Annotated in this window: 46 protein-coding genes and 1 tRNA gene (1 of these 47 running past the window's edge); 23 read left to right on the top strand and 24 right to left on the bottom strand. The window is 68.2% G+C overall.

Translation table 11 applies throughout. The features are described 5' to 3' along the window. On the bottom strand, positions 1-831 hold the 5' portion of the coding sequence (locus D4740_RS08320) for a cysteine desulfurase family protein (protein ID WP_119836480.1). It extends 426 nt beyond the left edge of the window; the window shows 831 of its 1,257 coding nt (coding positions 1-831); the start codon lies at positions 829-831; its stop codon lies beyond the left edge, outside the window. Positions 832-989: 158 nt separating this feature from the next. Here D4740_RS08320 and nudC point away from each other — a divergent pair, with 158 nt between their 5' ends. Then, positions 990-2,105 (top strand): NAD(+) diphosphatase, encoded by a 1,116-nt coding sequence (gene nudC / locus D4740_RS08315; protein ID WP_119836479.1) that lies wholly within the window; start codon positions 990-992, stop codon positions 2,103-2,105. A gap of 158 nt (positions 2,106-2,263) precedes the next feature. Further along, the gene (locus tag D4740_RS08310) at positions 2,264-4,402 is read left to right on the top strand and encodes an ATP-dependent helicase (protein ID WP_119836478.1); all 2,139 of its coding nucleotides are present in this window, start codon (positions 2,264-2,266) and stop codon (positions 4,400-4,402) included. A 63-nt stretch (positions 4,403-4,465) separates the two neighbouring features. Here D4740_RS08310 and D4740_RS08305 read toward each other — a convergent pair whose 3' ends face one another. Both D4740_RS08305 and D4740_RS08300 read right to left on the bottom strand, forming a co-directional pair. Continuing rightward, the gene (locus tag D4740_RS08305; RefSeq protein ID WP_119836477.1) at positions 4,466-5,452 is read right to left on the bottom strand and encodes a hypothetical protein; all 987 of its coding nucleotides are present in this window, start codon (positions 5,450-5,452) and stop codon (positions 4,466-4,468) included. 161 nt (positions 5,453-5,613) lie between these two features. After that, on the bottom strand, positions 5,614-6,840 hold the full coding sequence (locus D4740_RS08300) for a PDZ domain-containing protein (protein ID WP_243106690.1): 1,227 nt from the start codon (positions 6,838-6,840) through the stop codon (positions 5,614-5,616). 351 nt (positions 6,841-7,191) lie between these two features. Here D4740_RS08300 and D4740_RS08295 point away from each other — a divergent pair, with 351 nt between their 5' ends. Then, the gene (locus D4740_RS08295) at positions 7,192-8,760 is read left to right on the top strand and encodes a zinc-dependent metalloprotease (RefSeq protein WP_119836475.1); all 1,569 of its coding nucleotides are present in this window, start codon (positions 7,192-7,194) and stop codon (positions 8,758-8,760) included. A 90-nt stretch (positions 8,761-8,850) separates the two neighbouring features. On the opposite strand, the gene D4740_RS08290 is transcribed toward D4740_RS08295, so the two are convergent. Continuing rightward, the gene (locus D4740_RS08290) at positions 8,851-9,549 is read right to left on the bottom strand and encodes a PPA1309 family protein (protein WP_243106689.1); all 699 of its coding nucleotides are present in this window, start codon (positions 9,547-9,549) and stop codon (positions 8,851-8,853) included. A 350-nt stretch (positions 9,550-9,899) separates the two neighbouring features. Here D4740_RS08290 and D4740_RS08285 point away from each other — a divergent pair, with 350 nt between their 5' ends. Then, positions 9,900-13,040, top strand: coding sequence for a UPF0182 family protein (locus D4740_RS08285; protein ID WP_119836474.1), 3,141 nt, complete (start codon positions 9,900-9,902; stop codon positions 13,038-13,040). A gap of 262 nt (positions 13,041-13,302) precedes the next feature. Next, positions 13,303-13,376: transfer RNA gene (locus tag D4740_RS08280), tRNA-Met, on the top strand. 80 nt (positions 13,377-13,456) lie between these two features. Here the strand turns inward: D4740_RS08280 and D4740_RS13330 are convergent. Beyond that, positions 13,457-13,585 (bottom strand): hypothetical protein, encoded by a 129-nt coding sequence (locus D4740_RS13330; protein ID WP_259390755.1) that lies wholly within the window; start codon positions 13,583-13,585, stop codon positions 13,457-13,459. Between the two features lie 2 nt (positions 13,586-13,587). Further along, the gene (locus D4740_RS12895; RefSeq protein ID WP_182911374.1) at positions 13,588-13,728 is read right to left on the bottom strand and encodes a hypothetical protein; all 141 of its coding nucleotides are present in this window, start codon (positions 13,726-13,728) and stop codon (positions 13,588-13,590) included. A 273-nt stretch (positions 13,729-14,001) separates the two neighbouring features. Here D4740_RS12895 and D4740_RS08275 point away from each other — a divergent pair, with 273 nt between their 5' ends. After that, complete coding sequence (locus D4740_RS08275; protein ID WP_119836473.1) at positions 14,002-14,217, top strand: hypothetical protein; 216 nt, start codon at positions 14,002-14,004, stop codon at positions 14,215-14,217. A gap of 55 nt (positions 14,218-14,272) precedes the next feature. Here the strand turns inward: D4740_RS08275 and D4740_RS08270 are convergent, their stop codons facing one another. The 5 genes from D4740_RS08270 to D4740_RS08250 form a co-directional block, all read right to left on the bottom strand. Further along, positions 14,273-14,881 carry a hypothetical protein gene (locus D4740_RS08270; protein WP_119836472.1) on the bottom strand — a complete coding sequence of 203 codons (609 nt, stop codon included), beginning with the start codon at positions 14,879-14,881 and terminating at the stop codon, positions 14,273-14,275. Between the two features lie 52 nt (positions 14,882-14,933). Beyond that, positions 14,934-15,239, bottom strand: coding sequence for a helix-turn-helix transcriptional regulator (locus D4740_RS08265; protein WP_119836471.1), 306 nt, complete (start codon positions 15,237-15,239; stop codon positions 14,934-14,936). Further along, positions 15,236-15,598 carry a type II toxin-antitoxin system RelE/ParE family toxin gene (locus D4740_RS08260; RefSeq protein WP_119836470.1) on the bottom strand — a complete coding sequence of 121 codons (363 nt, stop codon included), beginning with the start codon at positions 15,596-15,598 and terminating at the stop codon, positions 15,236-15,238. The genes D4740_RS08265 and D4740_RS08260 overlap by 4 nt, the downstream gene beginning before the upstream one ends. 527 nt (positions 15,599-16,125) lie before the next feature. Further along, a complete protein-coding gene (locus tag D4740_RS08255; RefSeq protein ID WP_119836469.1) occupies positions 16,126-16,329 on the bottom strand; it encodes a tyrosine-type recombinase/integrase in 204 nt (67 codons plus the stop codon). A 149-nt stretch (positions 16,330-16,478) separates the two neighbouring features. Beyond that, the gene (locus D4740_RS08250; protein WP_119836468.1) at positions 16,479-16,685 is read right to left on the bottom strand and encodes a CsbD family protein; all 207 of its coding nucleotides are present in this window, start codon (positions 16,683-16,685) and stop codon (positions 16,479-16,481) included. A gap of 290 nt (positions 16,686-16,975) precedes the next feature. Between D4740_RS08250 and fumC the strand changes: the two genes are divergently transcribed. The 6 genes from fumC to D4740_RS08220 all read left to right on the top strand — a co-directional run bounded on the left by fumC (position 16,976) and on the right by D4740_RS08220 (position 25,970). Then, positions 16,976-18,457 carry a class II fumarate hydratase gene (gene fumC / locus D4740_RS08245; RefSeq protein WP_259390754.1) on the top strand — a complete coding sequence of 494 codons (1,482 nt, stop codon included), beginning with the start codon at positions 16,976-16,978 and terminating at the stop codon, positions 18,455-18,457. A 357-nt stretch (positions 18,458-18,814) separates the two neighbouring features. Continuing rightward, positions 18,815-19,654 (top strand): nitroreductase family protein, encoded by an 840-nt coding sequence (locus D4740_RS08240; RefSeq protein ID WP_119836466.1) that lies wholly within the window; start codon positions 18,815-18,817, stop codon positions 19,652-19,654. A gap of 119 nt (positions 19,655-19,773) precedes the next feature. Then, on the top strand, positions 19,774-21,621 hold the full coding sequence (nhaA, locus tag D4740_RS08235) for a Na+/H+ antiporter NhaA (RefSeq protein WP_259390753.1): 1,848 nt from the start codon (positions 19,774-19,776) through the stop codon (positions 21,619-21,621). Between the two features lie 363 nt (positions 21,622-21,984). Further along, positions 21,985-22,125 (top strand): hypothetical protein, encoded by a 141-nt coding sequence (locus D4740_RS08230; protein ID WP_182911373.1) that lies wholly within the window; start codon positions 21,985-21,987, stop codon positions 22,123-22,125. A gap of 138 nt (positions 22,126-22,263) precedes the next feature. Then, positions 22,264-24,900, top strand: coding sequence for a sodium-translocating pyrophosphatase (locus D4740_RS08225; RefSeq protein WP_259390752.1), 2,637 nt, complete (start codon positions 22,264-22,266; stop codon positions 24,898-24,900). After that, positions 24,897-25,970 carry a glycosyltransferase gene (locus tag D4740_RS08220; protein ID WP_119836465.1) on the top strand — a complete coding sequence of 358 codons (1,074 nt, stop codon included), beginning with the start codon at positions 24,897-24,899 and terminating at the stop codon, positions 25,968-25,970. The genes D4740_RS08225 and D4740_RS08220 overlap by 4 nt, the downstream gene beginning before the upstream one ends. An 81-nt stretch (positions 25,971-26,051) precedes the next feature. Here the strand turns inward: D4740_RS08220 and acs are convergent, their stop codons facing one another. The 3 genes from acs to D4740_RS08205 all read right to left on the bottom strand — a co-directional run bounded on the left by acs (position 26,052) and on the right by D4740_RS08205 (position 29,968). Continuing rightward, positions 26,052-28,025, bottom strand: coding sequence for an acetate--CoA ligase (gene acs / locus D4740_RS08215; RefSeq protein ID WP_259390751.1), 1,974 nt, complete (start codon positions 28,023-28,025; stop codon positions 26,052-26,054). Between the two features lie 217 nt (positions 28,026-28,242). After that, on the bottom strand, positions 28,243-29,292 hold the full coding sequence (locus D4740_RS08210) for a zinc-binding dehydrogenase (RefSeq protein WP_205570037.1): 1,050 nt from the start codon (positions 29,290-29,292) through the stop codon (positions 28,243-28,245). A 1-nt stretch (position 29,293) separates the two neighbouring features. Further along, entirely contained in the window at positions 29,294-29,968 is a 675-nt protein-coding gene (locus tag D4740_RS08205) for a PadR family transcriptional regulator (RefSeq protein ID WP_119836464.1), read from the bottom strand. 119 nt (positions 29,969-30,087) lie between these two features. On the opposite strand from D4740_RS08205, the gene D4740_RS08200 reads away from it, so the two are divergent. The 4 genes from D4740_RS08200 to D4740_RS08185 are packed head-to-tail and all read left to right on the top strand — an operon-like array spanning position 30,088 to position 33,390. Next, complete coding sequence (locus tag D4740_RS08200; RefSeq protein WP_119836463.1) at positions 30,088-30,975, top strand: ABC transporter ATP-binding protein; 888 nt, start codon at positions 30,088-30,090, stop codon at positions 30,973-30,975. Further along, positions 30,972-31,718 carry an ABC transporter permease gene (locus D4740_RS08195; protein WP_119836462.1) on the top strand — a complete coding sequence of 249 codons (747 nt, stop codon included), beginning with the start codon at positions 30,972-30,974 and terminating at the stop codon, positions 31,716-31,718. Before D4740_RS08200 ends, D4740_RS08195 begins: the two co-directional genes overlap by 4 nt. Further along, positions 31,715-32,395 (top strand): ABC transporter permease, encoded by a 681-nt coding sequence (locus D4740_RS08190; RefSeq protein WP_119836461.1) that lies wholly within the window; start codon positions 31,715-31,717, stop codon positions 32,393-32,395. Before D4740_RS08195 ends, D4740_RS08190 begins: the two co-directional genes overlap by 4 nt. Beyond that, the gene (locus tag D4740_RS08185; protein ID WP_119836460.1) at positions 32,392-33,390 is read left to right on the top strand and encodes an ABC transporter substrate-binding protein; all 999 of its coding nucleotides are present in this window, start codon (positions 32,392-32,394) and stop codon (positions 33,388-33,390) included. Before D4740_RS08190 ends, D4740_RS08185 begins: the two co-directional genes overlap by 4 nt. Before the next feature lie 228 nt (positions 33,391-33,618). Here the strand turns inward: D4740_RS08185 and D4740_RS08180 are convergent, their stop codons facing one another. The 3 genes from D4740_RS08180 to D4740_RS08170 are packed head-to-tail and all read right to left on the bottom strand — an operon-like array spanning position 33,619 to position 36,955. Then, a complete protein-coding gene (locus D4740_RS08180; protein WP_119836459.1) occupies positions 33,619-35,028 on the bottom strand; it encodes a sugar porter family MFS transporter in 1,410 nt (469 codons plus the stop codon). After that, the gene (locus D4740_RS08175; protein ID WP_119836458.1) at positions 35,025-35,864 is read right to left on the bottom strand and encodes a TIM barrel protein; all 840 of its coding nucleotides are present in this window, start codon (positions 35,862-35,864) and stop codon (positions 35,025-35,027) included. Before D4740_RS08175 ends, D4740_RS08180 begins: the two co-directional genes overlap by 4 nt. Continuing rightward, a complete protein-coding gene (locus D4740_RS08170) occupies positions 35,861-36,955 on the bottom strand; it encodes a Gfo/Idh/MocA family oxidoreductase (RefSeq protein ID WP_119836457.1) in 1,095 nt (364 codons plus the stop codon). The genes D4740_RS08175 and D4740_RS08170 overlap by 4 nt, the downstream gene beginning before the upstream one ends. Positions 36,956-37,194: 239 nt before the next feature. Here D4740_RS08170 and D4740_RS08165 point away from each other — a divergent pair, with 239 nt between their 5' ends. After that, a complete protein-coding gene (locus tag D4740_RS08165; protein WP_243106685.1) occupies positions 37,195-38,265 on the top strand; it encodes a LacI family DNA-binding transcriptional regulator in 1,071 nt (356 codons plus the stop codon). A gap of 39 nt (positions 38,266-38,304) precedes the next feature. Here the strand turns inward: D4740_RS08165 and D4740_RS08160 are convergent, their stop codons facing one another. The 4 genes from D4740_RS08160 to D4740_RS08140 all read right to left on the bottom strand — a co-directional run bounded on the left by D4740_RS08160 (position 38,305) and on the right by D4740_RS08140 (position 41,009). Further along, positions 38,305-38,871: a dihydrofolate reductase gene (locus tag D4740_RS08160; protein WP_119836456.1), complete on the bottom strand. Its 567-nt coding sequence runs from the start codon at positions 38,869-38,871 to the stop codon at positions 38,305-38,307. Between the two features lie 119 nt (positions 38,872-38,990). Further along, positions 38,991-39,851: a thymidylate synthase gene (locus tag D4740_RS08155; protein WP_119836455.1), complete on the bottom strand. Its 861-nt coding sequence runs from the start codon at positions 39,849-39,851 to the stop codon at positions 38,991-38,993. Next, on the bottom strand, positions 39,841-40,284 hold the full coding sequence (locus D4740_RS08150) for an OsmC family protein (RefSeq protein ID WP_119836454.1): 444 nt from the start codon (positions 40,282-40,284) through the stop codon (positions 39,841-39,843). The genes D4740_RS08155 and D4740_RS08150 overlap by 11 nt, the downstream gene beginning before the upstream one ends. A 218-nt stretch (positions 40,285-40,502) precedes the next feature. Further along, positions 40,503-41,009, bottom strand: a complete 507-nt coding sequence (locus D4740_RS08140) for a DUF2505 domain-containing protein (RefSeq protein WP_119836453.1) — start codon at positions 41,007-41,009, stop codon at positions 40,503-40,505. Between the two features lie 309 nt (positions 41,010-41,318). Between D4740_RS08140 and D4740_RS08135 the strand changes: the two genes are divergently transcribed. After that, positions 41,319-42,779 (top strand): sensor histidine kinase, encoded by a 1,461-nt coding sequence (locus tag D4740_RS08135; protein ID WP_119836666.1) that lies wholly within the window; start codon positions 41,319-41,321, stop codon positions 42,777-42,779. A 56-nt stretch (positions 42,780-42,835) separates the two neighbouring features. Here D4740_RS08135 and D4740_RS08130 read toward each other — a convergent pair whose 3' ends face one another. Together D4740_RS08130 and D4740_RS08125 are read right to left on the bottom strand one after the other, a co-directional pair. Beyond that, on the bottom strand, positions 42,836-43,084 hold the full coding sequence (locus tag D4740_RS08130; RefSeq protein ID WP_119836452.1) for a WhiB family transcriptional regulator: 249 nt from the start codon (positions 43,082-43,084) through the stop codon (positions 42,836-42,838). 378 nt (positions 43,085-43,462) lie between these two features. Beyond that, positions 43,463-46,963: an FtsK/SpoIIIE domain-containing protein gene (locus D4740_RS08125; protein ID WP_182911372.1), complete on the bottom strand. Its 3,501-nt coding sequence runs from the start codon at positions 46,961-46,963 to the stop codon at positions 43,463-43,465. Positions 46,964-47,177: 214 nt separating this feature from the next. Between D4740_RS08125 and ligA the strand changes: the two genes are divergently transcribed. Continuing rightward, entirely contained in the window at positions 47,178-49,607 is a 2,430-nt protein-coding gene (ligA, locus tag D4740_RS08120; RefSeq protein ID WP_119836665.1) for an NAD-dependent DNA ligase LigA, read from the top strand. Between the two features lie 22 nt (positions 49,608-49,629). On the opposite strand, the gene D4740_RS08115 is transcribed toward ligA, so the two are convergent. After that, a complete protein-coding gene (locus tag D4740_RS08115; protein WP_119836450.1) occupies positions 49,630-51,591 on the bottom strand; it encodes a L,D-transpeptidase family protein in 1,962 nt (653 codons plus the stop codon). 351 nt (positions 51,592-51,942) lie between these two features. Between D4740_RS08115 and gatC the strand changes: the two genes are divergently transcribed. The 4 genes from gatC (at position 51,943) to D4740_RS08095 (ending at position 57,031) form a co-directional block, all read left to right on the top strand. Then, on the top strand, positions 51,943-52,245 hold the full coding sequence (gatC, locus tag D4740_RS08110) for an Asp-tRNA(Asn)/Glu-tRNA(Gln) amidotransferase subunit GatC (RefSeq protein ID WP_119836664.1): 303 nt from the start codon (positions 51,943-51,945) through the stop codon (positions 52,243-52,245). Positions 52,246-52,254: 9 nt separating this feature from the next. Continuing rightward, positions 52,255-53,778: an Asp-tRNA(Asn)/Glu-tRNA(Gln) amidotransferase subunit GatA gene (gene gatA / locus D4740_RS08105; RefSeq protein WP_119836663.1), complete on the top strand. Its 1,524-nt coding sequence runs from the start codon at positions 52,255-52,257 to the stop codon at positions 53,776-53,778. 70 nt (positions 53,779-53,848) lie between these two features. Then, positions 53,849-55,345: an Asp-tRNA(Asn)/Glu-tRNA(Gln) amidotransferase subunit GatB gene (gene gatB / locus D4740_RS08100; RefSeq protein WP_119836449.1), complete on the top strand. Its 1,497-nt coding sequence runs from the start codon at positions 53,849-53,851 to the stop codon at positions 55,343-55,345. A gap of 297 nt (positions 55,346-55,642) precedes the next feature. Continuing rightward, on the top strand, positions 55,643-57,031 hold the full coding sequence (locus tag D4740_RS08095; protein ID WP_119836448.1) for an NADP-dependent malic enzyme: 1,389 nt from the start codon (positions 55,643-55,645) through the stop codon (positions 57,029-57,031). Positions 57,032-57,671: the final 640 nt, after the last annotated feature.

The raw sequence follows: 57,671 nt of genomic DNA, 5'->3' as shown, positions 1-57,671 counted from the left end.
CACCGCCAGTTCCACCGCCAGGGCCAGCGCTCGGGCGCCGATGACGTCCTGCGTACCGGATCGCACCGCTCTCTCCTGGCGGCCTCCGCCCGTGACCGGGGCCAGAACCACCTCCCGGCGGGCTACCAGCGCGCCCGTGCCCGCCGGGGCGCCCAGCTTGTGGCCGGCCAGGCTCATCGCGTCCAGGTCCCACGCACGCGGCTCCACGGCCACCTTGCCCAGGGCCGCTACAACGTCGGAGTGCACGGGGACGTAGCCTGCCTGCCCGGGACGACGTGCGCCGGAGGCCTCGCGGACACGCTCTACCAGGGCGGGCACGTCCTGGACCAACCCGGTCTCGTTGTTGACCGTCATGACGGAGACCAGGCTGGCAGGGGCACCCGCGCTGTCGTGGTGCACCGCCGCGTCCAGGGAGGTCGGCACCACCGACCCGGCCTGGTCGACCTCCAGGAGGATCAGCTCGGCCCCCAGGTGGTTGACGGCGGCACGGGCCGAGTCCAGCACGGCCGGGTGCTCGGTGGGGGAGATCACCAGGCGTCCGCCCGGGACGGCACGGGCACGCCCAGAGACCACCAGGGCGTCAGCCTCGGTGCCTCCAGAGGTGAACAGGACCTCGTGAGGGTCTACGTCCAGGGCGGCGGCAAGGCGGGCGCGGGCCTCGGCCAGTAGGGCAGCAGCGTGCCGACCGCTGGAGTGCTGTGAGGCCGGGTTGCCACGTCCCGCCACGGCAGTGGTGAGGTCCTCGGTGACCTGCTGAGCCACCTCGGGCCTTACCGGGCACGTCGCGGCCCAGTCAAGGTAGGTCCGGGGCGGGGAGGACGGGGAGGACACCGCTCCACTCTAGGGCCTGCTTCCCTGGACGGCCAGCCCGGCTGCAGGGACCATTCGAGGAGGTCGCCCCGGTCAGCGGATGAGGAGCGGCAGGTAGAAGCAGATAGATACGAGGGACCTAGGAGAGACGTAGGAGACAGGCAGGCTAGGGTGTGACTATGCGCAGTGACTGGCTCGTTGACCATCTGGCCCTGGCCCGCTCCGCCGCCGACCGTGACGCCCAGCGCCGTAGCGACCCCGGCCTGCTGGAAGCCCTTGCCACCGATCCTGCCACCCGGCTGCTGCTGGTGGACTCCCGTGGCAGGGTGGCACTCGACGCCTCGGCACACAGCCCCGACCCGCCTGAGGACGGACTGGCTCCTCCCGACGCCGTCGGCATGGGTGCCAGTGTGTGGGAGGGCTACCCAGGGGGGACGGGGTTCCGTCTGCCCGACCTCAGCGCGAAGGAGCTGGACCTGGAGGGGCTGTCCACCTTCTACCTGGGGCGTGACGACAGGGAGGACGGTGCGGGCTCGCGGGCGGGGAGACGCGGCTGGCTGGCCGTCGTCGTGCCGCAGGGGCTGGAGGTTCCCGAGGCCCCCGGGCAGCCTCGGGGTGGGACGGACGCCGAGGGTGCTGCTACCGACCACCCGGACCTGCGCCGGGTACTAGGCAGGCATCCCCTCACCGCGCTGCGGGCGACGGGCGCTCAGATGAGTGTCCGTGACTCCGGGCTGGCCGTGACCGCCTCGGCCCTGGCAGCCTGGCACGGCTCGTCGCGTTACTGTCCCGCCTGCGGCGCACGCACGATGGCGGTCCAGGCAGGCTGGGCGCGTCGGTGCAGCGGTTGCCAGGCCGTGCACTTCCCCCGGACCGACCCGGCTGTCATCATGGCTGTCACCGACGACGCCGACCGTCTCCTCCTTGTCCACGGTGCCTCCTGGGAGGACCGACGCTACTCCGTGGTGGCTGGGTTCGTGGAGGCAGGGGAGTCGCTGGAGGCCGCGGTGCGACGCGAGGTCTGGGAGGAGACGGGGCTGCGGGTGGAGGACGTGTCCTACCTTGCTTCCCAGCCCTGGCCCTTTCCCCGCTCCCTCATGCTCGGCTACCGGGCGCGGCTCGCCCCCGGTGAGAATCTGGCCCGTCCCGATGGGGAGGAGGTCACTGGTGCCGTCCTCGTCTCGCGGGAGGAGCTGGCGCAGGCGGTGGCGCAGCGGCGCATCGTCCTGCCCGGGCGGGCCTCCCTGGGGCGGCTTCTCATTGAGGACTGGTTCAGGGGTGCACCTCCTAGCTGAGGCCGCCGTCCACTACCTGCACCTGGAGCCCCCGCAGCGGCAGAAGTACCGAAACCACCCCACCGCCGTCCGCTACCTGCACCTGGAGCCCTCCGGCCGGACTGTGGTAAAGGCCGTGTGCGCCAGCCTGTCCCGTAGACGTGGCAGGCTGGTCCACGATGAACCAGACCCGACTGAGCCGGACCCGACGCGCTCCTGCCCGACACAGCCCCGATCCCGCCCCGGCCGACGACAGGGGTGGCGCCGAGGCCCTCCTTGAGGCCCTGGACCCGGACCAGCGTGAGGTCGCCGAGCACCTGGAGGGGCCGCTGTGCGTCCTGGCAGGCGCGGGGACAGGCAAGACCCGCGCCATGACCTACCGCATCGCCTACGGGGTGGCTACCGGGGCCTACCAGGCCACCCAGGTCCTCGCAGTCACCTTCACCTCCCGGGCTGCCGGCGAGATGCGCTCCCGGCTGGCGGACCTGGGTGTCCCAGGGGTCCAGGCCCGTACCTTCCACTCCGCCGCCCTGCGCCAGCTCACCTACTTCTGGCCCACCGCGGTCGGTGGACGACGACCGGAGATACAGCCCCACAAGGCGTCCCTCGTCGCGACGGCGGCACGGCGCCTGGGTCTGGGAACGGACCGCGCGGTGGTACGGGACCTGGCCGCCGAGGTCGAGTGGGCCAAGGTCACCCTCACTCTCCCAGAGGACTACGTCCAGGCTGCCACCGCGGCGCGACGCACGGGTGTGGCCGGACTGGAGGCCGAGACGGTGGCCCGGGTCCTGTCCGCCTACGAGGAGGCCAAGAACGAGCGCGGGGTCATTGACTTCGAGGATGTCCTGCTCCTCCAGATCGGTATCCTGCTGGATCGCGAGGACATAGCGTCCCAGGTGCGCAGCCAGTACAAGCACTTCGTGGTGGACGAGTACCAGGACGTCTCACCACTCCAGCAGCGCCTGCTGGACCTGTGGCTGGGACGGCGCCGCCAGCTGTGCGTGGTGGGGGACGTGTCCCAGACCATCTACTCCTTCACCGGCGCCACTCCTGACTACCTCACCGGCTTTGCCTCCCGCTACGAGGGCGCGCGCACGGTGCGCCTGTCGCGTGACTACCGCTCGACACCCCAGGTGGTCTCCCTGGCCAACCGTGTCCTGTCCAGGTCCCGGCGAGGGGGAGGAAACCTGCGCCTGCCTGCGGGCGCCGTCGAGCTGGTGGCCCAGCGCCCCTCAGGGCCGCAGGTGCGCTTTGACACCTATGACGACGACGTGGCGGAGGCAGAGGGGGTTGTCGCTCAGGTACAGCGTCTGCGCTCGGCGGGAGTCCCTCTGAGCCAGGTCGCTGTCCTCTACCGTACCAACTCCCAGTCGGAGGTCGTGGAGCAGGCCCTGGCCTCCGCCCAGATCGGCTACCTGGTGCGAGGCGGGGAACGCTTCTTTGAGCGTGAGGAGGTCAAGCGGGCTATGGCCCTCCTCCTGGGCGCGGCACGCACGGAGAGGGAGTTCCTGACCGGGGACCTGGGTGCTGACGTACGCACGGTTCTGGCCCGGGAGGGGTGGAGCCAGGAGCCTCCCGCCGCGCAGGGGGCGGTGCGGGAGCGCTGGGACTCTCTCAACGCCCTTGTCCAGCTGGCCGACGAGCTTGCCTCGGCTCGCGGGATCGGGCTGGACGCCTTTCACGTCGAGCTCATGGAGCGGGCAGCGGCCCAGAACGCCCCGTCCGTGGAAGGGGTGACCCTGTCCTCCTTACACGCGGCCAAGGGCCTGGAGTGGGACGCCGTCCTCCTGGTCGGTGCCTGTGAGGGGTTGCTGCCAATATCCCTAGCGGAGACCGACTCCGCCGTGGAGGAGGAGCGGCGCCTGCTGTACGTGGGGGTCACGCGTGCGCGTGAGCACCTGGTGATCTCCTGCGCGCGGGCGCGCCAGCCTGGCGGGCGGGCCTCCCGCAAGCCGACGCGGTTCCTGGAGGGGATATGGCCGACAGACTCCGCTCCCGGTCGGGGGTCACCCTCTCGGGTGTCGGCCAGGCAGCGCTCCAGGCAGGCGGCCGCTGACTTCGAGGCAGCCCATGACCCCGCGACGGTCGCCCTGTTCGAGGAGCTGCGGTCCTGGCGCGCTGACGTCGCCAGAGAACTCTCCAAGCCCGCGTTCACGGTCTTTCCTGACGCTACCCTGCGTGACATCGCGGTGGTCAGGCCTAGTACCTTGCCCCAGCTCTCCCTGGTGCGCGGGGTGGGGGCCACCAAGCTTCAGGACTATGGTGGGGCTGTCCTGTCCCTGGTCAGGAAGTTCCAGGAGGGGGACGGTGCCGGCTGAGCGCCTCCGTCCCGCCGGAGTGCCCACAGGGCGCGAGGACTGCGAGGACAGGGCATGTGCCGCTCAGACCTGGGAGCACAGGCACTCCTCGTGGCGGGGCCAGTGGCGTGCGGTCCCGGTTGGATCAGGTCCGCTCAGCTCGACGCTGGTGCTGGCCCAGTCGATCGACGGTAGCGGACCAGGTGCGCCGTCCACGTTCGAGGGAGTTGTGGGGGTGCGGGAGCGCTGTACCGTGCCTGCCAGAAGACTGTCCGTGGCCGCCCTGGCAGCCAGGGCGGCTGCCTGGTGCAGGAGAAGCCGTTCCGTCTGTGGCGGGGGCAGCGTACGCATCTGGGTTGCCAGCGCGGGCCAGCACGGGTCGGCGTCCCTCTCCCACAGCCCCAGACAGGTGGCGCAGGGGCCCGACGGGCTTCCCAGCACCGGGCCGACGCGCACGCTGACCTCGCGTACCACCACCGAAAGCTGGAGCAGCCCTTCCTGGGCCAGGCGACGGGCCTGAAGGGGTTCGACCACGTGGGAGTCCACGGTCAGGACCAGGTCGGGCCGGGTTCCCAGGGGCGCCCGGGTACGGATGGTGGGAAATCTTGCTGCCAGGAGCTGGTCTGCTCCGTCGGCCCTGTCAGGGGCTGTAGACAGGATGGTGCCCACTCCCGCCTCGGCGAGCCACAGAGCCGTCTCCTGCAGAAGAGCCCCCGAGCCGCACAGGGCGATCGTGGAGGACCCCAGGACGGTGCTGCGCTGCCGAGCACCCAGACGAAGGCGCTCCCAGTAGACCGCGTCGGGACCACCCAGCTCCGAGCGGGCGCCGTGCACGAGGGCACCGCGACGCTCCAGGTCCTGGAGGATCTCCCGGGCACGCGGGACCGGAACCTGGGCGCGGCGAGCGGCGTGGTAGACGCTGCCAGGCTCCAGGGTCGCGGGGAGGTGGTCGAGCAGGCGCTGCTCCTGCTGGGACAGGTCCGTCAGGACGGTGGCGTGGCCAGTCTCGGCACCGATCTGGCTCTCGCCCGGCCTGCGCCACAGGACTGGGCTGTATCCACGGATCCGCATCAGGCCTCCTTTCGGGCAGGTCCCGGACCTGCGGTCGTGCCGTGAGCCTGGCACGGGGGCTGGTTCCAGGGCCAGAGCACGGTCACCGCCTGTGGACAGCCTGCGACTTTCCTGGCCGGGCTGCTTCCCGGCTCGTTGTTCCCGAGGCCGGAGCCTGCTGGTCAGTCCTGCCGGTCCTGGAGGGAGGAGCAGGTGGTGAGCCCGGAGGTGTCACCCAGGGCAATACCCTCCACTGCCTGGACGGCCTCATGGAGAGTAGCGACAGCAAAGACCTGCATACCCTCCGGCTCGTGGCCGACAACCTCCTCGCAGCTGCCTGCAGGTGCCAGGAAGTAGTCGGCCCCGGCCCCCGAGGCCCCGGCCATCTTTTGCTGGATCCCGCCGATAGCGCCGACCTGCCCGTCCACGGAGATCGTGCCGGTGCCGGCGACGTCCTGCCCGCCTGTCAGGGACCCCGGGGTCACCTTGTCGACGATGGCTAAGGCGAACATCATGCCCGCGCTAGGGCCGCCGACCTCGGGGAGGCCGAACTCGGCCTCAATATCGGAGTCCGCGGCGACGTCAAGGTGCAGCCCCAGCAGGGAGCCCGAGGCGTCCTCGGTGGCCCCCTCGCTACCGTCCATGGCACCCGGTGGCAGTGTCGTCAGCGTGGTGCTGACCTGCTGGCCGTCGCGTAGGACCTCCAGGGTGACCTCGGTTCCCGGGTCGATTGTGGTCATCAGCTCGCGCAGCTGGGCGTAGGTGGACAGCGTGGTGGTCTGTGCTCCCTTGGGAGTCAGGGAGACCAGGACGTCGCCCGCAGCGATGTCGGTACCAGCCTGCTCCTCGGCGACGCCGGTGACGGTCAGCGTCATGGACTCTGCCAGACCGGCCTCCTCCAGCGCGGCGACCACCGCAGCGTCCTGGGAACCTGTCATCTGGGTCTCGTTACGCTCGTTGATCTCCTCCGCGGACACCTCCTTGGGGCAGACCTGCTCCCTGTCCAGCACGGTCTGGTCAGGCGACAGCCAGGCCACGACGACGTTGGCCACGGTCACGGGGTAGCCGGGGCACCCTGTCACGGAGACCGTTGTCATCATCAGCGCTCCCTCGGTGGGGTAGGTCTGGGTGCCACTGACGGTGACGAGGTCCTGCGGGTCGTCCTGCGAGACTGTGCCAAGCACGTTCCACGTCGGTCCTGGAGCCTCGATGACCCTGTCCACGGGAACAGTGAAGGCAGCCACGACAAGACCGACGACAAGGACCACGACCGCCGCTGGCAGCAGAAGGCGGTGTCGTCCGCGGGCGTTGGAGGTGTCCTCAGGGACGTTGTCGGTGGTGTCATGGGTGGTGTCATGGGTGGTGTCGTCGGGGACGTCAGGCTTGTGTGCGGGCTCTGGCTGCGTCACAGCACCATCATCGGACATCTTCCTGCGGATTGGGGGAGCAGAGGGGAAGGAGAAGAGGGGAAGTAGGGATCCGCCGACGTCGTGGCACAGTTGTCGCGACAGTCGGTGCCATTCCGGCTGGCCCGGTCAGGAGGCTCGGGCTGCCTCCCGGTGACGGTCAGGAATGTGTGGGACCATGCGACCGTTGCAGGGGCAGGACCCGGGCAGCGTCCCCACGGTACCGGTCGGGCTCCGGGAGGTGTCCGCAGCACCGCACGGGCAGGTGGCTCGTCCGTCTCAGGCGGCTGCGGTGCACCTGCTGCCTGCTGGTCTGCGCCTGTCGGTACCCCGTGATCCTGAGAGAGGAATTCTATGAGCGAGGAGCCTGAGGACCCCTTTGGTGAGTTGGAGGAGATGCTCTCCTCCATCTTCGGTCAGCAGATGGCTGCTGATGCTGTGGCCGCCCTGCGCTCGGCAGGTGTGAACCCCTCCGACCTCTCTCGGCTGCCGGGGATGGCAGACGTGTCCCGGCTCAGTCCCGCTCAGCTGTTCGCGATGCGCTCCCAGCTGCAGCAGGTGTTCAGCGCGTCCACGACTGAGCCGGTCAACTGGAGCGTGGGCCAGGACCTTGCCCTCCGGCAGGCCCGGGCACACAGCGACCCGACCGTGACCGCAGAGGCGGCCGATGACACCCGGCAGGCTCTTCAGGTAGCCGACCTGTGGCTGGACACGGCCACGGACTTGATGCCGGCTCCGGGAAGGCGGGAGGCCTGGAGCCGTAGCGCGTGGGTGGAACGCACCATGCCCGTGTGGAAGGACGTGTGCGCGCCCGTGGCGGAGGCGGTGACTGCGGCACTGGCCTCGACCCTGGAGAAGCAGATACGCGAGCTGCCGGAGAGCATGGGGCAGGCTGCCCAGCAGATGGGAGCCCTGGGGTCGATTATGCGCACTATGGCGGGTACGGCCTTCGGTCTCCAGTTGGGCCAGGCTATCGGCGGGCTGGCCAGGGAGGCAGTCGGGGCCACCGATACCGGGCTTCCTCTGACTCGGGACCCGGGTACCGCACTTGTCCCCACTAATGTCAGCGCCTTCACTGAGGGGCTGGAGGTGGACCAGCGTGAGGCGCTCATGTTTCTCGCGGTCCGGGAGGCGGCCACGGCCCGTCTCTATGCCCATGTCCCGTGGCTGCGGGGCCAGGTGATGGGGGCTGTGGAGGCCTATGCCCGCGAGATCCGTATCGACACTGACGCCCTGGAGTCCGCGGTGGCACAGGTGGACCCCAATGACCCGGAGGCCCTGCAGGCGGCCTTGAACGGGGGGCTGTTCGCGCCGCAGGAGACCGGCTCCCAGCGTGAGGCGCTGGAGCGCCTGGAGACGCTGCTGGCACTGGTCGAGGGCTGGGTCGAGGTGGTGACGGCGCGTGCCGTGGCCCCACACCTGCCCAGCGCTATGGCATTGCAGGAGATGATGCGACGCAGGCGCGCCCAGGGAGGGCCTGCCGAGCAGCTCTTCTCCCGACTCATCGGCCTGACCTTCAGACCGCGCCTGGCTCGTGAGGCGGCCCGCCTGTGGTCCCACCTGGGAGAGCAGGCCGGGGAGGCGGAGCGGGACGCCTTCTGGAACCACCCGGACGTCATGCCGACGGCTGCCGAGCTCGCCAGCCCCGAGGACTTCCTGACGATCCGTCGTGCCGCTGAGGACATGGACGCGCAGATGGACGCGGACCTGGTCTCCCTCCTGGAGGGGACCTTGGGCTACGCAGAGGGTGCCAGGCGGACAGGCGGCGGGACCAGTCGGCAGGAAGGCTCCCGGGAGGGCGGTCCTGAGGGCTCCGGGGGCTCCAACGGGAGGTCCGGGGAGGATGAGGGTGACAGGCAGGACAGGAACGACGGAGAGGCGGGCCCGGATCATCCGGGCCCGACGGCCGGTCCGCAGCCGTAGCAGTCGCACCCTCCGGGAGGGACAGCTCCTGGGTGCGAGGCGGGGGCGAAGTGCCCCTTCCGGAAGCTGCACGGGGGTAGACCGGGCTGGCTACAGGAAGGTTGCTGCCAGGGCCTCGACCAGTTGGGGGACCAGGCGCTCCCCATGGTAGACGTCATCAGCCGAGTCGTGGGAGCGCGACCGCAACGCGCACCAGGACTCGCCACTACGCAGGACCCCTATCACCATGCGGATGTCCTCCCGGTCCGTGAGGCTGCTGACAAGGGCCGTGCGCTCCTGCGGGTCAGTGACAGCCTCGACCCGTGCCTGTGCCTGAGGGCCGAGGATGGTCCTCTCGACGCTGAGGACTGCTCCGTGGACAGACTCCGGCCAGGCCAGTTGGTTGAGGAGGTCCTCCAGGCTGGCTGCGGCGGGCAGATCCTCCTGCTCGATAACAGTCAGCGCCTGCGGGTTATGGCGGGACCGCGCCAGCTCGTGAGCGGGCAGAAGCCGACTGAGCCCGGCGTCGTGCTTCAGCGCCTCGGCGGTGCGCACCAGGGAGAAGAGCCGTACCGGGGCGTCCCAGCCGTGGACAGACACATGTGCCTCGGTCTCGGTCACTGCTGCGACCAGGGCCTCCTGCGTGGAGGTGCCCGCTATGCGCGGCTCCTCGGTGCCCTTGCCCCGCTCCGTCTCACCAGGGGTCTGCACGGATGGGGTCCTGCGGTCGGCGGCGAGGTTGCCGAGGGACTCGGTGCCAGGGGCGGGGGCGTGGTCGTGCTCCTCAGGGTCAGGTTCTGGTGAGGCCATGGACTCATGGTCCCACGTCCCGAGGACGTCGTGCCGAGGCTGCTGACGACGCTGAGGACTCTGGCGGGACCCTGGGGCAGGTCTCGTCTTGGTGCTTCTACGGCGACGGCTTGCCTACAGGTGGGGAGGCTGTGGGACGATAGAAACACCGGCCTGCTGGTCGGTGCCCCTGTGCAGACCAGACACGGAGTGTGATTGTGAGCACCCGGAACGAAGAAGAAGAGCCGAGCAACAAGTCAGACAGGTCAGACGAGTCCCGCGAGCCTGCCCAGGATCGTGACTCCGATCGACCCGCCAGGCCTGCGAAGTCCGGCGGGTCAGGCTCGTCGTCAGCGTCTCGGTCCCGATCCATGCCTAGGTTCGGCCCTCCCGGCTCCAGACCCGGATTCGGGCGCGGAGGGCCCCGGCCTCCGCGTACCCCTAGGACTAACGACACCGACTCCGGACGTCGTCGTCCCGGACCACTGGCCCTGACAGCGCTCATTCTCGCGGTGATCGGAGGCGTGATTATCTTCGCCTCCCAGACCTGGACGGAAGTGCTGTGGTATGACCAGCTGGGCTTCTCCCGCGTCATCTGGACCCGGTGGGTGGCCGGGGCCGCCCTGTTCCTTCTGGGCTTCGTGGTCATGTTTGGTGCCGTCTACACCGCGATGTCCCGGGCCTACCAGGCTCGTGAGGTGGTAGTCCCCAGCGACGAGGCAAGCAGGAGCCTGGAGGCCTACCAGACTGCCGTCGAGCCGATGCGCAGGCTCCTGACCTGGGGCATCCCTGCGGTCCTGGGGCTGCTGGGAGCCGCCTGGGAGCTGGTCCCGCAGTGGGACCAGGTGCTGCTGGCCATCCACACCCAGTCCTTCGGTGTCAGGGACCCGCAGTTCGGCATTGACATGTCGTTCTATGTCTTTATTCTTCCTGTGCTCCTGACGGCGCTGGGGTACCTGTCTAACGTGGTCCTGTTCTCGGGGGTGGCCTCTGTGGCGGTCCACTACCTGTACGGCGGTATCTCCGTCTCCCGCCAGCCGCACTTCACCAGGGCTGCGCGGACCCACCTGACAGTGTTCCTCACCCTCTACGCCCTGCTGCAGGGGGGGCGCTACTGGCTGGACCGCTACACCGCGCTGTACGCCGCGAACTCCCGGTTTGACGGAGCGGGCTACACCGACATCAACGCCGTGGTCCCGGCCAGGGCGATCCTGGCGGCGATCTCCATTGCGGTGGCTGTCCTCTTTGTGGCCTCGGTGCGGTCCCGCTCCTGGCGCCTTCCGGTGACCGGAGTGGTCGTCATGGTGGTCTCGGCCCTGCTGGTGGGTACCGCCTACCCTGCCGCGATCCAGACGTTCGTCGTTGATCCCAACGCCCAGCGGCAGGAGGCCCAGTACATCCAGCGCAACATCGACGCCACGCTGGCTGCCTACGGGCTCGACGGCATCGAGACCACCGCCTACGACGCCACGACGACTGCCGAGGCTGGACAGCTCCAGGAGGACACCGAGTCCACGACGTCGATCCGTCTGCTCGACCCGCAGCTGGTCTCGCCGACGTTCCAGCAGCTCCAGCAGAACAAGCAGTACTACTCCTTCCGGGAGACCCTCAACGTGGACCGGTACACGGTGGACTCCGTCAGCCGGGATACGGTGATCGCGGTCCGTGAGCTCAACCTGTCCGGGCTGGGGGACAGTCAGCGCACGTGGGTCAACGAGCACACTGTCTACACTCACGGGTACGGTGTGGTCACCGCCTACGGCAACACGGTCGCTACCGGTGGCTACCCGTCTTTCTGGGAGGGTGGCATCCCCTCCTCCGGGGACCTGGGAGACTACGAGCCGCGTATCTACTTCGGCCAGGCCTCGGCCGACTACTCGATCGTGGGAGGCGATGACGGCGGCACGCCTCGCGAGCTCAACTACCCCGACGACACCTCTGAGACTGGGCAGGTCAACACCACCTTCTCCGGGGACGGTGGCCCTAACGTGTCCAACCCGGTCAACCGCCTCCTGTACGCCACCAGGTTCCAGGAGATGAACATCCTGTTCTCCCAGGAGGTCCGCTCCGGGTCCCAGATCCTCTACGACCGCGACCCGGCACAGCGTGTGGCCAAGGTGGCTCCTTGGCTCACCCTGGACGGCAGCCCCTATCCGGCGGTGGTTGACGACGATGACGACCCCTCGACGCCTAAGCGCGTGGTGTGGATCGTCGACGGCTACACGACGACGAACAACTACCCCTACTCCCAGCACGAGTCCCTGGAGGACACGGCTACCTCCCCCGACGGCAGCGCCGCGCTGCTGGGGGCCCCGGAGGAGTCCAACTACGTGCGCAACTCGGTCAAGGCGGTGGTGGATGCCTACGACGGCTCGGTCACCCTGTACGAGTGGGATGAGGACGACCCGATCCTCAAGGCGTGGGACTCCGTCTTCCCCGGCTCGGTCACGTCGATGAGCGAGATGAGTGCTGACCTCATGGCGCACATGCGCTACCCGGAGGACCTGTTCACCGTGCAGCGCACCATCATGGCGAGCTACCACGTCGACGACGCGGCTGAGTTCTACTCCGGCGGTGACTTCTGGAAGGTCCCGGACGACCCGACGACCTCCGAGGCCGACCTTCAGGACCCTTACTACCTGACTCTGAAGATGCCGGGACAGGACGAGGCCAGCTTCTCGCTGTCCAGCGTCTACATCATCGGAGGCAACACCAACCGCAACGTGCTGACCGGGTTCCTGGCGGTGGACTCGGAGACGGCCACTGGTGAGCCGGGGCAGCGCAACCCCAACTACGGACAGCTGCGGCTCCTGGAGCTGCCTCGCTCCTCCAACGTCTCCGGACCCGGACAGGTCCAGAACATCTTTGACTCCGACCCGGAGGTGTCTCAGACGCTGAACCTGCTGTCCCAGCAGGGCTCGGAGGTGATCAAGGGCAATCTCCTGACTCTCCCGGTGGGAGGGGGTCTCCTCTACGTCCAGCCGGTCTACGTCCAGTCCTCCTCGGGGACTCAGTACCCGCTGCTACGCAAGGTGCTGGTGGCCTTCGGCGACGAGGTCGGCTTCGCTGACACCCTCTCAGGCGCCCTGGACCAGGTCTTTGGTGGTGACTCGGGTGCGACCACAGGTGAGGAGGCCGTGGACGGTGACGCCGGTGCGGCCAATGACACCAACGAGGCTACTGACGGGACGGATCCGACCCAGGACGCCACAGCGGCTCCGGAGGAGACTGCTGAGCCCTCTGCCGAGCCGTCTGCTGAGGCCTCGGCGTCTGCCAGCGGCGAGCCGTCTGCCGAGGCCTCGGCCGCACCCTCCGCCGGCGCCAGCGGGTCCTCCGCCGGGGACCCGCAGGCTGACCTGGACCAGGCACTGACAGACGCGGACCAGGCGATGAGCGACGCCCAGACCGCGATGAGTGAAGGCGACTGGGAGGCCTACGGTGAGGCTCAGGACCGTCTCAACGACGCCGTGAACAGGGCCGTTGACGCCAGGGAGCGGCTCGGGGAGGGCTAAGAGCTTCTCCGGGGCTTCCTGGCGGTGGCCCGGACCTTGGCTGGTCTGTGCGGCCGCCTGAGTCGCAATTGGGCTGCTGTCCGTGGCGGGGGCGGGCGCACCGCGTTGCCGGTGCGCCCGCCCCCGGTCCCTGTTTCTAGCGATACCGCTTGGGCTGGGAGCCGGTGTGCTGTGTAGGAACGGCTTGTGCGCGTGGGTGACCAAAGGCACGTCCCCACGGATTGATCGATTTCGATGCGGGGCGTTAGGATCATTCCACCAACGCGGGGTGGAGCAGTTCGGTAGCTCGCCGGGCTCATAACCCGGAGGTCGCAGGTTCGAATCCTGCCCCCGCTACCGCCCCAGCAGCCCCGGCACCAGAAGGTGCCGGGGCTGCTGCTGTTCCCGGCACGTAGGGGGCCGGCACCCAGGCCCCGTCAGCGGCGCGCCCCCTGGGCGACCAGCCCGCGCGCCTGGCCCGGGCTCATGGCGGTGCCCTTCAGGGTGGCCGTCGCCCTTGAGACGCACCACCACCACGTCCTCGCCTGCCCCGTGGTGACGCTCATTCTCACCCCGGAGCCTCGCCCCCGGACGGTGACGTCGACGTCAGGTCGCGCCCGGTATGAGCCCCGCCCTGCCCGGAGCCTCGCCCCCGGACGGTGACGTCGACGTCCATGCGGGCCTGACCTTCCTGGGGCTCCCAGCTCACCCGACCTCCTTGGGTCCAGGTAGGGGCTGCTCGTCTCGCTCACGCTGTCTCATGCTCCTCGCTCTAGGTGCCAGACCACTGTCGGCCAGGCGCACTCACCCTCGTCGTGGAGCTGGGCGCGCACCCCTCCCAGTGGTGCTGCTGGTGCCCCTCGGGGGTGACCAGCATGCGAGACGGCCGGGGACGCGGTCCGCATGTGTACGGGTGAGGGGCCCATGCCGGGCACCTGCCCGCTCCCAGGGAGGGGCGGGCTCACCTAGCCGGAAGGCAGACATGAGGAGCAAGGACAGCAGCGGGAACGACGACAGGAAGCGCGCTGGGCACGCGGAGCCGGGGCGGCCGTGGCGGGAGAAGGTCCAGGGATGGCGCGAGGCTACGGTGCGGCTCGCACATGATGTCAGGATTGTCGCGGGTGCCACCGGCGTCGTGGCAAGAGCGGTCGGGAAGATCATCCGGCTGGTGGAGCAGGTCTCCCAGTGGCTGGGGTAGCCGCTCGGGGCTTGGTGGTGTGGTGGCGGTTCGGGGTGCTTCAGACCCTGGATGACTACACATCTTGCCCGCGCCTCGGCGGGACCAGCGTCGCCAGCCAGGTCTTCACCCGGGAGCCGCCGCCCACCGGGGTGTCGGCCCAGCGCAGCAGGGCGGTGTGGATGTAGGTCGTGTCCGAGCGGCGCTCCTTGAACCGGGTGGACTCCAGGCTGCTCCAGGGCTTGAGCCCGGCGCCCTCGTTCTCCCCGGTGTGGCGCATCTCCAGGAAGTCGTCGTACTCCTGGCGTGAGTCGTAGGCGATCACGCTGATGCTGCGTGGGACGGTCGTGGTGGCGCTGTCGGTGAGGTCCTGGAACGACTCCTGGATCTCCTTGGTGGGCGCCAGGTGCGGGTCGTGGAGGAACTTCAGGCAGGTCACCCTCCTGTTGCCCTCCAGCACCACCATGGTGGCGTCCTCCTGGGTGACCACGGGCAGGGTGGAGGGATCCAGGTCGCCCAGGACGACGATGCTCCTTGCCAGGGCGGTCATCTCTCTGGTCTTCTTCGTGTCCTTGAACATCGCTGCTATCGCGTCGTCCTGGCCCTCTATGCCGTCGCCGAGCCTGGGGTTGTCCAGGTCGAGGGCCAGGGAGGACACGCGCACCGTCCTGGACTTGTAGGCCATGGGCGTGCTCCTTGTCTTCGGGGGTATGCCTGAGGGGTCGGGGGCAGTTTCTTCAGCTGGCGGCGGCCATGTCGATGGTCAGTCGTAGGTTCAGTGCGTGGGCGATGCGCCACAGGGTTGAGACGGAGGGGATCTGTCCACCGTTCTCTACGGCGGAGATGACTGACTGCTGGGTGCCCATGCGGTGGGCCAGCTCGGTCTGGGTCAGCCCGGCCTGGGTGCGTGCGGCGTAGACGAGCTCGGCGAGCCGCAGGCGGGTCTCCTCCTCGGCCTCGGCGGCGTCGAACCGGGCGCGCTCGTGTGGTGTCATGGTCTCCAGGGCCTCGGCCTCGGCCTGCCGGAACGGTGTGGTCCTCATGGTCGTTTCCTTTTCTTTCGGGTCTTCTTGGCTGTTGTCCGGGTGGCCTGGCGGGCCGCTTGAGCCCGTCGGGCTCGCAGGATCTCTCCCCGCTCGTTCTGGCGCTGCTTGCGGAACGTCGTCAGCGTGACGGCCCTCCGCCCGGGGTCGAGCACGTACGTGATCCGCCTTGCCACGCCCTCGCACGTGAAGCGTAGCTCGCGCAGGCCCCCGCCCAGTTGCCTGGACAGTGGCATGCCGAGCATGTGACCCCCGTCCTCCAGCCGGGAGAGCACGCGACGGACCGCTGCCTTCCCCTCGGGGGTCAGGTCCTGGTACCAGGCCAGGACCTCGTCGGAGAACTCAACTGTCCACCGCATAGACGTAATATATTATGTACGCGATATTGGGTCAAACTGATCCGGTTCCGGACGCCCCGGGTTGTCGCGCTGGTCGCTGTCAGCGAGCGGCGTCAGGCGTCGCGGAGCTATGTGTCGCCCAGGGCGGCTTGGCCCGCCGCAGGGCAGAACCCCACACCACCGGCCCCCGCACCAGCCACGTGGCGGCAGCGCGTCGCGTCACGGACCGGTAGGCTGGTGGAGCCTTCTCCGGCACCTTCTCCCGGAACACCGTTGTCCTGATGGCTGGGGAGGAAGGAGGTCAGGGAGGAGGTGAGGGTCGTGTCCAAGCCAAGAGGCAGGCACGTCAAGGTCCGTCAGGACAGGACAACGACCCGGCAGGTGAGCGAACTGTTGAACGCACTCGCTCGCCTGGTCCGGGCCGTTAGTGTCCTGATGGATTTCCTCCACGGGTGGCTTGGCTGAGCCGCCCGTATCGGGACCTGCCCGGGCCGCAACCTGGGTGGGTCCCCGCCAGTATGCGCCACAGGCGGCAGGGACGTCAACGGCTAGGCTGCTGTCTCAACTGCTTTTCTCATGGCGTTGGTGGGTGGTGCGGTGTAGCGCTGAGTGGTGGACACAGAGGTGTGGCCGAGGAGGCGCTGGACGGCGAGGATCTGGACGGCGAGGATGTCGCGGTCTGCGCCGTAGGCGGTGGTGGGGAAGCGGTGCCTGAGGGCGTGGAGCGTCCATCCGGGTGGGGGAGCGTCCATCCGGGTGGGAGGGTGCGGCTGGCGAGCTGGAGGCTTAGTGGGGGGGTGTCCACTGCTGCGGGAGGGGCGGGCCCGGTGGGTCGCCGCCTGCCAGAACTCAGTCAGCAGGCGGTGATCCACCGGTGGTGCAGGGACCTGCCGCGCAACGACTACTGCTCGTCCTTCCTGGCCCTGTCCTTCCCGACCCGGTTGGCTACCCCCTGAGCGCTGTCCTTGAGGTCCTCGGTAGCCTTCTTGGCCCTGCCCTCGGCTTGCTGAATGATTCCCTCGGTCTCGGTCTCCTTGTCCCCGGTCGCCTTGCCTATGGATTCCTTGGCCTTGCCCGTCATGCGGTCAAATGTTCCGTTGTCGCTCATGACATTCTCCTTTCACGTGGCTGTCGTGAGCGCTTCCACCGTATCTGCGACTCCCCCTGCGCCGAGGGGCTGTACTGCCGGGTTAATCAGTTCTGTGCCGCTTTGCAGCTTGACGGACAGAAAAGGAGCGGGAGTGGTCGGAAAAGAGAGAAATAGATAGAAAAGAGAGAAAATAATGAGAAAAACGGGTGGGGTGAGGTGGGTGGAGGAGGCGGGATGAGAGCCTGGGCGGGCGACCCTAGGACGCCGGTCCTCGCACCGTGTGCCAGGCTCCGGGGTAGCCTTGGGGCATGCCAGCAGACGCGAAGACACCAGAGAAGAAGACACCAGAGAAGACCTCAGGCCAGCTGAGCCGGCAGGACCCGCCGACCTCTACCCGTACCGAGACCGACTCCATGGGCACCGTCGAGGTCGCCGCTGAGCGCTACTGGGGGGCGCAGACCGAGCGGTCCCTGCACAACTTTGACATTGGCCGGGAGACCTTCGTGTGGGGCCGCCCCATGATCAGGGCACTGGGGGTGCTCAAGAAGTCGGCCGCCCTGGCCAACGCCGAGCTCGGCGAGCTGCCGCGTGACATCGCCGACCTCATCGCCGCGGCCGGTGACGAAGTCATCGCGGGCAGGCTTGACGACGAGTTCCCCCTGGTAGTCTTTCAGACCGGCTCCGGAACGCAGTCGAACATGAACTCCAACGAGGTCATCTCCAACCGGGCCATCGAGATGGCTGGGGGGCAGGTTGGCTCCAAGACCCCTGTCCATCCCAACGACCACGTCAACCGCGGGCAGTCCTCCAACGACACCTTCCCCACCGCTATGCACATCGCGGTCGTCTCCGAGCTGGCGGCCATGTACCCGCGTGTCACCCAGCTGCGCGACACCCTGGACGCCAAGGCCAGGCAGTACGACGACGTCGTCATGGTGGGGCGTACCCACCTCCAGGACGCTACCCCCATCACCCTGGGGCAGGTCATCTCCGGCTGGGTAGCCCAGATCGACTTCGCCCTGGACGGCATCCGCTATGCCGACTCCCGGGCACGCGAGCTGGCTATCGGCGGGACCGCGGTGGGGACCGGTCTCAACGCCCACCCCCGCTTCGGCGAGCTGTGCGCGCGTAAGATCAGTGAGGAGACCGGTATCGAGTTTGCCCAGGCGGACAACCTCTTCGCCGCCCTGGGCGCTCACGACGCCCTGGTCCTGGTCTCCGGTGCCCTGCGCGTCCTGGCGGATGCCCTGATGAAGGTCGCCAACGACGTGCGCTGGTACGCTTCCGGTCCGCGCAACGGAATCGGGGAGCTTATCATCCCCGAGAACGAGCCGGGTTCGTCCATCATGCCGGGCAAGGTCAACCCCACTCAGTGCGAGGCGATGACCATGGTGGCTACCAAGGTCTTTGGCAACGACGCCACTGTCGGCTTCGCGGGGTCCCAGGGTAACTTCCAGCTCAACGTGTTCAAGCCGGTCATGGCCTGGTGCGTGCTGGAGTCTATCCAGCTCCTAGGTGACGCGTGCGTCTCCTTCGACACCAACTGTGCCTACGGTATCGAGCCCAACACGGAGCGTATCCGGGCCAACCTGGAGACCAACCTCATGCAGGTCACGGCCCTCAACCGCCACATCGGCTACGACAAGGCCTCCAAGATCGCCAAGAACGCGCACCACAAAGGCCTGTCCCTGCGTCAGTCCGCCCTGGAGCTGGGCTTTGTCACCGAGGAACAGTTCGACGCCTGGGTGGTGCCTGCGGACATGACGCGCCCTTCGGCGGCGCAGGAGTAGCACGTGGCTTGAGCGGTGCAGCCCGGGTGTGGATGTGCCCGGTGGGCTGCACCGCTGTGCTCCTGGTCCTGCCGCTTGGCTGGGGCGGTGGAGTGGATTGACGGTCCTCCAGGCCTGTGTCAGGGTGCTTCTCCCGGTATTCCTCTCACCGGGTGAGCGTGGTCGCAGGCGTGGCAGATCAGGAATGTTCCTAGCGCTGGGCAGGTTAGGCAGGCGGAGGAGGCCAGACAGTCGGCGTCGTCACTGAGGTCGTGTCCTGTCCCCGGCGTCGGCCACAAGCCGACCCGGTGTCCGCGTCACTGGTGTGTCTGCCTGCTCTGGTCATCCGTAGTCGCTCACACCTGAGGAGCAGTCGTCATGACGCACAACGACGTCCCTGATCTTGTGCCCACCAACGATCCTGAGCCCACCAGCGAGGTCCTGTCCCTGCTGCGTGAACGTCGGTCGGTGCGGGCCTTCAGTGGGGAGCCGGTGCCTCAGGAGGATCTCACCCAGATCCTTCTGGCTACCCGCCAGGCTCCTACCTCCATCAACGCCGAGGGGCTGAGTCTCGTGGTCCTGCGTGACCGTGACCGTATCCAGGCTGTCGCCGACATTGCTGGTGGCCAGCCACAGGTTGCCGGGGCCGAGGTCGTCGTGGTCTTCGTTGTCGACTTCTACCGAACCGATCTGGCTGCCAGGAAGCATCAGCGCGAGCAGGTGGTCCACCGCAGCGCCGAGGGGATTCTTGTCGGCGCGGTGGATGCGGGTATCGCTCTGGCCACCTTTCAGACCGCGGCTCACAGCCTGGGATACGCCACCACCGCGATCGGTGGAGTCCGTAACGACCCGGCCGCCCTCATCGAGCTGCTGGGGCTGCCCGCCCACACCTTCCCTGTGGTGGCCTCCACCCTGGGTGTGGCGGACCGGCAGAAGACACCCCAGGTCAAGCCTCGGGTGCCCCTGGAGTCCTACGCCATGGAGGAGCGTTATGACGCGCAGGCGGTGGAGCATGGCGCCCAGGTCTATGACGAGCTCCTGCGCGACTGGTGGGACGCGCAGGGAATGACCCAGATGGGAACCTGGTCCCAGGACACCTCCTCCATGTACTCCCGGTACTACTTCCCGACGGTGGCTGCCACCATGGAGGCCCAGGGCTTCCGCTTCCTGGACGGACCTGAGGACGCAGCCCCGGAGCGCCCCGCGGCACAGGACTGAGTGGCCGGGCTACCAGGAGGCGTGGGACACATGTGGGACACATGTGGGACACATGGTGACGAGGAACGACACTGGCGGACGACCGCTGACACGGGCAACGGCATGCTGAAGGGAGCAGTGTGAGCAGGACGGTAGCCGATCTGTCGGACCGGAGGGAGTCCGTCGACTGGTACCTGAGGCGACGGGCCAGGCTCCTGTCCATCCAGACCAATGAGACCTACGCTGCCCTCGCCCTGGCGGCGGCGACCTTGATAGCCCTGGTGTGGGCCAATACCGGTCACAGCTACCACGCCTTCTGGGACACGCCCGCCTCCCTGGCCCTGGGGCCCTTCAGCGTCGAGCTGACTCTGCACGGATGGGTCGACGAGGGGCTCATGGCGGTCTTCTTCTTCATGGTGGGCCTCGACGTACGCCGTGACCTCACCCTGGGTGAGCTCCGCCTGCCCGGGCGCGCCCTCCTGCCAGCCGCGGCTGCTGTGGGTGGGCTGGTGGTCCCGGTCCTCGTCTTTCTTGCCATCGCGGGGGGAACAGAGGGCTCTCACGCCTGGGGAGCCGTCATCTCCACCGACACCGCCTTTGCTATTGGCATGCTGGCCCTGGTCGGCCCCCGGCGTGCCCCGCGGCTGCGGCTCTTCCTCCTGACCTTCGCCGTCATCGACGACATCGGGGCCCTGCTGGTGCTTGCCGTCTTCTACACCAGCTCCCTTGACCTCGTGGCGCTGGCTCTGGCGGTGGCGGGCCTGGCGGGGGTGTGGCTCCTGGCCCGCCGTGGCGTGTGGCGATCGCCTCCCTACCTCGTGCTCGGGATCGCGATCTGGTATGCGCTCTACCGCTCGGGCGTTCACGCCACCCTGGCAGGGGTACTCATCGCCCTGCTCATGCCCGTCTACAACGTGCGCAGGGACGACGCCAACGGGGCGGTGGAGGTGGCCGCCCTTTACCGCCAGGCACCGACCCCCACCGCGGCGATGATCCTGCGTGAGATCCTTGCCTACGCGATACCTCTCAACCAGCGCCTGTCCACGGTGCTGCCGCCCTACGTCAACTACATTGTGGTCCCGCTCTTCGCGCTGGCTAATGCGGGGGTCGAGCTGTCCGGGGAGGCTGTCAGGGCAGCCGCCTCCTCCCGCATCACCTGGGCGGTGATCCTGGGCCTTGTCCTGGGCAAGCTCCTCGGAGTCACCGTCGGCGCGGCCGTCGTGCTGCGCCTGGTCCCCGGTTCTCGGCTGCCTGGGCTTGACCTGCCGCGGATCATGGGCCTGGGAGCACTGTCCGGCATGGGCTTCACCATCTCCCTGCTCGTGGCCGGGATCGCCCTGGAGGACGAGGCGGCCAGTGACCAGGCCCGTATTGGCGTGCTGAGTGCCTCCCTACTGGCTCTGGCTCTGGCAGCCACCATCTTCCGCCTGGGCGACTGGCTCCGTCCGCTGCCCGAGGGCGTGGGCGAGACGCTGCCCCGCCCGGTGGACACTGAGCGCGACATCCTCTTCGGTACCCCGGGCGCGCCCAGCGTCCTGGTCAACTACGCTGACGTCACCTATGAGGACCGGTGGCGGCTCGTGGAGGCCTTGTGGGCGATCGAGCCCATGATTACCTCTGGTGAGGTACTCCTCGTCATGCGCCACAGGGTTACCGGTTCGGACTCCCTGCTGGCTGCGCTGGCCCTGGAGGCCGCCTACGCCCAGCGCCAGTGGACGTCCTTCCATGACAGCCTGGCGGCCCTGCGCGGCGAGGTCACTGAGGAGCGCATCACACAGACCGCCCGTGAGGAGGGTCTGGACGTCGATGCCCTGCTGGAGCGCGTGGCCAGTGCCGTCGACGAGCCGAAGGTGCTGCGTGAGACCCTTGAAGTTGACGGGCTGACCGAGGAGGAAGGCGCCCCGGTGGTCTACCTCAACGGAAAGCGTCTTCACGGGGTCTTCAACCGCTGGACGCTGACGGAGGCGATCCGCGGGGAGGGCTCCTGAGCCCGACGGAGGGCGTCTGCTCTCCCTTACCTCCCTTGCTGTCGCTGCAAAGGACCTCCTTTCCCGCGGGTGCGGAGCAAGCCTGGCAGCACCGAGAAGTCTGCAGGGTCCGCCCTGCACGTACCCTCTGCGCCGCCTGTGCCCGCTGGCTGACGTCCACGTCCCGCCGCGTCCTAGTAGTCTCTCGCAGCTTCCGATGGGACTACCTGGGTATGGTGGCAACCGAACAGGTCAGCAACGAGGACCACCTGCCCGCGTGACCCCGGCACCCGGCGGCTGGTGCTCACGGGGCGGGTGGTGGCCGGGCGGGCCGGATGCAGGGCTCCTTCGCCCTGGCTGACCGCCAGCCTGTGACCGCCGCTTGTGAGCGAGTTGGCTTCGCGGATGCATGAGGCTGGGGTGCGTGTCGGCGACGGACCCCGCACTACTGGTGACGGCTGCTACGAGGTCGCCTTGCTGGACCCGGAGGGAGACCGGGCCGAGGTGGTCGCCGGGGACTACTGAATCTTCTCGCGATGAAAGAGCAGCCCCCTCTTCCGAGTGACGAGTATCACCGTTAGACTGCGGGTAAGGCAGCGGGACAGCCCGGTCCCGTCCTGCTGACAATCAGGTTTCCAGGTTTCCAGGATGCAGCGAGATCATATGCCTTCCACCCGTGGGGCCGCCGACTCCGACCCCGACCTAGTCCGTTCCCTCCTTTCCCGCGTCCCCAGGCCCGAGCCGACGCTGCCACCAGACGGACGACGACGTCGTTCCTTCTGTCGTTCCAGGTTGGCCCCCTTGCTGGTGCTCGTGCTCTGCCTGGTCCTGCCCGCCTGCTCGACGGACCCTGATGCCTCCGGGGCCTCAGGAAGCCCACACGCCCAGGACGGCCTGGGCGGAGGAGAGGCCAGCCTGGTCCTGCCGGACCTGTCGGCGGCCCGGGTCGCAGGCCTGGACGGCCGCCTCCTGCTGGTGGCAGGCATGCTCGTCTGCCTGCTGGGCCTGGGCTTCGGCCTGGCCACCTTCCTCCAGCTGCGGCGCCTGCCCACCCATGCCTCGATGCTGGAGGTCGCCGAGCTTATCTACTCCACCTGCCAGGCCTACCTAGTGCGTCAGGGAAGGTTCCTCCTGGTCCTGTGGGCGTTCATCACCACCGTCATCGTCATCTACTACAGGGCACTGGTGGGCTTTGGCTGGGGGCGGGTCGGTATCGTCGTCGTCTTCTCCCTGCTGGGCATGGGCGGGTCCTACCTCGTGGCCTGGTTCGGTATCCGGGTCAACACCTTCGCCAACGCCCGCACCGCCTTCGCCTCCCTGCGGGGCAGGCCCTACCCCGTGCACCGCATCCCCCTGCGTGCGGGCATGAGCATCGGTATGGTGCTTATCAGCCTGGAGCTGCTCATGATGCTGGTCATCCTGCTCCTGCTGCCCGCCGACGTTGCCGGGGCCTGCTTCATCGGCTTCGCCGTCGGAGAGTCCCTGGGGGCCTCCGCCCTGCGTATCGCCGGAGGCATCTTCACCAAGATCGCCGACATCGGTGCGGACCTGATGAAGATCGTGTTCAAGATTGACGAGGACGACCCCCGCAACCCCGGGGTCATCGCCGACTGCACGGGAGACAACGCCGGGGACTCGGTGGGGCCCAGCGCCGACGGCTTTGAGACCTACGGTGTCACGGGCGTGGCCCTGGTGACCTTCATCCTCCTGGCCGTGGAGGATCCTGGCCTCCAGGCCACCCTGCTGGTGTGGCTTTTCACCGTGCGCTCCGCCATGATCCTGGCGGCCTGGGCCGCCTACGCCGTCAACAGCGCCTGGACCCGGGCGCGCTACGGGACCGCGGAGCGGATGAGCTTTGAGACGCCTCTGACCACCCTGGTGTGGCTGACCTCCCTGCTGTGCGTGGCGCTGACCTACCTGACCACGTGGCTCGTCCTGGGTGGCCTCGGCACCGGGCTGTGGCTGAGGCTGGCCACCATCGTCACCTGCGGCACCGCGGCCGGGGCACTCATCCCCGAGCTGGTCAAGGTCTTCACCTCCACCAGATCTCGCCACGTGCGTGAGACCGTCACCTCCTCACGGCAGGGCGGTGCGAGCCTCAACATCCTCTCTGGCGTGGTGGCGGGCAACTTCTCAGCCTACTGGCTGGGTATGACCGTCGTCGGGCTCATGACGGCCGCCTACCTGCTGGGCTCCCAGAGCCTGGACGAGTACATGCTCGCTCCCAGCGTGTTCGCCTTCGGCCTGGTCGCCTTCGGCTTCCTGGGGACGGGACCGGTGACGATAGCCGTGGACTCCTACGGGCCGGTCACCGACAACGCCCAGAGCGTCTACGAGCTCTCCCGCATCGAGGAGATCGAGGGCATCGACGCCGAGCTGCGCCGAGGCACGCAGGCCAGTCCGGGCCTCGAGCCCCGGTGGGAGCGCGCTAAGCTCCTCCTGGAGGACAACGACGGGGCCGGGAACACCTTCAAGGCCACGGCCAAGCCGGTCCTCATCGGGACCGCGGTGGTGGGGGCGACCACCATGATCTTCTCTATCATCATCGGGCTGACCGACCACCTGCGCACCGGCATCGAGAACCTCTCCCTGCTCCACGCCCCCTTCCTCCTGGGGCTGATCGCCGGGGGAGCGGTGGTCTTCTGGTTCTCCGGCGCCTCGATCCAGGCCGTGACCACCGGTGCCAACCGGGCGGTAGCCTTCATCCGCGGCTCCATCCACCTGGACGCCGGGGCGCAGCGGGCCAGTGTCGAGGACTCGCGCCGAGTCGTGGAGATCTGCACCCAGTACGCACAGCAGGGGATGCTCACAATCTTTCTCGCCGTCTTCTTCGCCACCCTGTCCTTCGCCTTCATCGAGCCCTACTTCTTTATCGGCTACCTCGTGTCCATCGCGCTCTTCGGCCTCTACCAGGCCATCTACATGGCCAACGCCGGTGGTGCGTGGGACAACGCCAAGAAGGTGGTCGAGGTGGACCTGCACATGAAGGGAACCGCGCTGCACGACGCCTCCGTGGTGGGTGACACCGTGGGAGACCCCTTTAAGGACACCTCCTCAGTGGCACTCAACCCGATCATCAAGTTCACTACCCTCTTCGGGCTGCTGGCCGTCGAGCTGGCGGTCAGTCTCCGGAGCCAGGGAGCCGGCTCCCTCGTGACCGCCCTGGCCGCTGTGTTCCTCCTGGTCTCGGTCGTCTTCGTCTACCGTTCCTTCTACGCCATGCGCACCGGCGGCTCCCCAGCCCCCGACGACCTCCAGGAGCACGAAGAGGCTCTGACAGAGCAGGAGACCCCGTCATGAGCATTGTCATCAAGCGCGACGACGTCGTCATCAGCGCGGACGGCCAGGTGGCTGGCCATGAGGCGGGCGACACCCTGGTGCGGCGTCTGCTGCGCATCTTCCCTGGTTCCGTCCTGGTGGGCCCGGTAGCCAGGCGCGGGACCAGCCGTGGCACCAGCGGCTTCGACGTCTTGCCACTGGGCATGATCGACCCGGCTCACAGCGTGGTCATCAACATGGACGTCGTGGACTCCCCCCAGGTCTACCTGGCCCTGGCCGGGGGCTCGCCCAGCAGCCAGGTGCCACGGATCATGAACTTTGTCTGGAGACCGGTCGCCTCCGGTACCGACGAGGTGGCTACTGCCGCGACGGCTCTGTCCTGCGCCCTGTTCCCCACGTTCGCCAACTCCGAGCGCACCGCCTCCGAGATCCGCGAGCTGGTGCAGCGATGGGCCGTCCAGCCCCTGGCAGAGAAGGCTCGCCTGTCCTGGGTCAACCTGGGGTTCCGCCTGGACCACATCCAGCCCCGCGACCCGGCTGATCCTCCGGTCGTGCTCTACCCGGCTATCTACCTGTCGCGTAACAAGAGGCCGGACCTCTTCCTTGAGGTAGTGGACCGTGTCCGCAGACAGGTGCCGCTGAGGATGGAGATGCGCCTGCACGAGTCCCACCTGGTCTCCGAGCGTGCCATGGCTGTGTCCCGGCGGGACTGGGCGTGGGTGGGACCGCTAATGGCCACACGCTCCTCCTACTGGCAGGCCCTGGCGCGCACGACAGCCTTCCTGGCTACCGCCCAGGAGGAGTCCTACGGGCTGCTCTACGTGGAGGCCCTGGGGGCGGGTGTCGTGGGTGTGATGCCGGACCGCCCCTGGGCGCGGGCACTGGTGCCCCAGGGCTACCCGTTCCTCTACCGTGACGCCGCCCAGGCGGAGGAGATGCTGGTCCGTGCGCTGCGTGCCCCGCAGGCGTGCCGCGCCCAGATGGACGAGTGCGCGGACGGCTCCTTCGCCTCCTGGATCGCGGCCCACCACTCTGACGATGCCTTTGACCGGGCTGTCGTCCACCGGGTGCAGGAGTGGTTCGGCACCTAGGACCGGGGCCGGGCCGGAGCCGCAGGCCGCAGGCACGGAGAAGGAGCTGCCTGCACACTCTGGACGCGGGCAGGCAGGACCCTAGTTGGCGTCCAGGGTCGTCAGGTCGCCCTCGTCCTGGCCCAGAGCCCGTGCCCGCAGGACTCGTCGCAGGATCTTCCCCGAGCGGGTCTTGGGCAGGCTCTCAGGGAAGTCGAAGGAGTCCGGCTTGGCGATGGGGGACAGGGTGGCTGCCACGTGCTCGCGCAGCTCGGCCTCCAGCCTGCGGGTGGGTTCGGTACCGGGCAGAAGGACCACGGACACGTGAACGGCGTGCCCCTTGACCTCGTGCGGCAGACCCACTGCGGCCGCCTCGACTACCGACGGGTGGGACACGAGCGCGGACTCCACCTCCGCAGTACCCAGGCGGTGGCCTGAGACCTTGATGATGTCGTCGGTGCGCCCGATGATCCAGAACCATCCGTCGGCGTCACGCCTGGCTGAGTCTCCTGTGTGGTAGAGGCCGGGGTACTTCTCCCAGTAGGTGCTCACGTAACGCTGTGGGTCACGGTAGAGCGTACGCATCATGGAGGGCCAGGGATGCCTGAGGACCAGGTTGCCCTCGACTCCGTCGGGCACCTCGTTGCCGTCCTCGTCCACGACTGCTGCCTCCTGACCGAAGACAGGACGGCCTGCTGCCCCGGGCTTCATGGGCATCGACGGTACCGTGGTGATCTGGAACATGCCGGTCTCCGTCTGCCACCAGGTGTCGATGATGGGGCACCGCTCCTGGCCCACGACCTGGTGGAACCACGCCCAGGCCTCGGGGTTGAGCGGCTCCCCTACGCTGCCCAGCAGCCTCAGGCTCGATAGGTCGTGGCGCCTGACCCAGGCCTCGCCGAAGCGCATGAGCGTGCGTATCGCCGTGGGGGCAGTGTAGAAGGAGGTGATCCCGTAGCGCTCAATGAGGTCCCACCACCGGTCGGGGTAGGGGTAGGTCGGGTTACCCTCGTACATGAACGCTGTGGCTCCGCACAGCAGGGGGCCGTAGACCAGGTAGCTGTGCCCGGTGATCCACCCCGGGTCCGAGGTGCACCACCACCGGTCCTCGTCATGGATGTCGAAGCAGTCGTGGAGGGTGACGTAGGTGCCGACCATGTAGCCGCCGTGGGAGTGCAGCACCGCCTTGGGCTGTCCGGTCGACCCTGAGGTGTAGAGGATGAACAGGGGGTCCTCGGCGTCGAGCTGGAGGGTCTCGCAGCGACCCTTGGCGACAGGCATCTTGCACAGCTCGTGGTACCAGTGGTCCCGGATCGGGTCCATGGTCACCTCGCTGCCCGTGTTGCGTACGACGATGACGTTGTGCACGGTGGGGGAGAAGCGCACTGCCTCGTCGATGATGTCCTTGAGCGGGAAGACCCGGCCGTTGACCCATGACCCGTCGGCGGTGACGACGACTGTGGACTCGGAGTCGTCGATCCGGGCGGTCAGGGCCTCGGAGGAGTACCCGGCGAAGACCACGGAGTGGATGGCCCCGATCTTGGCGCAGGCCAGCATGGTGAAGACGACCTCGGGGATACGGGGCAGGTAGATGGTCACCACGTCGCCCTTGCCCACTCCCATTGCCTTGAGGATGTTGGCCATCCTCTCCACCTCCCGGCCGAGGGCGAAGTAGGAGAAGGTGCGCACCTGGGAGGTGTCCTCACCTACCCAGATGAGGGCCAGCTTGTTCTTGCGCGCCGTACCCAGGTGCCGGTCGACGGCGCTGGAGACGATGTTGGTCCGCGCTCCCACGAACCAGCGGTAGAAGGGCGCCTCGGTGTCGTCAAGGACCGTGTGCCACGGGGCCGACCACTCCAGCTCCTCGGCCCTGCGTGCCCAGTAGCCCTGTGGGTCGCCCAGGGCCTCCTCCTCCAGCGCCCTCCAGTCGCGGACCCAGGCGTTGTCTGCTGCCTGCGCAGGCGGGTCGACAAAAGACCGGTTGCTGGACGCTGACGACGCTGACTGCTTGTGCGTACGTGCCATGATGTGCCCCCTCAGGGTTGTGGTGACGTCCTCGCTGACGTCTTGGCTCACGTTGTCCTTGGTGCTGTCCCTGGCGCCGACTCTGGCTGTGTCGCTACCACCCCGTTAGCGCTGACGCTGCCGTGGCGTGGGCGCACCGGGCCGTCAGCAGCCGGGCTGGCAGGGTAGTGGCAAAGACTACGTGACGAGGCGGGTATCGCGCGACTGCTGTTGGTGAGCGGCAGTGAGCCGGAGGTCGCCTGGTGCACCGGTGACCGGCATCAAGCCCCTAGGCCCAGGGAAGGCCGACCAGCTTGCCGATGTGGGTTCCTGCGACGATAGCGCGGTGGGCGTCTTGTATCCGTGACAGGGGGTAGGGGTGGATGGGGAGCAGGTCCAGGCTCCCTGTTGCAATAGCGTCCAGCACCCGCTGGAGCTCGCCCTGGGGGAGGGACTCGGCCCCGCCCGAGTAGGTGGTGAGCCTGACCCCGAAGGGGATCCAGTCCAGGGGGTAGAAGTCGGGAATCGTCCAGCTGTCGGAGAGCATGCCGGAGAAGCACACCGTGCCGTGTACGGCAGTGGCCTCCAGGGAGTCGCGCAGGGTGGGCACGCCTACCAGCTCCAGGGCGGCGTCCACACCCTGGGGCGCCAGCTCTCGTGCCCGGGAGGCGACCGCGCCGTCGTCGAGCAGAGGTGTCACCCCGCGTGAGGCCAGGAGATCCAGTCCCTCCTGGCGCCGGGAGGTCGCCAGGACCCGGCAGCCCTTCTCCAGTGCCAGCGCGGCGGCGGCCAGGCCCAGCGCCGAGGTCCCTCCCCGGACCAGCAGTGTCTGGCCGGGGCGCAGGTCCAGGCCCGTGGTCAGGGATCCGTAGGCGGTCTGCAGGGTCTCGGGGACGGCTCCGATGATCTCCCACGGCAGGTCGGAGCGGAAGGTGAGGAGCTGAGAGCGGGGGACGACAACGTACTGGGCGTAGCCTCCGTCGAACTGACGTCCCATGCCGCCCATGAGGGCGGCGGCCTGGGTGCCGGGTGCGAGCTCGCCGGAGGGGTCCAGGTCCACTATGCCCGTGGCCTCGATGCCGAGAATCCGTGGGAAGGTCATGCCCTCGGCAAGGCCTGTGACCGAGTGGTACTCGCTGCGGTTGAGGCCGAAGGCCATGACCTTGAGCCGGACCCACCCCTGCGGCGGGTCCGGGACGGCCAGCTCGGTCACCTGCAGGTTCTCCACGGAGCCCGGCTCGCTGAGGCGTGCGGCCAGCATCGTGGCTGGTGCCGTGTCCTGCCCGGAGGTGCCGGCCGTGGTGGAGGAAGGGGTGGAGGAGGTATCTGATGAGGACATGTCACGCGTTCCTTGCTCGGGTGGCTCGGGTGGCTCGGGTGGTGGCCGCGCGGGTGCGACGGCCGGACGGGTGGCTGGTCCCGCTGACTGCGGTGCCGGTGGTAGCGGTGCTGTCTGTGCCGGGCGTGGTGCGCCCGGCCGTCGGGTCCGCCGCTACCGTTGTGCCCGGCTCCTCCAGCACCTGTCTGAGCCAGGTGATCTCCGCCCGGCGGGCGGCGCTGGCTATCGTGATCATGCCCTGCCGGTAGGGGTCTGCCTCCTCGGCCTGGCGGCGAGGCCGCCCGTCGTCGTAGAAGAAGGCCGGAGGGGTCTGCAGAACCTCCATGCGGCGGCGCAGCACCTCCCGCTGCTCCTCGGGGGGCAGGCGGGACAGGAATGCCAGGACTGTGAGGAAGCGCGGCTGCGACTCCAGGTCGGCCCCGCTGGTGTCGCGCAGTATCTGGTGAAGGCGGGAGCGTCCTGACTCGGTGATGGTAAGTGTGCGGCGGACCCGGCGGCTGGTGCCCGCGTCCTCACGTGTCAGGTAGCCAGCGGCCTCCAGGCGGGACAGGGCGGGGTAGAGGCTGCCTGCGCTGAGCCTGGTCCCCGGCCCTCCCAGCTCAAGGATACGGCGCCGCAGCTCATAGCCGTGGAGGGGGCCGTCATCAAGGAAGCCCAGGATCTGCAGGTCAAGCACGACACTACGATACATCAAAATATATCGTATCGACATAGAAGCCGATACCTGGTACGGTTCCTGCCACGCAGTCGTCGGGGGCAGCCTGGCGACGTCGCGAGAGGAGGACGCTGCCTCTCATGAGCAGCACCATCGAGTTCAGGTCCGTCACGAAGCGCTACCCTGGCCACAGGGGAGGACGTCGTGCAGGAGAGGGCGCCCTCGCCGTGGACTCCTTCTCGGCCCGGGTCGCCGCCGGAACCACCACCGTCCTGCTAGGTTCCTCAGGCTGCGGCAAGACCACGCTCCTACGCATGGTCAACCGCATGGTCGAGCCCAGCAGCGGGGCGGTTCTTGTTGACGGTGATGACGTCGCGGCCAGCGACGCCGTGAGCCTGCGCCGCCGTACCGGCTACGTCATGCAGAACGCGGGCCTGCTGCCCCACCGCCGCGTCATCGACAACATCACCCTGGTGCCCCGCCTCAACGGCCAGGACAGGAGCCGTGCGCGTGACAGGGCGCTGGAGCTCATGGACGTCCTGGGGCTGAGCCGTGACCTCTCCGAGCGCTACCCCCACCAGCTCTCCGGGGGGCAGGCCCAGCGGGTCGGGGTCGCCCGGGCGCTGGCCGCTGACCCCGGCATCCTGCTCATGGACGAGCCCTTCGGCGCCGTGGACCCCCTGGTGCGCCGTGAGCTCCAGCAGGAGCTGCTCCGTGTCCAGCGCGGCCTGGGCAAGACGATCCTGTTCATTACCCACGACGTGGACGAGGCCCTGGCGCTAGGGGACGAGATCATTCTCCTGCGCCAGGGTGCCCAGGTCGCCCAGAGGGGCAGCGGGACCGAGCTGCTGACCACCCCGGCCGACGACTTTGTGGTCCGCTTCCTGGGGCTTGACGACACCGACCGCCGCCTACGCCTGGAGGAGCGGGCTGAGCAACGGGTGGTCCTGGACGAGGCCGGGCGGGTCCTGGGTCGGCTGGAGCCTGCGGCACCTGAGCCCTCCCGGCCCCTCGGAGCGCTGCCGTGACCTGGTTCCTCGCCAACATCCCCACGATCCTGGGGTACCTCACCGCGCACCTGGCCCAGGCCCTGCCCGCCGTCGTGGCCACGCTGGTCCTGGCCCTGCCGCTGGCCCGGCTGGCCCAGCACACGGTGCTGCTGCGCAGACTGCTCGTGGGGGGATCCTCCCTGCTCTACGCCGTCCCCTCCCTCCCGCTGCTTATCATCCTGCCCCTTATCCTGGGGACCGGTGTGCGCAGCGTGGTCAACGTCGTGGTCGCCCTGACCCTCTACGGGCTGGCGATCATGGTGCCTGCTGCCGTGGACGCCCTGGACGCGGTGGACCCCCGCGTCCTCGATGCGGCCACCGCCATGGGGGTGGGGCCGGTGCGCCGCTTTCTCACCGTCGAGCTGGCGCTGGCCGGCCCGGCCGTCCTCACCGGGCTGCGGGTGGTGTGCGTGTCCACCATCTCCCTGACCACGGTCGGCGCCGTCCTGGGTGTGCGCAGCCTGGGGTGGTTGTTCACCGACGGGTTCCAGCGCGGCATTCAGGCTGAGGTCCTCGTGGGCATCCTGCTCACCGCAGCCGTGGCCCTGGTCCTGGACCTCCTTGTCCTGGGGGCCGGACGGGTGCTCATGCCCTGGACCGTCGCCGGGGCAGCGACGGGCGCTGCTGGGGAGGACGCCTCCGCTGCCGCTGCTGACGTTATCGGCAGCCGAGGTGGCGAGACCGCTCCTCGCGCGCCGGGGGGCGCGGGGGTGCAGTCATGACTCTCCTGCTTGAGGCGCTGGCCTACCTCCTCAGCCCGGATAGCTGGTCGGGGAGGCTGGCCCTCGGCACGCTCCTGACTCAGCACGTGGGCTACTCCCTCATGGCGGTGGGACTTGCCTCGCTCATCGGGGTTCCTGCGGGCTGGTGGGTCGGCCACAGCGGGCGCGGGACCACCTGGGTCCAGGGCCTGTCCGGCGCAGTGCGCGCCCTGCCTACCCTGGGGCTGGTCACCCTGCTCGGTCTCCTTCTTGGCATCGGGCTTGCCGCGCCCATGATCGCCCTGGTCGTCCTGGCCCTGCCCAGCGTCCTGGCCGGGGCCACGAGCGGTGTGCGCTCCGCCGACACCGGGGCCGTGGACGGGGCGCGCTCCTGCGGCATGACCGAGCTGCAGGTCCTCACCCGCGTCGAGGTCCCCCTGGGAGCCCCGCTGCTCGTCGGCGGCCTGCGCTCGGCTAGCCTCCAGGTCGTGGCCACGGCCACCCTCGCCGCCTACACCGGGGCCGGAGGCCTGGGGCGTCTCATGTTCCTGGGGCTCAGGACGCAGCGCTACGACATGATGCTTGCCTCGGCGCTCCTGGTCATCGCCGTGGCACTGGCCTCGGAGACCTTCTTCTCCCTCCTCCAGCGCGTCCTGGCCCCGGCCAGCGTGCGCCGCAACCGAAAGGAACAGCCATGACAACTTCCCCCGGCACGGGGGCCAGCAGCCTGCCTGGTCCTGTACCTGCCTCGACGGAACCAGCCGTACGGTCCGCAGTGAGCCGCCGCCGTCTCCTGGGCGGCGGCGGTCTTCTCGCGGCTGCTGCGGTCCTGTCCGCCTGCTCCGACTCCGACCCTCTGGCCGGGGGTACCGGGGCCTCGGCCCCCGGTGACGGCACGGTCGTCGTGGGTAGCCAGCAGAGCGACTCCAACGAGATCATCGCCGAGCTCTACGCCCAGGCCATGGAGGACGCCGGGCTCACGGTCAGCCGGGAGTACCGGATCAGCCAGCGTGAGACGTACCTGAGCGAGCTGGAGTCGGCAAGTGTGACCGTCATACCGGAGTACAGCGGGAACCTCCTGCAGTTCTACGACTCCCAGACGACGGCTGGTGACGCCCAGGCGGTCCAGGAGGCGCTGCCGGGTGTCCTGCCCGAGGGCCTCATGGTCCTGGAGGCGGCCCAGGCCAGCGACCAGGACTCCTACACGGTGACCAGGGACTTCGCCCAGGAGCACTCTCTGACCTCGATCGGGGACCTGGCCACGCTAGGTCGTACCGTCAGCGTCGCCGCCAACTCGGAGTTCGAGGAGCGTCCCTACGGGCCGGAGGGCGCCAAGGAGATTTACGGGGTGGACGTGCAGGTCCAGCCGGTCGAGGACTCCGGCGGCCCGATGACGCTCGCTGCCCTCCTGGACGGCAGCGTGGACGTCGCCGACATCTACACTGCCGACCCCGCCATTGAGGCCAACGACCTGGTGGTCCTGGAGGACCCGGAGGGGCTGATCCTGCCACAGAACGTTATACCGCTGGTGGCTAGCTCCCTGCCGCAGGCAGCCGTCGACGCGATCAACGCAGTCTCGGCCCTGCTGACCACCGAGGAGCTACGTGCTCTGACCACCCGCTCCAGGGATGAGCAGCTGGGCTCCGATGTCATCGCCTCCTCCTGGCTGGCGGACAAAGGGCTGGTGGCCTGAGAGCCGACGCTGGTACCACGTGCGGTGGCGGTGGTCAGTTGTCCCCTGCGGTCAGGGTGGGGAGGTTCCAGGCTCCGAGGTGACCTCCGGCTCTGGATGCGCCTGGGGGATGCGCCTGGGGCGCGGCTTGGGGGGCTAGGAGCAGGGGCGTAGCCGCCTGCGCGCAGCCGTGCCGCCCCACACGGGCCGACAGGGCGGTGGGACGGCACGGTCTGGGGCGGAACGGGCTCAGGAATAGCGCTTCTCGAAGATGCGCTCGAGCTCCTCCAGGCTGTGTCCCTTGGTCTCCGGCAGGAACCGGGCGTAGAAGGCCAGGGACCCCAGGTTGACCAGGGCGAAGATAAGGAACACGTTGCCCTGGACCAGCTCAATGAGGTTGGGGAAGGTGAAGGCCACGATGATGTTGCCCACCCAGTTGGAGAACACGGCCACCCCGTTGGCCAGGCCGCGCACCCGCATGGGGAAGATCTCGGCGAGCATGAGCCAGAAGGTCACCCCGATGAAGCACTGCATGAAGAACAGGAAGGTCAGCATGAACAGCAGCACCAGGTAGCTGCGGGCAGTGGACTCCGGCAGCAGGAAGGTCAGCCACAGCGCCAGGAGCGAGGCCACGCAGCCGGTCTGCCCGGTCAGGATCATGCGCCGCCTGGGCAGCCGCTTGAGGAAGAAGGCGATACCGATGTAGACCGAGATCACCGAGACCACCCCGTTGGCGATCGTGGCCACGATCGAGGCCTGGGCTCCCAGGCCGGTAGAGATGAGGATCGTGGGGGCGTAGTACATGATGCCGTTGACCCCGGTAAGCTGGGACAGGAAGGCCAGCCCGATCCCAATGAAGGTGATCCTGCGGATCCAGGGCACCCGCAGGTCCGCCCAGGAGCCCTTGCCCATGGCTCGCTCCTCCTCCACGCGGTGGAGGATGTCCTCGCCCTCGCCCTTGACGGTGTCAGGCGTACGCACCTCGTTGAGGACGTCCCACATCTCCTGTGCCCGGCCCTTGTCAGCCAGCCAGCGCGGAGACTCCGGCAGCAGGTGGATACCGATCCACAGCCCGATGGCGGGCAGCGTGGCCAGGACCAGCATCCACCGCCAGGCGTTGGCGCCCGGCCACGCCGTGGCGATGACGGCGTTGCTGGTGTAGGCCAGGAGCTGGCCGGTGACGATCATCAGCTCGTTGCGTGAGACCATGGTCCCGCGGATCTCCACCGGGGAGATCTCGGAGAGGTAGACCGGGACGGTGGCGGACGCGCCGCCCACGGCCAGGCCCAGGACGAACCGGGACACCGTGAGGATCCCCATGGAGGGTGACAGGGAGCAGCCCAGGGCGCCCACGAGGAAGATGACGGCGACCGTCATGATGTTCCTCTTGCGCCCGTACCGGTCGGACAGGCGGCCGCCCACGAGCGCGCCCACGGCCGCCCCCACGGTCAGGGCGGCGGTGACGACCGACTCGTCAAAGGAGTCCAGGCCCAGGCCGCCCTCGGAGACCGGGTTCCTCAGGAAGGGCAGGGCCCCGGAGATGACCCCGGTGTCGTAGCCGAACAGGAGGCCACCCAGGGTGGCGATGGAGCGGATGGCGAACAGCCTGCGGTCCACCTGGCGCTGGCTGGTGGCAGGCACGTGAGTGGCGGTGCTCATGACTCAGCCCTGTCAGTGGCCCCGTCGCTGGCCTTGACGGTGAAGGTACGGATGAACTCCTCCAGGGCGGCGTCAGAGACGGAGGTAGATCCGTCTTCCCCGTCGCCCCTCGCCCAGGCCTCCATGCCGATGTTGCCTCGGTAGCCTGCCTCAGCCAGGGCCAGGGCCACCGCTCGGTAGTTGATCTCCCCGGTGCCAGGTTGGGCTCGGCCGGGGACGTCAGCCACCTGGATCTCTCCGACCCAGGGCAGGGACTGTCGGCACAGCTCGATGAGGTTCCCCTCGCCGATCTGGGCGTGGTAGAGGTCCAGGTTCATCCGCAGCCAGGGGGAGTCCACTGCCTGGACCAGGGTGCGCGTGTCGCGGGCCAGAGCAAAGGGGCAGCCGGGGTGGTCCACGGGCAGGTTGAGGTTCTCCAGGGTGAACACGCGCCCCTCGCGCTGCCCCAGCTCGGCCAGGCGGCGCAGGGTGTCCGCAGCACGCAGCCAGTCGGCGGGCGTGGGGTGCTCGTTGGCGACCACGGGGATGCCGCCCTCGCCCAGACCGGTGCCGTGGACGTTGAGGACGGGGCAGGACAGCCGCTCGGCAGCACGCAGGGACTCCTCAGCGGTGGACAGGAACCGGGCAGTGCCCTCCTCGGTGGTGAGGTCGCCCTCGACGTAGCCGGTCATGGAGACGACAGGCACGCCGGTAGCGGCCAGGGCGTCCAGGTCCTTGGTAGTCCAGTCCCAGATCTCTACGTCGACCCCGTGGCCGGCGATGGCCTCGACGCGTTCCAGGAAAGGGCGGTCCAGGTAGATCATCTCGGCGCAGGCAGCAAGGCTGAAGGCGTTCATGCGGGGATCTCCTCAAGCGTGACAGTGCGGTTCTGGCTGGCTGACGTGATGGCGGCACGGGCCACGCGCAGGGAGGCGAGACCCGCCTCGGGGCCGGGAAGGCCTCCGGGAGTGACGACGTCCTCCCCGCGTACCGTGCGTACGAAGGCGTCGAGCTCGGCGACGTAGGCAGTGTGCAGCAGGTCGGTGTCCGCCCGGGAGGTGTCCCAGGCGGCGCCCTGGGAACCGAAGTAGGTCATGTCGCTGGTGCGTGCGCTGCCCATGGTGACCATGCCGGATGCTCCCAGGACCTCACCGCGCACGTCGTAGCCGTAGGAGGCCTCGAAGCAGGCCTCGGCCACGGCAGTGGCGCCGTTGTCGAAGACGATGGTGACCACGGCGGTGTCCAGGAAGCCGTCCGCCTTGGCGTCGGGGCGTACCAGGGCGTCGGCGTGGGCGTACACGGAGACGACCTCGGCGCCGGGGTTGAGCCACAGGAGCGTGTCGAAGTCGTGGATGAGGGTCTCCAGGAAGATCGTGCCCCTGGCAATACGCGACGGGTCCGCCGTGAACGGTCCCGGGTCGCGGGTCACCGAGCGCATGAGCCGAACCTGCCCGACGCGCCCGTCCTCCACGGCCTGACGGGCGGCGGCGAACCCAGGGGCAAACCGCCGGTTGAAACCGACCTGGAGGTGAACACCGGCGTCGCGGCAGGCCTCGATCACCGTGTGCGCGTCCTCGATCGTCGTCGTGATCGGCTTCTCGGTGAAGACGTGCTTGCCGGCCCTGGCTGCGGCGGTGATGGCCGGGGTGTGCAGCGCCGCCGGGGTGGTGACGAGCACCGCGTCGAGGTTGTCCTCAGCCAGGGCGTCCTCAATAGTGGGGACAGCCTGGGCGCCGAGCTCGGTGGCCAGGGCCTGGGCGGCCTCGGCTCGGGGGTCGACCACGGTCGTCAGCTCTGCCCCGGGGACCTCCCGGGCCAGTGCTCGGGCGTGGTGGGAGCCGATGCGCCCGGCCCCTACCAGGGCGGCCCTGACTCTTGCAGAGGCGGTGGGTCTGGCAGCGGAACTGTCGGGGGAGCTGCTAAGTGGGTGAGGGGCGGGTGAGGTCATGGACGACTCCTTTGTCTCGTGGTGCCAGGTGCACCGTTGCCGAGGACCTGTGCCACGTCACACTAGTACGTGCTAGATTGTCAGGACAAGAGAAGACGGTGATGTCTGCACGACAACCGCAGTGACCCTTGAGATCGCGGGGATTAGTCTGTAGGTTGGGGCTACAACGTTCTAGTTGTTCTAGCCGTCTTTGTCAGCCGGGTCCGCTCGGGGCGGCTGGTGCGTCGGGAGGAGCAGCTGTGGTACCACGTGGCAAGGGGCGCGGCAGCGGGTCGCGCGGTCAGGTCACCCTCGTCGATGTGGCCCGTGAGGCCAGCTGCTCCGTCTCCCTGGCTTCAATCGTCATGCGCGGGGCTCCTGGCGCCTCCGAGGTCACGCGTGCGCGGGTCAAGGCCGTGGCCGACCGCCTGGGGTACCGTCCGGACCAGCGGGCGCGAGGCCTGCGCCGGGTCCACTCCGGGCTCATCGGCGTCACCTTCCGTATTCACCACCCCTTCCACGCCGATCTTGTCGAGGGGCTCTACCAGGCGGCGGGAGACAGCGGCTACGAGCTCGTCCTGGGCGGCGTGGTCAGGGGTACGGACGACGTCGAGGCTGCTGAGCCGCTGCTGCGCGACCGCTGTGAGGCGCTGGTCATGGTGGGACCCACTGTGCGCCCTGCCCGCCTGGAGTCGCTGGCCGCCGAGATCCCGGTCGTCGCGGTCGCCCGCCCCCTGCGGGTCGAGGGGGTCGACGTCGTCCGCATTGACGACAGTGGTGGTATAACGTTGGCTGTTGATCATCTTCGCGAGCTCGGTCATCGTCGTATCACTCATATTGACGGCGCTGGTGCTCCGAGCTCGGTCGAGCGAGTCGCAGGCTACCTGTCGGCGATGGATGCTCACGGGCTGGCGGGGCAGGCCTCGGTGGTCCGTGGTGGGACCGAGGAGGTTGACGGGGTGCGAGCCGCGACCCACGTGCTGGAGGCGCAGGAGCGGCCAACCGCCCTGACCGTGTTCAACGACCGGTGTGCCACGGGCGTGGTCAACCGCCTTATCCAGGCCGGTGTGGACGTGCCCGGTGAGATGAGTGTCGTTGGGTTTGACGACTCCGGGCAGGCTGTGACGGCCCTTGTCCCCTTGACGACAGTCGCGCAGGACACCCGCCTGATGGCTCGGACTGCGTTTGAGCGGGCCGTGGCCCGCACGGGCAGGCAGTACCTACCGGGCGAGCAGGTCCTGGTGCCGCGCCTGGTACCGCGTGACTCCTCTGGGCCCGTGCCTACGGAAGCGGTTGCCAGCGTCCGCTGCCAACCCATGCCAGCCCGCTGAGCGGTGCGACCGCCCCGTCAGGTTCGTCCCTCGCAGCGTTCAGCGGTGCCGCCAGGTCTCGACCCTCCACCGGGCGTCACCGGAGCGTTCCCGCCACGTACCCGGCGGGTCGGAGTGCACTGGATCGAGCCTCCACTCCTCAGTGCTGATGCCCGGTGCCCGCACCAGTGAGTTCTCCGGCAGCCCCTGCTCCCGGGCGCGGCTGCGTGCGTCCAGGTCTAGCACGCTCACCACCAGGATGTCGGGCAGCCCGGCTCCCATAGCCTGCTCGTAGACACTACCGCCGCCGATGACCCACAGGCGGGGCAGGTCCCGGGCATGCCCCTCGCGCGGGTCGGGGGCGCGCACCCCAGCGGCTGCCGTTGCCAGGCCCGAGCGCAGGCTGGGGGCGGGGCGCGCGCCCTCGGCGTGCCAGGAGGCTCTGCTGGTGAGGACGACGTTGCGGCGCCCGGTCAGGGGGCCGGGCAGGGACTCCCACGTCCTGCGCCCCATGACGACGCCGCAGCCCAGGGTGGCGGCTCTGAAGTGCTGGAAGTCGGCCGGCACCCGCCACAGCATGCCGCCGTCGGCTCCCAGCAGGCCGGTGGTGTCCTGCGCCCAGATCATGCCCAACCTGCCGGGCTTCGCCCAGGAGGCAGAGCACGACGGGAGCGGGTGGCCTGTCACAACTGCGTCCTCCTCCCGCTGCTGCTGCACCTGACTGCCTGCGCTCACACTGCTGCCGCTCACACGGCGACAGGAGCTGTGATAGCGGGGTGGTGACGGTATCCGCGGGAGGCGTCAATGTCGTCCATGGTGTAGGAGTCGATCGAGGCGGCACGCTCCAGGCGCAGCACCGGAAAGGGGAAGGACTGGGGAACCCGGGACAGCTGCTCACGCACCTGCTCCACGTGGTTGTCGTAGATGTGGCAGTCCCCGCCGGTCCAGACGAGCTCCCCGGGCTCCAGGTCCGCCTGCTGCGCCAGCATGTGGGTCAGTAGGGCGTAGGAGGCGATGTTGAACGGGACGCCCAGGAACAGGTCGGCACTGCGCTGGTAGACCTGGAGGCTCAGCCGACCCTCGCTGACATAGCACTGGAAGAAGGCGTGGCAGGGGGGCAGAGCCATGGCATCGAGCTCAGAGACGTTCCAGGCGGTGACGATCATGCGGCGGGAGTCAGGATCGGTGCGCAGGGTGGTAAGCAGTTCACTGATCTGGTCGATGACCCCCTTGTCCCTGGTGGGCCAGGAGCGCCATTGGACCCCGTAGACGGGGCCCAGCTCGCCGTCGGCACCGGCCCACTCGTCCCAGATGCGGATACCGCGCTCCTGGAGCCAGCCCACGTTGCTGCGCCCCTGCAAGAACCAGAGCAGCTCGCCCTTGACGGCCTTCATAGCCACGAACTTTGTCGTGAGGCGAGGGAACCCGTCTGCCAGGGCGTAGCGCAGCTGGCGGGCGAACAGGGACCGGGTACCGGTGCCTGTCCGGTCCCGCTTGGCGGCACCGTGGGTGAGGACCTCGGCCAGGAGGTTCTCGTAGGCGACGTCGACCTGTGCCGGCGGGTGGAGTCCCAGCTCGGCCAGTGCCGGGTAGCGCTTAGTCCTCATCCGGGTCGACGATGTCCAGGGAGACCGTGGCTCCCTTCTCGATCGTGTGGCCGACGGTGCAGGACCTCTCGATCGCGCCCTCCACCCTGTGAGCCAGGAGCTGGCGCTTGTCAGAGTCCAGGGCGGACAGGTCGGTGACGATCTCTACCTGGAGGGACTCGTAGCGCTCCTCCTCCTCGTTCTTGACCGAGGAGCATCCGACGGTCGCGGCGAAGTCGTCTCCGAGGGCCTTGGCGAGACGGTGGTCGGCTGACAAGGTGTTGCAGGTCGCCAGGGCTATCTTCAGTAGCTCCCCAGGGGAGAACTCACCCGGTCCCATTCCTACCCTGACCTCGGCCCCGTTGGCATTGCGGCCAACGTACTGGCGGGTCCCTACCCGCTCAGCCCAGACTGCGGACGGAGGAGGGGGTGTGGTAGCACTGTGCTCGCTCATGCGGTGATCGTGCCACGTACGGCTGAGCGGGCTCTATGCCACAGCGTGTGATGCGCGCACAGCGGACACGGGATTGTGCCGGTCCGGCCTCCAGATCAGGACGCGTCCGGTCGCGGCCGGGTCAGTCGGGGGCGGCCCAGCTGCATCTGGTGGCCGGGCCGCCCCCGGCGGTGGTAGCCGCGAAGTGCCCGTGAGAAGGGGGCCGGCTAGATCAGGGGTCAGTGCTGCGCGAGCCAGGTCGCGGCGCGCTTCTCCTCGTCCTCGACGACTCGGCCCACCCGGGAGGCAGCCCTCTCCTCAATGCTCTTGCCGACCAGTGGCACCGTGACCTCTAGGTCAACGTCGACGGTGACAGTGGTGGCGTCCCCGGCCGGTGCCATGGTGGCCGTGGCCGCCACCTTGACCGGTGCTCCCTTGACGTCAATGTCATAGCTTCCCGTCCGGGAGCCGTCGGCGGCTGCCGCTCCCCACGTCTCGGAGACTGTGAAGCTGACCCCGGACCGGACAAGCCGTGCCGCGGCAGCGGGCAGCCGGGAGGGCGGCACGCTGCCGGTGATTGTGGTAACAAAACCGTGGTCACTGCCCTGGCCGTCCGGCGTGACTGTGGCGGAGGCGTCGTCGAGACCGAGCCGTTCCACGCGGAGGTCCTGGTAGCTGGGGTCGGCGAGCATCGCGGCGGCTCGGGCGGGAGGGGCGGGGTAGGTGATGGTGATCGTCTTCCTCATGCGAGGATCTTGCCATGCCGGTCGCCGCGCATGTCGATGTTTCACTGGAGATCTTCATCTAGTTTTCGTGACTTCCTCAGGTGCTCTGCCCGAGCAGCCGGGTCGGGCCCCGAGGGCCCGGGCTGCCCCTGCCAGCCTGGGGACGAGGGCAGGGTGCTCGCGGGACCTCGCGGGATCTCGTGGGACTAGGACAGCGTGCTGAGGTCTTGTGTCAGGCGCGCGCGGGCCGGGGCCGACCACGTGCAGGACCGCAGCGGTGATGCCGAGGTGGGTGGGGTCGGTGTCCCAGGGAGGCGATATCCTGAGAAGGTGCCGATTTTTCTCCCCGCAGCCCTTCGTGGTATCGCAGACCTGTCCGACGCCGACCTGGACTGGATCCACCAGCTGGTTGCCGACTGGCAGGTCGTTGCGGACCTGTCCACCTGTGACCTGGTGCTGTGGGTGCGTACGCGTACCGGCCCTTTTGTTGCCGTCGGCCATACCCGGCCCTCCGGGGGCGCCACCGTCCACCTTGAGGACGTGATCGGTCGGCGTATGCCCGCCTCCCGTGAGGTGATGGCAGAACAGGCCTTGACCAGCGGGGAGGTCCAAGTCGCCACCGAACCGTACTGGACCGGGACGGCTGCGGTCCAGGAGGAGTATGTCCCTGTGGTTCGCGCGGGCACTCCTGTCGCGGTCGTCACCCGTGAGATGTCGGTGGGGGTGATCCGGGGCGGTCGTATCGTGGACCGGGAAATGGAGAGGCTGGCTGATCTCCTGTGCCAGATGGTGGCTGAGGGGACCTTCCCGCTCACCGGCGCCGGCACGACTATCCGTCACGGCACTCCGCGCGTGGCTGACGGTGTGGTCCACCTGGGTGAGGACGGGACGGTGCTCTATGCCAGTCCTAACGGGCGCTCCTGCTTCTACCGTCTCGGTATCAAGGGAGACCTGGGAGGAGTGCTGCTGGCGGAGGCGGTCACGTCCATCATTCCGGCACGCACGCAGGTCGATGAGACTCTTGCGGTGGTGCTCATGGGGCGTCAGGCGTGGCTCACGGAGGTAGAGGCCGGTGGCGTCTTCCTGTCGCTGCGCTCTATCCCGCTGACCCTGCAGGGTAGGAGGGCCGGGGCTGTCCTCCTGGTCCGCGACATCACCGAGGTGCGCCGTCGTGAGCAGGCCCTCCTCAGTAAGGACGCGACGATCCGCGAGGTGCACCACCGGGTCAAGAATAATCTTCAGACGGTGTCCGCGCTGCTGCGCATGCAGGCGCGGCGCGCCTCCAACGAGGAGACGCGCCACGCCCTGTCAGAGGCGGAGAGGCGCGTGACGACCATCGCCACTGTTCATGACGCCTTGAGCCACAGCGCCGACGAGCACCTGGAGCTTGACGAGATACTCTCCTCGATCCTGCGGATGGCCGCTGCGGTCGCCAGCCCTACCAGCAGGGTCGAGACTCGTGTCCAGGGGTCCTTTGGCTCTGTGGGAGCCAGCGCGGCCCAGGCTCTGGCGACTGTGCTCGCCGAGCTGGTGACCAACGCGGTCGAGCACGGCCTTGAGGGCGGTGACGGAGAGGTCTGTGTCCACGCCGAGCGCGACGGGGACACGCTGGAAGTTCACGTGACAGACAACGGGGCCGGGGTACGGCCTGGCACCCTCATGACCGGACTGGGAACCCGCATTGTCACCACCCTGGTGCGCGGCGAACTACGCGGGTCGATCGAGTGGCTGCCCGCTGCGGGAGGCCGAGGCACGGACGTGCTCGTCAGAGCGAGGCTGAGCGGGGCCTAGTCTGTCCTGTCCTGTCCTGCCTGGCCGTACCTGAGCCGAGACACTAGGAGGCAGTGTCAGGAGGAGCGGCGTGCGCGTGCAGCCCTCCGCTTGAGGGAGCGGCGTTCGTCCTCGCTCATCCCGCCCCAGACACCTGCGTCCTGACCGTTCTCCAGCGCCCACTTCAGGCAGGTGTCCACGACCTCACAGCGGGCGCAGACCTCCTTGGCTCGCGCGATCTGGGCAATGGCTGGACCTGTGTTGCCGACAGGGAAGAAGAGTTCGGGGTCGACAGTCAGACATGCAGCCCGGCTACGCCAGTCCATGAGTGCCCCCTTCAAGGTCTCTTGTCAACGGTCCAAGGTCTCCGCGTCAGTTCCTGGCCCTCCAGTTCGATGTGGCCCGGACATAACCCGCGACGCTGGTCGGAGGGACGGTGTCCACGTACGCGCACTACCTTCACATGTGGTTAGGAAACGAGCAAGAGCCCAGTGGTGAGACCTGTGCCGAGACAGTGTCGTGATCCTCACAGGCGATGTTTCGTACGTTCACGAACGCTGTGGTTGTGAGCGATTCCTGGCCGTGCGAATCATGGCGGCAGGAGCACTGTGGTACCTGCGTGGGGCCGTGTTCTGCCGGGTGGCTCGTGGGCGTACCTCGGCAGCACAGCCGGTCGTGGTTGCTACATGTGGATGGCAGGCACGTCAGGTATATTGCGCTGCTCCGTTGGCTGCTGGGCCCGGCTGCTCGCACGGGAACGGGGCGACCACCTGCAGCGGTGTGGCGGTGCCACGGTGGACAAGGACACCGCGCCCGGGAAGGGACAGCGCCCGGGGATCCGTGGCTGGGCGCAGCGGCAGCCCGGCGACCTGGTTCCCCGGACCGATTCCCGGCCACAGCACGACGACGGCGGCGCGTTCCCGCAGAGTCGCCAGCACGCCTCGGTAGGCGCAGGCCGCTCGGTCTGTCGCCGCCGAGGCCAGGACGGTGCCTCCGCATCCGAGTACGTACTCTGCTGCGGACACTTCCTCGTGCGGAGCCAGGTCGAGGTCGTCATACACGTGAACAGGACCGGTGAGGGCGTGCTCAAGCGCGGCGAGCGTCGCGGTGCGTCCGGACCTGGGAGGGCCGACGACCAGCACGCTGGTGCCCCGTGGCACGGGGACGGGAGAGGCGTCGTCACCTCCTATCGCCCAGGTTCCGGGGGCCACGCTGGCAGCGGGGACGAGCCGCGGAAGCGGCTCCAGCCGGGGCACGGCAGGACCGGCTTGGCTGTTACGGCGAGGGCGAGGGCGTGAGCGCTGTGAGGTCGGGCTCGGAGGGAGGACCACCTGGCACGCAGCGGTACCGGAGCCGTCTAGGACGATACCCCGGCCTGGGCCGCTGCCGGTGACCACTGCGCGCGGAAGACAGGCCTGAGCCGCCTGGTCGTTGCGATACGCCCCAAGAACCAGCCTCAGTCCGATGGCGCAGCCCCAGCGGGAGGAGGCCGCAGCCAGGGGAGCAGTCAGCAGCAGGCAGGTACCAGTGCCTGGGGCGGTCCGGACCAGCGTCTCCAGCAGGCTGTAGCCCTCGCCGGGACCAAGGGCCTCGTCGACAGCAGGCACCAGGGCGTCAACGTCGTCTAGGCACAGCAGGCTCCCGGCCAGCGACCCGGAGGCAGCCAGGGACCACAGCCGGGCCAGGCGCCGGGGATCCTCGGCCCCGACAACGGTACCCAGTCCGTCAGGTGCTGGCTCCAGCGCGGACCACACCTGGTCGACTGTTCCGCAGGGAGGTGCTGCTGTCTTGGAGGACTGGGGGCGTGGTGACCGGGACAGGCACAGGTGGACGGGTAGGTCGGCCTCCAGGGCGGCTGTGGCGGCGCTGAGCAAGGTCGTGGTACGTCCTGACCCAGGTGAGCCTAGGACCATAAGCGGGCGCTGGCTGTCCCAGTACCACAACCCGAGACTCTGCTCCTCCGGCAGGTCGGTGAGCCCCAGCAGGATGGTCGGGGCCTGTTCGGGGGCCTGCGCCGCGGTCGTGTCCTGGTGGCGGGACTGGGGGAGGGCGTACGTCCTGCGGGGTGCGGCGAGGGAGAGGGCCTGGTCCCGGTCCACGCGCGCTGGTAGAGGTGCTGCCCACGGTCTCCAGGCGGCTTCGTGGCCCTGCGCGGACGCGGCCACAAGTCCTACCAGCGACGCAACCTGTTCCTCGGTCCCGCACCAGGGAGCCTGGAGGACCTCTGAGTCGGGTGCGTGCGTCCCGTGGACGAGCACCCGACCGGGATGGCGTGGCAGGTGGGCGGCGCCCTCGTGGCCCAGGACGTCCCGGGAGTCAGCCGAGTCCAGGACGCGTAGGCACGCTCGCAGCGCTGTGTTGGTACGGATTGTCGGGGACACGGCTCCCTGAGGTCGCTGTGTGGCCAGGATGAGGTGGATGCCGAGGCTGCGTCCCTGGGCGGCTAGGCGCACCAGGGTGTCCAGGACGTCGGTATGGCTAGCAGCCAGCGTGGCAAACTCGTCAATGGCGATGACCAGGCGGGGGACCCTGATCCGTGGGGGCAGGGAGAGGATGTCCTTGGCCGCGTGCGAGGACAGGAGCCGTTCCCTGCGTCGGACCTCGGCCTGGAGGGAGGACAGTGCCCGCTGAGTGCCCGCGGGGTCCAGGTCAGTGAGGACGCCCGCCGTGTGTGGCAGGCTGGCCAGCAGGCCGAAGGCGGCACCCCCCTTGTAGTCGACGAGGACCAGCGTCAGCCGGGCGGGGCTGGTGCCCAGCGCCAGCTGCAGCAGCCAGGAGACCAGGAGCTCGGACTTTCCTGAGCCGGTCGTGCCTGCAAGCAGGGCGTGGGGGCCGTGCTCGACCAGGTCGGCGCGGACAGGACCGTCCGCTCCCACGCCGAGGACGGCCTCCAGGCGGGGCGTCCCCTGGCCTGTGGCTGTCAGTCGTTCCTGACGCTTCCAGGACTCGGAGACGTCAGCGGGGTCGAGGTCGTCAAGCAGTTCGCTGAGGACGACCTGCTCCGGCAGCGCGCCATCCCTGTCTCCCGAGCCGCCTGCCTGCCAGGTGACTGCCCCCAGGGTGCACACGGCCTCCCACCAGGTACGTGAGCAGGTGGGGGCCGTAGACGACCCGGCCCTGACGCTGAGTGCCTGCGGTGGCACGGAGCCGTGTGGGCAGACCAGGATCATCGCCTCCCTCGGGCGGTTCGCGGGGCCCCACAGCAGCCGCGCGCCTGTATCGGTCAGGAGCACTCGAGCCTGCTGACGAGCCAGGACCTGGCTACACCACCACCGTAGAGTGTCGTGGGCGTAGTCCCCGGTCAGGGCTAGCCGGTCCCCGCTGTCCAGCGACAGGACCTGTCTCCTGCGGGCCTTGCCGGTCCAGGCCCGCTGCTCCTCCCCCTCCTGATCAGAAGGCGGCTGCACGCCCGTGCCAGCGTCAGAGGGGCGGGGATCGAAGGAGCGGGCTGCCACGGCAAGCAGCATGGTCGAGGGATCGGGGCGGTGTCGGCTCCAACCAGGTCTGTCACGTCGTGGACAGCCCCGGTGGGTAGGAGCAGGACGGGTGCTGGCGCGGTGCCGTGAGGTCTGGTCCTGCGAGGCCAGGGCCAGCCGCACGGCGAGCATAGCTATGACAGGCACAGCCGCTATCAGCCTGAAGGTGCCTGGTACCTGCCCCGAGTGGGTGGAGACCAGGGCCAGTGCCGCCACCGGCAGGAGGCAGACCAGGACCGTAGCAAGGGCTCGGCGGTAGGCGCCTGCCTGGGGGCGTGGCGGGGTCGCGACCAGGAGGCTGGTAGGGCGGTGCCGCAGCTCGAGGACTGAGTCGCCCAGGTGTAGCCGGGACCCCTCTCTGAGACGGCTGTGCCCGTGCAGCCGCCGCCAGCGTCCTCGGGGAGGCCGGTGCCAGGAGCCGTTGGCCGAGCCGACGTCGTGGGCGTCCACCCCGCCCGGGCGTGCACGCAGGGACAGGTGGTGACGGGAGACCAGGGGGTCTGACAGCACTCCGTCTCGCCCGAGGACCACGTGGCCGTCTACTGGTACGACCAGCCCCGTGTCAGGTCCTGTCAGTACCGCCAGGTGCCAGGGGGAGGCCAGCGAGCTGCGGGCGGCGCGGACAGCAGGCTGCCGGTACCGCGTATCCGGTTCCTTGTGCGCGTGGGAGGCTGTGGTTGTTGTCGTGGCTGCGGTGGTCTGGGTCGGTGCGGCGTGTCGAAGGGTCACGTCTGCCAGGGTGCTTCCTGACGGGGACGGCTCCTGCGGGAAGCAGACGCTGTTGTGGACCCGGGGGGCACAGGATGCTGCTTCTGTTACCTGTGGTGTCCCGGCGGTAGGCGTGACCGGGGCAGACATGGGAGAGGATATGGGTATGAACGACTCCTCCCCCGTTAGCAGCAGCGCCTCAGGCACGACCGGGGCGGCGGCCGTGGCCGGACCGGTGTCCGACACCACGGCTGGCACCCCGAGCGGGTCTGCGCCTGGGCCGGTAGCTGCGGTCCCGGCTGGCGCACGCCAGCGCTGGAACGAGCTTGTCCGGCTGGTCGAGCAGGCCCGTGACGCCTACTACGACGCGGTTGACGCGCAGAGCCCGTTGTCTGACGCGGACTACGACCTCCTGTACCGCGAGCTGGAGGACCTCGAGCGCAGCCACCCCGCGCTGGTCGTGCCTGACTCCCCGACGCAGACCGTGGGGGGGCGCCCGACGACGACCTTCGCGCAGGCTCGGCACCACCAGCGTATGTTCTCCCTCCAGGACGTGTTCTCTGTCGAGGAGGTCCAGGAATGGGCCCAGCGCGTGTGCGCAGACACCGGTACTGACGACGAGGACCTGGTGATGACCGCTGAGGTGAAGGTTGACGGCTTGGCCGTTGCCCTGACCTACGTCGACGGCGTCCTCACCCGGGCGGCCACGCGGGGTGACGGGACGACGGGCGAGGACGTGACCGGCAATGTGCGGACCATCTCCTCGGTGCCTCTGGTGCTGGCGGGGTCCCACCATCCTGAGCTCCTTGAGGTTCGAGGAGAGGTCTATTTCCCGACGCAGGACTTCGCGTCCTTCAACGAGGAGCGGCGCTCGGCCAACCTGAGGCGACAGGAGCAGGGCCTGCCCCTCCTGCAGGTCTTTGCCAACCCGCGCAACGCCGCTGCTGGTTCGCTGCGCCAGAAGAACCCGGCAGTCACCGCCTCCCGGCCGCTGGCGGTGGTCGTCCACGGTGTGGGGAGAGTTGTTCCGGCACCCGGAGCACCGGTGCCGACTACCCAGCACGAGTGGTACGACCTCCTGGGCGGCTGGGGGCTGCCGGTGTCCCAGTACAGTGCCGTGGTCCGGGGCAGGCAGGAGCGTGAGGCCTACATCGACCGCTACGCGCAGCGTCGGCACGACCTCGTCCACGAGATCGACGGGATCGTCTTCAAGGTGGACGACCGTCGACTCCAGGACCAGCTGGGCACGACCTCGCGCGTGCCCAGGTGGGCCGCCGCCTACAAGTACCCCCCGGAGGAGGTACGTACCCGTCTGCTGGATATTGACGTCCAGGTGGGCCGTACTGGTCGCGTGACTCCTTTTGGGATCATGGAGCCTGTTCTCGTGGCGGGCTCCACGGTGTCCCGGGCGACTCTCCACAACTCCACTGAGGTCCTCCGCAAGGGGGTGCGTGTGGGGGACCTGGTCGTCGTGCGCAAGGCCGGAGACGTCATTCCCGAGATCGTGGCGCCCGTGCTCGAGGCACGCGACGGCTCGGAGCGCGAGTTCGTCATGCCCACGGACTGCCCCTCCTGCGGGACGCCGCTGGCGCCGGCCAAGGAGGGCGACGTCGACCTACGGTGTCCCAATACACGCTCCTGCCCGGCCCAGCTGGCTGAGAGAGTGATGCACATCGGTTCCCGAGGGGCACTTGACGTGGAGGGACTGGGGGAGGAGGCTGCGATCGCCCTGACATGGCCTGACCAGGGGCGGGCTGAGGCGATGGCAGCCCTGGCGGCAGGAGGAGCGCTGGAGACAGAGGGGGGCAGGCTGTGCCTCGACGCCGATGACCGTGAGACCATGCACGTCTCCGAGCGTACCGAGGCCGTCGCGGCCCTGCTGGAAGAGGCCGGGATTGTGCAACAGGACCCGGTGCTGACTGGCGAGGCTGCTCTGTTCGACCTGACGACGGACGATCTTCGCGACGTGTTTGTCTGGCGAGAGGTCTCCCGGCGGGGGCAGCCCACCGGGGACTGGCGCTTGAGCCGGTTCTTCTGGACCAAGCAGTCCTATGGTGACCAGGGGCAGGTGACACGCCCGACCGCTCCGGGAAAGAACGCTACCGCAATGCTCTCCCACCTGTGGACGTCGCGGAGCCAGCCGCTGTGGAGGGTCCTTGTGGCACTGTCGGTCCGTCATGTCGGACCGACGTCTGCTCGTGCCCTGGCGGCTCGTTTCGGCTCATTGGACGCGTTGTGCGAGGCCAGTCTGGAACAGCTTGCCGAGGTTGAGGGAGTTGGGCCGACGATCGCAGCCTCCTGGGTGGAGTGGCGTGAGGTGGAGTGGCACCGCGAGATCCTCCAGCGGTGGAAGGCCGCCGGCGTGCGTGCCCGGGATGACGTGGGGCAGGTGGCCCGTGAGGTCCCGGCCCGTGTCCTGGAGGGCCTGACCGTTGTCATCACCGGGTCTCTGAACGGGTTGACCCGTGACGAGGCGAAGGAGGCAGTTGTGGCTCGCGGTGGAAAGGCCTCGGGAAGCGTGTCACGGCGAACCAGCTATGTCGTGGCGGGGGAGAGGGCGGGGGCGAAGGAGACCCGGGCGCGCAAGCTCGGGGTTCCCGTCCTGGATGAGGAGGAGTTCACCCGACTGCTGGCTGATGGTCCTAAGGGCCTGTCCGCACCCTGAGCGCCTGTGTCATGCGCCCGGATCAGTAGTGGGAGACCACGGTCGTGCCGATGTCGACCCAGTCGTAGATCCACTTGGCCTCCTCGACAGGCATGTTGACGCAGCCGTGGGAAGCCGAGTAGCCGAAGTCACTGCGCCAAGGGGCTCCGTGGAAGGCGTAGCCGCTGTGGAAGTAGGAGACCCACGGGACGTCTTCGGTGCGGTACCTGCTTCCGTCGATGTTGTCTCCCTCCATCGTCTGGGAGTCGTACTGCAGGTAGATCTGGTAGGTACCAGTCACTGTGGGGGTCTCCTCCGCGCCGTCGACGATCGTGACAGGACCGCGGACCACGGTGGCACCCTCGTAGGAGGTGACGGTGCGGCTGGCCAGGTCCACGTCAATCCACTTCTCACCGGGCTCAGCCTGGTAGATGAGCTTCTCCGCGCCGTCGGCAATGGTCCGCTCGCTCCACGTCGCCTCGACGACAGTCATCTCAAAGGCCCCGGAGTACGCCTGGTTGTCGTCGAGAGCCTGGACGATCTCGTCGGAGACCTCTGCTGCGTTGTTCACGTCCTCGCCGTCGACGGCCTCGACGGGTGTGGAGACGACCTCCCCGTCGGAATTGACGTTCCTCTCCCCGTTGACGGGCTCAGAGCCCGCGTCGGCAGCCTGCGCCTCCACCCAACTGGTGACCTGGGCGGCGTCCACCTCAATGGTCGGTGCGGCGTCCGCGGAGTTGGTGACGGTGATCCAAGAGGCCTTCTCAACGGCACTGGCGGTGTACACGGAGGTACCGTCAGCGGTGGCGACGGTGATGTCCTGGCCGACCCACTCGTTGGCCTTGTCGGCGGCCTCCTGGGCCTGGGAGTCTGAGACCTCAGGAGCGGAGGAGTCGAAGGAGACGCTGACACTGGTCGGGGTCAGCGACGCCGCTGCCTTTCTGGCTGCCTGGCCCAGGCTGGCGGAGTCCAGCGAGGTCCCGGCTGACGACGGAGTGATCGTAAAGGTCGCCCCGTCCTCCTCGAGCAGGACAGTAGCGTTGACCGCCTTGACCTGATCCTCGGGGATCAGGGAAGTTGCGTAGTCAGCAAGCGCCTGGTCATCGGAGGCGGTCACCACCTCGATCTCCTGGTCGTTGACAAGCGCTCGAAACCGGTCGACCAGGGCGTCTCCGCGCGCCATGGCCGCGTCAGCGGTGGCCTCGGCGTCCACGGAGACCCCGAGGTCCTCCAGGGAGGCAGTCACCTCGACGTCGCCTGAGACCGTGACTGTCGCCTTGGCGGTGAGGTCCTCGACAGCGGTGACGACCTCCTCCCGGGTCTTTCCTGACAGGTCGGTGCCCGCCACCACGGTGCCGGGTACGGCGTGGTCCTCATAGTGGGATGCGTAGGCGTAGGCAGCGGTGCCGACTCCTAGCAGGAGCAGGAAGGAGGCTGCGGCTGTCCACATGGGCAGCCGACGCCGACGAGGGGCTGGGGCGTAGGCTGACTCCTCCCAGGTGCGGGAGTCCGGCAGCGCGGCGGGAACCGGGTCCTCCCGGGCCTCCTCCACGCCCGGCGCAGGGACCGATCCTGCGGCAGCAGCACTCGACTCCGTCACGGTCGCCACGGCCCCGGTGCCCTTTTCCGCCTCAGTCCCGTGCGCGGGAGAGGTGTCGGCCGGAGCCTGCAGGGGCTCCGAGGGCGTCGTTGCTGACATGCTGACGGCGTCGGAGGTCTCGGCTGCCAGCGGGAGAAGGACCGACCCGGGGGCGTATCCGCTTGGCTCATCCTGGTTGCGGGGAGGAATGCTGGCTGGCAGAGCCGACTGTATCGCCCGTGTCGTCTCCGATCCCGCTGATGCCCTTGGTGCAGGTCCTGGTCCGCCCGAGGCTCCCGCACCCAGCACGGAGCGGCGGCGTACGCCGGCAGACTCGCCGTAGGGCGTGCTCAGTACCGCCAGCTTGTCGGCCGAGGCACCTGCCTCGTTGCCCCTGGAGCTGATGGGGAACGTGTCGCTGCTCATGGAATCCTTATGTCCTCGGAGCGCAGGCGCTGCTCACGAGTGTGTGGCGTCGGCCTGTGCCTGCGGGTAGGTAGCCGGTGCGTCCCTACAGAACGTGCTGAAGCAAGATCCTCTACTATCACAGTCGTCCCAGGCTGATATGTCAACCAGCTGGAGCCGGTGATGTGCTGTGAGATGGTACATGACCTATGGTCTGCTGCAGAGGTATGGTGCGCGACGTTACGTATGAGTCGTCTCTCCTGGGCTGTCTCCTCGGTTTCCGTCGAGGTGTCCTCACCCGCCGCGCCGTCTCGTCGTCGTGCCCGTGCCAGGTGCCGCGCCACCACTGTCCTCACCGTTAGACTCACGCCCATGTCTGCTATATCGAAGGATGAGGTCGCTCGCGTTGCCGAGCTGGCGCGTGTGGCCCTGACTGAGGAGGAGGTAGACCGCCTGGCTGACGAGCTGGACGCGGTCGCATCCTCCTTCGCCCGCGTCGCAAGCGTGGTGACCGCTGACCTGCCTGCCACCTCCCACCCTGTTCCGCTGACCAACGTCTTGCGGCAGGACTCCCCCGGGGCCGTCCTGGACGCCGCGGAACTGCTCGCGGGGGCGCCGACGGCTGAGGACTCTCTGTTTCTTGTTCCTCGGATCCTGGGTGAGGAGACAGCCTGAATGAGTGACATGACCTCCCTGCTCCGATCTAGTGCTGCCACCCAGGCGGCCGCCTTGGCCTCCGGCGAGGTGTCCTCCCGGGAGCTGACCCAGGCGCACCTGGACAGGGTTGACGCCGTTGACCACCTTCTCGGGGCTTTCCTTGACGTCAACGCAGACAAGGCGCTTGCGGAGGCTGACGCTGCCGATGCTGCTCGTCGCGAGGGCGGGGCCGCTGCTGAGCTGGCGGGTGTCCCCGTGGCCGTCAAGGACCTTGTCTGTACCCGGGGTCAGGCCACTACCGCTGCCTCGAAAATCCTCCGGGGCTGGGTCCCCCCCTATGACGCCACCCTGGTACGGCGCGTCCGGGAGTGTCAGATGCCGGTACTGGGCAAGACGAACCTGGACGAGTTCGCCATGGGCGGCTCCACTGAGCACTCGGCCTTCGGCCGGACCGCCAACCCCTGGGACTTCGGCCGTGTCCCGGGGGGCTCCTCCGGGGGCTCAGCCGCCGCTGTTGCTGCTTTCGAGGCCCCGCTGGCAGTTGGGACCGATACGGGTGGCTCCATCCGCCAGCCTGCAGCAGTGACGGGCACGGTCGGTGTCAAGCCCACCTACGGGACCGTGTCCCGCTACGGGGTCATCGCTATGGCCTCCTCCCTGGACACGCCGGGTCCGATGGCCCGTACCGTCCTGGATGCAGCCTTGCTGCACGACGTCATCGGTGCCTACGACCCGTTGGACTCCACCTCGTTGCCTGACGCCCCGCGGGGTATGACCGCGGTCGTCCGCGCAGCGCAGGAGCGCCGGGACCTGACCGGCCTGAGGGTGGGGGTGATCACCGAGCTGGATGGGGGCGAGGGGTACCACCCGGGTGTCGTGAAGTCCTTCCACGCGGCCCTGGACCTGCTCCAGGACGCTGGTGCGGAGGTCTCCGCCGTCTCCCTGCCGCACCTGGAGTACGCGCTTGACGCCTACTACCTGATCATGCCTGCGGAGGCGTCGTCGAACCTGGCCCGCTATGACGGGATGCGGTACGGCCTACGTGTTGAGCCCTCAGAGGGGCCGGTAACGGCTGAGACGGTGATGGCAGCGACTCGAGGAGCAGGTTTCGGTGACGAGGTCAAGCGTCGGGTGGTCCTGGGGACGCACGTGCTGTCCGCTGGCTACTACGACGCCTACTACGGAAGCGCCCAGAAGGTGCGCACACTCGTCCAGCGGGACTTTGCCTCCGCCTGGGAGGACTATGACGTCCTGGCCTCGCCCACCGCGCCGGTGACCGCCTACAAGTTCGGAGAGAAGGACGACCCGCTGGCTATGTACAAGCTGGACGTGACGACGATTCCAGCCAACTTGGCCGGAGTGCCCGCCATGAGCCTGCCCTCGGGGCTCAGCAGTGACGGACTGCCTGTGGGCTTTCAGTTCCTGGCGCCTCAGCGGGCTGACGACCGTCTCTACCGTGCAGGGGCGGTCCTGGAGGCTGTGCTTGACGAGCAGCGGGGCGGGTCGTTGCTGTCCTGTGCTCCTGACTTGGCTGAGGCGGCCGGGCAGTGACAGGGGCAGCAGGGACGGTAGGGCTGTCACGACGGACAAACCAAGACCCACGACGCATTGAGGTGGACTGATGAGCGACCCGCTGATGGACTTTGACGAGGCTGTGCGCCGTTACGACCCGGTGCTGGGGCTGGAGGTGCATGTCGAGCTCGGTACTGAGACCAAGATGTTTGACGCTGCACCCAACGTTTTTGGTGCCCAGCCGAACACAATGGTGACCCCTACCTCGGTAGGGCTTCCCGGCGCGCTGCCCCAGGTCAACGCCCGGGGGGTGGAGTACGCGATCCGTATCGGGCTGGCCCTGGGGTGCCAGATAGCCAGGTCGTCTCGGTTCGCCAGGAAGAACTACTTCTACCCGGATCTGTCGAAGAACTTCCAGACCTCTCAGTCGGATGAGCCGATCGCCTATGACGGGGCGGTGGAGGTCGAGCTTCCGGACGGGACTCTTTTTACTGTCCCCGTCGAGCGGGCGCACATGGAGGAGGACGCGGGAAAGAGCACCCATGTCGGTGGCGCGGACGGCCGGATCGAGGGTGCCAGGTACTCCCTGGTGGACTACAACCGCGCAGGGGTGCCGCTGGTCGAGATCGTCACCCGCCCCATCGAAGGTGCCGGTGAGCGGGCGCCAGAGGTCGCAGCCGCCTACGTACGCACGCTGCGCGACGTCTTCCGGGCACTAGGCGTCTCCGAAGCCCGGATGGAGCTGGGAAACGTGAGGGCAGACGTCAACGTCTCCTTGCGAGAGTCACCTGACGCCCCCCTGGGTGTACGTACGGAGACCAAGAACGTCAACACCTTCCGCGGGATTGAGCAGTGCGTCCGCTATGAGATCCGGAGGCAGGCGGCCGTCCTTGCGGCTGGAGGCAACGTGGTCCAGGAGACCCGGCACGGCCAGGCGGACGGCACGACACGAGCGGGACGAGTCAAGTCGGACGCGGACGACTACCGCTACTTCCCTGAGCCGGATCTTGTGCCGGTGGTGCCCTCTCGTGAGTGGGTGGAGGAGATCCGTGCCAGCCTGCCGGAGATGCCAGCGCTGCGGCGGCGTCGGCTTCGACAGGAGTGGGCACTCAGCGACACGGAGATGCGTGACGTGGTCAATGCCGGGGCAGTGGACCTGATCGAGGCTACTGTCCACAGTGGGACAAGCGGGCAGGCCGCACGTAAGTGGTGGATGGGAGAGCTGTCTCGCGTCGCCAAGGAGACAGATACTTCCTTGGAAGAGCTGCCGGTGACGCCGGGACAGGTCGCCCAGTTGCAGAAGCTGGTTGACTCCGGACGCCTGACCGACAAGTTGGCGCGACAGGTCCTAGAGGGCGTTCTTGCCGGGGAAGGAGACCCTGAGACGGTAGCGACGGCCCGGGGGCTAGAGGTTGTCTCCGACGATTCTGCTCTACTGGAGGCCGTCAACGCTGCGTTGGAGGCGCACCCCGATGTCGTGGAGAAGATACGAGGTGGAAAGGTCCAGGCGGCAGGTGCGATCGTTGGTGCGGTGATGAAAGCCACGAGAGGACAGGCAGACGCGAAGCGGGTCCGTGAGCTGGTCATGGAGCGCGCTCAGGGCTGAAGGGCCGCCTACCCGGTGCTTCTCTGTCTCAGGTACCCGTCTGTCTCAGGTACCCGGTGCCGAGGCGGACGGGCAGGAGAACTACCGGGTAGCCCGAGCAGCCAGGGGGTTGCCCTCCGTGGCGTAGCAGCGGCTGGAACGCCCGTTTCGTGACAGACCGGTTGTGGGGTAGCCGGAGTCAGCGCGGGCGTCTCACTATCTGGGTCTGCTGCCGTCGCCCGGCTGTCGGGATGAGGGGACTTGGGGATAGGGTCTGAGCCGACCCTGATCGCATGGATCTCTGCCGGAGGAATATACATGGCTCAGCCTAGCCCTAGTTACACCGTCGCCCTGCACCTCAAGGTTCCTGCTTCCCAGAAGGCAGTGGCTCGACTGGTGGACACCGCCACTGCCACCGGAGCCGTCGTGACTGGTGTGGATGTCGCAGAGGCGGGTACCGACACCTTGACCGTCGACCTGACTGCGGACACCCGGGACTCCAGACACCGTGGTGACCTGGTTGCCAGGCTTGACGAGCTTGACGGTGTCGTCGTCGAGACTGTCGGAGACTCGACCTTCCTGGCTCACGTCGGCGGCAAGATCGAAGTAGTGGGAACCTACCCGATCCATAACCGCCGCGACCTTGCGCGTGTGTACACTCCAGGGGTCGCTCGGGTTTGCAAAGCTATCTACGACCACCCCGAACGTGCTCAGAAGCTCACGATCAAAAAAAATACCGTTGCGGTGGTGACGGACGGCACGGCTGTTCTTGGAATGGGTGATATTGGTCCGTCCGCTGCCATGCCAGTCATGGAGGGCAAGGCTGTCCTGTTCAAGCAGTTTGGAAACGTTGACGCGTGGCCGGTCGCGCTGGACACCAAGGACCCGGAGGAGATCATCTCCATCGTCAAGGCCATTGCGCCCGCCTACGGCGGTATCAACCTGGAGGACATTGCGGCCCCCAAGTGCTTCGACATTGAGGAGCGCCTGCGGGAGGAGCTTGATATCCCGGTGTTCCACGACGATCAGCACGGGACAGCGATCGTGACCCTAGCAGCGCTGATCAACGCGCTGAAGGTTGTGGGTAAGAGGATCGAGGACGTACGCATCGTCCTGTCGGGCGTCGGTGCGGCGGGAAGCGCTATCGCCAAGCTGCTCATGGCTCATGGGGCCACAGATATTGTGGGGTACGGCCGTACCGGGGCGTTGTCTGCGCATGACACCGACGGAATGAACCAGCATCGCAGGTGGCTGGCGGAGAACACGAATCCGCGTCGGGTCACAGGAACTCTCAAGGAGGGCCTGGTTGGCGCTGACGTGTTCATCGGGGTGTCATCGGGAAACCTTCTTGACCCTGAGGACCTTTCTGTCATGGCTGATGACGCTATTGTGTTCGCAATGGCTAACCCCACTCCGGAGGTTGATCCCATAGGTGCTGCCAACTACGCGGCCGTCGTGGCGACCGGACGTTCAGACTTCCCTAATCAAATTAACAATGTCCTGGCGTTCCCGGGCCTGTTCCGCGGACTGCTTGACACGGGAATTACGGAAATCACTACGAGCCTGCTTCGTGCTGCCGCGACAGGTATCGCCTCTGTTGTCGACGTTGACGAGATCAGTCCTGTATACATTATACCCGGGGCGTTTGACACGCATGTGGCTGAGGCTGTTGCCAGCGCTGTACGGCGGTTTGCTGAGGAGAAGTAGCGCCATTGTGCTGACGCAGGCGCCACTGTGCCGTGGCGGCAACGTTCTGGGCACTGCAAGACCTGCGAGCGTAGGGCCCGCATCCAAACGGGCTTACAGCGTCTCCCGCCTGCGTGGTTCCGTACGGCCCTGACCCGCCGGTGGTCCCGGGCACGGTTGTGCGCGGGACTGCTGGCTGTAGGTCTGAGGTTCCCCGGAGGAGCCGCCACGCTATGTCGCCGTGTCCCGGCCGAGTACGGGACTGCGGTCGGGGCACGCTTCTAGGGTGCCGTCTACTGCCTCTTGTGCCTCTTGGCTGGCTTGTACCCGCGTCCGCAGCGTGCGGTCCTGGGGTGGTGCTCGGGTCGTGTCGGTTTGTGCGTCGCACGGCTCCTGTGCCGTAAGCAGCTGCCTTGAGCCGGGGAACCGAAGGTGCAACAAATACGGGGCATGGATCACCGCATACCCCGTTGACATACATGATCTGGCCCAACTACTATATTCGGGTTGCTCTTGCTGGTTGTGCTGCTGCTGTTGTTGTGGTGGTGGTGTGGCTGGTTGTGGGTGTGTGGTTTGAGATCTCGATAGTGTGTCTTGTTCTTTTATGCCTGTCTGGGTGGGGCTGTCCTGCTGTGGGTGTGCCTGGTTGTGGTCGTGCGTG

The organism is Actinomyces sp. 2119 (assembly GCF_003591215.1).
GTDB classification, from domain to species: Bacteria; Actinomycetota; Actinomycetes; order Actinomycetales; family Actinomycetaceae; genus Actinomyces; species Actinomyces lilanjuaniae.
The sequence above is the reverse complement of the archived record's forward strand: the minus strand, read 5'-3'. Positions and strand labels throughout refer to the sequence as shown.

Bases quoted from the DNA above. Each gene is read 5' to 3' on its own strand.
- nudC (WP_119836479.1), top strand. From the start codon at position 990: ATGCGCAGTGACTGGCTCGTTGACCATCTGGCCCTGGCCCGCTCCGCC.
- D4740_RS08310 (WP_119836478.1), top strand. From the start codon at position 2,264: ATGAACCAGACCCGACTGAGCCGGACCCGACGCGCTCCTGCCCGACAC.
- D4740_RS08305 (WP_119836477.1), bottom strand. From the start codon at position 5,452: ATGCGGATCCGTGGATACAGCCCAGTCCTGTGGCGCAGGCCGGGCGAG.
- D4740_RS08295 (WP_119836475.1), top strand. From the start codon at position 7,192: ATGAGCGAGGAGCCTGAGGACCCCTTTGGTGAGTTGGAGGAGATGCTC.
- D4740_RS08290 (WP_243106689.1), bottom strand. From the start codon at position 9,549: ATGGCCTCACCAGAACCTGACCCTGAGGAGCACGACCACGCCCCCGCC.
- D4740_RS08285 (WP_119836474.1), top strand. From the start codon at position 9,900: ATGCCTAGGTTCGGCCCTCCCGGCTCCAGACCCGGATTCGGGCGCGGA.
- D4740_RS13330 (WP_259390755.1), bottom strand. From the start codon at position 13,585: ATGAGCGTCACCACGGGGCAGGCGAGGACGTGGTGGTGGTGCGTCTCA.
- D4740_RS08275 (WP_119836473.1), top strand. From the start codon at position 14,002: ATGAGGAGCAAGGACAGCAGCGGGAACGACGACAGGAAGCGCGCTGGG.
- D4740_RS08270 (WP_119836472.1), bottom strand. From the start codon at position 14,881: ATGGCCTACAAGTCCAGGACGGTGCGCGTGTCCTCCCTGGCCCTCGAC.
- D4740_RS08265 (WP_119836471.1), bottom strand. From the start codon at position 15,239: ATGAGGACCACACCGTTCCGGCAGGCCGAGGCCGAGGCCCTGGAGACC.
- D4740_RS08260 (WP_119836470.1), bottom strand. From the start codon at position 15,598: ATGCGGTGGACAGTTGAGTTCTCCGACGAGGTCCTGGCCTGGTACCAG.
- D4740_RS08255 (WP_119836469.1), bottom strand. From the start codon at position 16,329: ATGGACGCTCCCCCACCCGGATGGACGCTCCACGCCCTCAGGCACCGC.
- D4740_RS08250 (WP_119836468.1), bottom strand. From the start codon at position 16,685: ATGAGCGACAACGGAACATTTGACCGCATGACGGGCAAGGCCAAGGAA.
- fumC (WP_259390754.1), top strand. From the start codon at position 16,976: ATGCCAGCAGACGCGAAGACACCAGAGAAGAAGACACCAGAGAAGACC.
- D4740_RS08240 (WP_119836466.1), top strand. From the start codon at position 18,815: ATGACGCACAACGACGTCCCTGATCTTGTGCCCACCAACGATCCTGAG.
- D4740_RS08225 (WP_259390752.1), top strand. From the start codon at position 22,264: ATGCCTTCCACCCGTGGGGCCGCCGACTCCGACCCCGACCTAGTCCGT.
- D4740_RS08220 (WP_119836465.1), top strand. From the start codon at position 24,897: ATGAGCATTGTCATCAAGCGCGACGACGTCGTCATCAGCGCGGACGGC.
- D4740_RS08210 (WP_205570037.1), bottom strand. From the start codon at position 29,292: ATGTCCTCATCAGATACCTCCTCCACCCCTTCCTCCACCACGGCCGGC.
- D4740_RS08200 (WP_119836463.1), top strand. From the start codon at position 30,088: ATGAGCAGCACCATCGAGTTCAGGTCCGTCACGAAGCGCTACCCTGGC.
- D4740_RS08190 (WP_119836461.1), top strand. From the start codon at position 31,715: ATGACTCTCCTGCTTGAGGCGCTGGCCTACCTCCTCAGCCCGGATAGC.
- D4740_RS08185 (WP_119836460.1), top strand. From the start codon at position 32,392: ATGACAACTTCCCCCGGCACGGGGGCCAGCAGCCTGCCTGGTCCTGTA.
- D4740_RS08180 (WP_119836459.1), bottom strand. From the start codon at position 35,028: ATGAGCACCGCCACTCACGTGCCTGCCACCAGCCAGCGCCAGGTGGAC.
- D4740_RS08175 (WP_119836458.1), bottom strand. From the start codon at position 35,864: ATGAACGCCTTCAGCCTTGCTGCCTGCGCCGAGATGATCTACCTGGAC.
- D4740_RS08170 (WP_119836457.1), bottom strand. From the start codon at position 36,955: ATGACCTCACCCGCCCCTCACCCACTTAGCAGCTCCCCCGACAGTTCC.
- D4740_RS08160 (WP_119836456.1), bottom strand. From the start codon at position 38,871: ATGATCTGGGCGCAGGACACCACCGGCCTGCTGGGAGCCGACGGCGGC.
- D4740_RS08155 (WP_119836455.1), bottom strand. From the start codon at position 39,851: ATGAGGACTAAGCGCTACCCGGCACTGGCCGAGCTGGGACTCCACCCG.
- D4740_RS08150 (WP_119836454.1), bottom strand. From the start codon at position 40,284: ATGAGCGAGCACAGTGCTACCACACCCCCTCCTCCGTCCGCAGTCTGG.
- D4740_RS08140 (WP_119836453.1), bottom strand. From the start codon at position 41,009: ATGAGGAAGACGATCACCATCACCTACCCCGCCCCTCCCGCCCGAGCC.
- D4740_RS08130 (WP_119836452.1), bottom strand. From the start codon at position 43,084: ATGGACTGGCGTAGCCGGGCTGCATGTCTGACTGTCGACCCCGAACTC.
- D4740_RS08115 (WP_119836450.1), bottom strand. From the start codon at position 51,591: ATGAGCAGCGACACGTTCCCCATCAGCTCCAGGGGCAACGAGGCAGGT.
- gatC (WP_119836664.1), top strand. From the start codon at position 51,943: ATGTCTGCTATATCGAAGGATGAGGTCGCTCGCGTTGCCGAGCTGGCG.
- gatA (WP_119836663.1), top strand. From the start codon at position 52,255: ATGACCTCCCTGCTCCGATCTAGTGCTGCCACCCAGGCGGCCGCCTTG.
- gatB (WP_119836449.1), top strand. From the start codon at position 53,849: ATGAGCGACCCGCTGATGGACTTTGACGAGGCTGTGCGCCGTTACGAC.
- D4740_RS08095 (WP_119836448.1), top strand. From the start codon at position 55,643: ATGGCTCAGCCTAGCCCTAGTTACACCGTCGCCCTGCACCTCAAGGTT.